Source organism: Streptomyces collinus Tu 365, assembly GCF_000444875.1.
GTDB lineage: Bacteria > Actinomycetota > Actinomycetes > Streptomycetales > Streptomycetaceae > Streptomyces > Streptomyces collinus_A.
The window spans coordinates 8,199,401-8,257,071 of record NC_021985.1; the positions used below are offsets into that span (position 1 = coordinate 8,199,401).

A 57,671-nucleotide genomic window follows, 5' to 3' on the forward strand; every position below is an offset into this window, starting at 1 on the left:
CTGCGATCACCGGAGCTCCGCGGCAGGCCCGGTCGACACCGGACTCGGCAAAGGCCCGGCAGTCGTTGCGACTACCAGGTAGCGGGATGCCGATCGCCACAACCAGGCGGCTGTTGGCATCGATGACGACCTGCAGATTGGTCGAGTACCGATAGTTCTTGCTCGAGGCGGCGATGCTCCGGTCACGGGTCGGCACCAAGGTGCCGTCGACGATGTAGACGGTGTCCTTGCGCGGCCGACGCGCCGGCGAGATCGCCAGCAGGGGTGCGAGGTGATCGAGGATGCGGTCGGCCCCGGACTTCGAAACCCCTAACAGCGGCGCCACCTGCCGCAACGTCAGGTTGGTCCGCCAGTACGTCGCCACCGCAAGACCCCGTCCGCCAGCGGCAGCCGCCACGGCCTGCCTCGCTGAACGTCACCTCCACGGCGCCGCACCAACGCCACCAGCTTGCCGAACTGCACCTCGGTCAACCCGGAGAACGGCTCGATCCACTTCGGATCATCCGCTGAGATCACCCCACCCATGACCATGGCAACGCACCAAGTGCCACACCGGGTACGGGACAACCTCTGGTGATGGCTGTTCGTCAGTTGTCGACTGCCACAGTTGCGGCGAGCGGCGACTGCTGTACACCATCAGGTGCCCTGTCTTAGTCATTCCTGGGCATGACGCGGCCCATCCTCGTACTGGACTACCTTCGCGCGGGTTAGAAGATCCGTTCGAAACGGGGAGGGTGCATGACCAGCACACTCAAGAAGTTCGTCACCACCACGTCGGCGTCGGGCCTCCTGGCCGCAGGCGTGGTACTCGGCGCCACGGGGGCGGCCCAGGCCGCCCCCGGCGGTCCGTCCGGCTGCACGGCGTACGTCTCGCACACCGACATCCACACGGCTGTGGGCTGGTGCACGTCGGGCAGCGGCACCTGGAACGTCCAGGCCATGTGCGCCGGTCCGGGCAGCACGCACGGCCCCTACAAGGGAGACCCCGGCTACCGCACCCGCGGTATGGAGAAGGCGGCGACGCTCAACTGCGGTGGCGGCTACCCGACCAACCTGAAGGTCGTCGACATCAAGAGCTGAGTCTGGAGCGTGCCTCTTCAATGAGTGGTCAGTTGACCGGACGGACCTGTCCGGCAAGCGATCACTGATGCGATTGCGGGACCGGATCGCGCCGCTGATATCGGCCGATCCTGTTCCGCAGTCGGACGACGGCGCGAGCGCTTCTGGGCCGTGGAGTTCCAGGAGCCCTGGGGTTGCATCGCTCTGCCCCCGGCTCGGCGTGCGAGGGGGCCCGCGCGTTCTGGAAGCCGATGTCCCAGAGGGGCACGTGAACGGATGGCGGTTCCCGGCCGGCGACCGCCGAGTGGTGGGACGCAGCTGATCGCAGCTCAGCAGGCCGCCGACCACACCCGCCGCAGATTGGAACAGCTGAGCTGTGACGAGGAACGGCGGCATCAGCGCAGTGCGTGGTTCGAGGCGGCAGCACGCGCACAAGCAGCAGTCACCCGGTACGCACAGACGAAGCGACTCAATCGGTTCGAGGTGGAACAACGCGTCCGCCGGGCTGCCCGCGAGGAAGCCGGACTGCAACGACCGGGATGTCCGCCTCCCGATCCTCGTCGAGACCGCGAGGCGATCATCCCGTTGGGTCGATGCCAGGATGTCAGTCGGTCGACGTACGGGGCATTGAACGGGGTTGCAGTGGCGGGGACTTCGGTCGAGGCAGTGGACGCGGTGGACTGGAGCCGGTTCCGGACGGGAGTGCCGGAGCACCATCCGGTCAAGGAGGTCCCGCGGGCGCTGAGCCGCCTGGTCTGGCGAGGCCCGGCGGCGACGGATGAGGACTGCGACCCGCTGTACTTCTGCCTGTTTGCGCCGGGAGGGGGGCTGCCGTCGGCCGCGGCCGCGGCCCTGCCGTTCCTCACGGCGCTCGCCTCCGACCCCGCCAACGGCGCACGAGTGACTCTCGTCGAACTGCTCGGCGCCCTTGACGGTGCGGCGCGCGAGGCCGGTGAACAGGGCACCCACGGAGCGTGGCGGGAGCAGTGGCGGCGTCAGGGCGACAAGATCGCGGCTCTCCTCGCGGACCCCGCGCCGAGCGTCCGGCGGGCCGCCCTCCTCCTCGCGGACGACGACGCGCTGCTGGAACGGTGGCACGCCGAGACGGACCCGGCCGTACGCCTGCCCCTCCTGCTCAAGCTGGGCACCCGCGCCGCGACGGCCGCCGACGTGCCTGAGACCGAGTCGCTCGGCGGCCGGCACCGGTTCGCCGGTGCGGTGGAGGCGGTGCTGAGTCGGGTGCTGCGCGGCGACGAGCCGGTGATGAAGGTGGCGGCCGTGATCGCCCGGGCGTCCCTCGACCGCGACGCCCCCCTCCGGCATGTCGACCTGCTGCTGGACGTCCTCGCCGATCCGGCCCTACGGCCCCGGTTCGAGCGGATCTGGTGGCTGCCGGACGTCGAGACCCCCTTCGCCCGTGACGACGTCGCCGCATGGGTGTCCGGTCTCCTCGACCACGTCCCTGTGGCCGCCCTGTCGTTCGTGACCCGGCTGGCTGAGGCGGCGGAACGCACCGCGGATGACGGGCTGCGCCGGGTTGTCCTGGACGAGGCGTGGCGGCACCTGGTGCTGCGGCGTTCCGCGGCACCGACGGTGCTGCCCCTCGCGGCACGGCTGCTGGACTGTGCCGACGACTGCGTGCGGCTCAAGGCCGCGCACCTCATCGCAATGCTCGCCCCTGACTCCGGCCCGTACGCCGACCGCCTGGCGGCACTGCTCGACGATCCCGGGACCGACGAAATCTCCTGGATCGAGGGGACCGTCGGTGACTTCGCACGCTGGGCCTTGGTCCGGCTGGGCGACCCCCGCGGCCTCCCCGGCCTGGTCGAGTCGCTCTGGGCGCCCTACCGGGAGCAGTTCGGGCGCAGCTGGGTGGCGGGCGATCCGCGCCGGCCGGAGATGCACGAAGTCCTCGCGCCGCTGCGCGAGCACGCAAACGTCCTGCTGCCCGCGCTGCTGGAGGAGGTGCGGCAGGACCACGAGCGGCACGGCGACCACGGCGAGATCATGGGCACCTTGCTGCACGTCGCCGAGGAATGGGGGCCGGACGCGCTGCCCGTGCTCCCGGTCGTCCTGCCGCTCCTCAAGGACACGCGGTACTCGCTGCGCGTGGTCGACGTGCTGCTGGCGATGGGTCCCGGTGCCGCCTCGACGGCCTCCGCCGTGCGCGACGCGGTCGTCCTCGACCACCCGGGCAACCACCAGAAGATCGCGTGGGCCGCGTGGCGCATCGCGGGGGGTGACGACGGCACCGCCCTGCGACTCCTGGGCGAGGCGGTGCACGACGAGCAAGCGTCGCCGTACGGGCCGGTCCTCCTCCTGTCCGACTTCGGCCCCGCCGCCGCGGCGCACGCCGGACGGGTGCGTGAGGTCATGGAGAACACCGAGTACGGGAGGGCGACGGCGGCGGTCGCCCTGTGGGCGATCACCGGCGATCCCCGTGCCAGCCTGGCGGTGTTGGAGCAGGTCGTCGTGCCCTTCACCGGGGACGACGACCGCTATGGCGACCTGGCCGAGGCACTCCGCGGTTTTCTGCGCATCGGTACGGTCACGCCGGCCGCACGGCGGGCACTGAGCCTCGTCGAGGCCCGCGATGAGCGGCTTTCCCACTACCGGGACTACCGGGCCGTCCTCGACGACCAGGAACTCCGCTCCGTCATCGCCGCGGTGCTCACGCTCCCGGATCGTCATCGCCGGCATCGACACCTACCTCCGCTTCGCCGAGGCATGTAACCGCCTCGACCCGGAATCCGGGCCACGCAAACCGGCCAGCCTCCCCCAGCTCGCCTACCTGGCGGCGAGTCCGCCGTCGACAGCGAGTCCGGCGGTGGTACTTCACGGCCGAGCGGCTGCCATGGGGCTGTACATCCCCAGCTGGCTCACTGCCGCGAAGACGGCACATCGCCCCTCGAAGGCGCGCGAGACCAGGGGCTCGTCCCAGACGCGGTTCGCCATGGCGGCGAGGTGGATGCCCTGGCTGCCACGTGGCCGCTGCCCCCGCTCCCTCGGGGAGCGAGGACGCGGGGGCGGCGTACGGATTACTGCACGTCCACGAAGTCCCCGGTCGCCTTGACGGCCGGGGTGGTGGAGGTGCCCGCGAAGTTCCAGCGCCAGTAGCCGTCTTCCGACGCGGGGACCGTGGTCGTCAGGCTGCCGGTGCTGGAGGTGTACACGGTCTTGACGGTGGTGTAGGTCGTGGTGCCGGCCTTGCGGAACTGGAGCTTGACCGGCTGGTTGGTGTAACCGCGGTAAGCGAGGTTGTCCCAGTCGGCCCGGGTGAGCTTGCCGGTGACGGTGAGGGTCGCGCCCTTGGCGACCGGCTCCGGGCCCGCGTTCGCGGTGAGCTTGGAGTACCGCTGCAGGCGGGTCGTGGTGTAGCTCGCCGCCTGGGTCCAGCTGTCGTCGTCGGCCACCCCCTGCACACTGACCTTCCACGTGCCGGCGTGGGCGTTGGCGAGCGCGGTGCCACCGTACCGCCAGTCCGGCTCGAGGAAGATCGTCTGCGAGCAGGTCGAGGTGGTGGCGCTCGATGCGACGCAGTCCGCGTGGTAGTGGAACTGCTGCGACACGATGCGGTCGTCGTAGGCCTCGTAGGGGTTCGCACCCTCCGGTCCGCGCCACAGGACGAAGTCCGCGTCCTGGATGCCCGACGGGTGGGTGAAGGTCCCTGACACCGTGATCGTCTTGGAGTCGAGGCCCACCACGATGTTCTTGCCACCGTCGAAGGAGACGTCGCTGATCTGGACGTCCGTCTGGGTCTCGCCCGCGTAGGCACCGGGGACGACGAAGCCGGTCAGCGCCGTGACGGTGCTGAGGACGGCGAGGGCGGCGCGCTTGCGCATGCATCTCCTTCACGAAGAGGGAAGCGGGAGTCGCCGGGCAGGGCACGGCGGGGCAGTCGAAGCCGGTCGGGGGCCGGTGACGGGTTTGATCCATTACGGGATGCGGCCTGCCGCATCCCTCGGCGGACATCGGCGTGCTGCACGCGGTGTCACCCTGCTCCCCCGGCTCACGGACTGCTCGAAGTACCAAGCGCGCCTGGCCGTCCGAACGTCACCCGCTCGGCATCCGAAGCCGGGACCGCTCGGTGGCAGCCCGAGCGGTCTCCGGGCCGCCGGCGTGCCCGGAAGCCCTCCGCGTCGGCATCGTGAGCACGGCCGGAGAAGCGGCACCACTACCTTCGCTACCTGGCCCCAGGCGCCTCGTGTCCGGGCGAAGGCACACCTTCCGCATATGGTTTTCAGCCCCTGACCACCGAGAACGCCACCCTCAAACACCGCGTCCACCAACTCACCCGCGAACACCGAACCCTGCAAGAACGCCTCGAAGGCGCCCGTTCAAACCTCCGCTTCGCCGACAAACGCATCGCCGCTGGAAGCCGAACTTCTGGAGCGCCCGAAGGACTAGGCGCTCCAGAACGCCTCAGTACCACTGCCGACCTCGAAGTGCCACCAACCCTCGTCCTGGCCGCGGACCAGCAGCCGCTTGAGCGCCGCGAAGTCAGTGCCGCTCGGCACGTCGAACGCCACCATCGGAAATTCGGCGCTGAAGACCTCGCCGCCGAGTCGAAAGTCCGAGAGGCGCTCGTGAACCTTCTCGGGGCTGCGGCCCAGCGGCCCGGACGGGATCGGCACCACACGGACAGCGCAGTTCCCGGAGGTGCTGATTCGCCCGGTCGCCCAGTGCAGTCCATCGTCGTCCGTTCGGAAGCGGACGACGTCCCCTTGGGCGACACCGTCCTGGAGGAACGGGACGTTGTCCACGCGGGCAGTGTCCGCGCTGAGCCTCGTCGCCCACAGGCCCTCAGTGTCCTGCGGGAACCACCCCTCGCGAGGAACGAACCGGAACCAGACCTTGATCCGGTCCCCGACGATCTCACGCTCTGACGCACCGTTCATGGGACACATGTTCTCCGGTGCCTGAACGTCCTCTCAGGCCAGGGTGCCCCTGGTCCCGGCCGTACGGGTCAGCGCCCCCGACCAGCCCGGGCAGTGTTGGAGGGTGGTCGACGGACTGGGAGGCCAGCCTGCCGCACTACACGTCCGTAGCACGCGTCTCCGGCCTGGGCCACTACGTGCAGCGTCGCCTGTGGTGGACCTCCGCCCAGTCTGAGCGCGCACAGAACGAGCACGACCGCAGACGCCAGGAGCAGGCCGAACGGGCGGAACGGGCCGACAGAGTTCGTCGGGAGGCCGCGGACCGCCGCGCCGCACGCCAGCAGCAAGAGCTCCAGCGCAGGCAGGAACTCCAGCGGCGCCGCCAGAGGCACCTCATGCCGGCTCCCGAAGACGAAGCGACCCGGCGCGCCCAGGCACAGGAGCAGCGGCGCTTGGAGCAGGCATGGCGCCGGCAGCGCGAGCAGGAGGACTCTTTCCCTTCCCCCACACGTAGGTGGCGACCAATGCCTCTCGGAGCGTCTCGCGCGCCAGCGTGTTGGCGACCATCAACGTCACCTGCGCGCGGCTGACCCGGGCGCCCCCGGTGAAGGAGTGGGGAGCCAGTGCCGAAAGCCAGGGGGTGATCCCCGGCTGTGACGCAGCTCCTGTCGCCCCCGGGGGAGGCCGCCGTACCGTTGTCCGCACCTCCCCGCCCGGGCGCGCAGTGCCCGCGACCGGATCACCCACACCGGAACACCCAGGACAGGCGGGCATACGCACAGGACGGTCCACCATGCCCACCGCGCTCTCGCCCGTCATCGCCGCCTCCGCACGCTGGCTGCTGGCGGCCTTCCCCCCGGCCACCGGCCCACTGAACCAGGCCCTGGCCGAAGCCCAGGCAGGCCATGCGGCCACCATCGCCGCCGCCCTGCGCTACCCCACCGCGCTGGACGCCGAACTGCTGGACCTGCTCGGCCCCGGCGGCTCCGGCCGGCTGGACTTCGTCACCGGCGCCGACGCACCCCCGCTGACGGACGCCACCCACGCCTGGCGCACCCAGGTCGACGAGACCGTCGTCAGCTGGGCGGCCTGCCTGCTGGCCGACGCCGACCTCGCCGCCCTGGCCGCCGCCTGCCTGGCCGCCACCCACCACGGCCCCGACAGCGTGGGCGACGCGCGCCGGCTGACCATCCCCAGCCCGCGCGACCACCGCGCGGCCCCCCTGCTGCGCCACCCGGACTTCCTCGGCCCGATCGCGGACCTCCACCGCGAGACCCTCCTCGGCCTCCTCGGCGCCGCCCCGGCCGTCACCGCCCCCGAACCCGGGTGACCACCGAGCCCGTACGACCCCAGGCAGCCGACAGGCAGCCGGCCACCGCCGGGCCGCCGCGGTCCGTCGCGCTCAGGGCGCCTTGCACAGAGCCGGGAAACGCGGAGCGACCCAGGGCTGGGTGGTGCCTGCTGGAGGCGCTGCCCGCCAGCCGGACATCCGCCGACGCCGCCCGGCTCCTCACCGTCCTCTGGCGCCTGTCCCTGAGGCGTACGCGTACTGTCCCTGAGGCGTACGCGTACCGCACGGAAGATGGACGCAATGCGTGCGTTCCGGATCTGACAGCAGCGTCCGCGAGGCCCGCCCGGCAGCGCCTACTCGCTCCCGGGCGAGGCCGGCGCCTGCGCCCGCCGCGTCTCTCCGCCCGGTGACCGGCGCCGCGACGGCCCGGCCTCGGCCGCTCGCCGACACCGTGGAGTGGCAGCGGGCCTCAGCGGCGCGCTGACGCGGCACGGCCGTGCAAAGTGATCCCCGCAGCCGCACCGCGACGCCGCGCTGCCCGCTGCGGCTCGGCCGGAGCAGCGGGAGAGCGCCGGGGCCGACCTGCGGCGCCTCGAGCGATCGGAGGAGAAAACGTCGGTGGGCCCACTCTCAGACCTCGTGGATCAGCTTCGCTCCGGGGCACGGGATCGAGCTGGTACGCCACGATCTGGCCGGTCCACCACTGGGCCGCGGTCCATCGCGCCCTTGGGCATGTCTCAGCGCGTGCTGTGGGGCCCTGCCCCTGCGTGGAGGGGGAGGGTGATGGACTGCCATGGTGGGGTCGCGGTGCCGCGGACGGTGCAGTCGTTGTCTGTGGAGGTGATGGAGCGGTAGGCCGTCGTGAGCGTGGGGTTTCGGGGTGGTAGATCCACGTCCACGGTTTGCCAGGGCGCTGTCTGCCAGGGCGCGTGGAATTGGGCGGCGGGGCCGGTTGGGGCGTTCATGGCGGTGAAGAGGAGGTCGCCTTCGGTGCACAGTGGCAGATCGCCGATGTTGATGGATTCGGTGCTGTCGCGGGGGTCCGATTCGCCCTCGATCCATGGTCCGGCGGCGGTGATTCCCCGGAAGGCATCGACCGCGGTCTGGGCAGCGGTGGCTCGCGGCCAGCGAATGATGATCCGATCGAGCATGTCCAGCGGCTTGGCACCGACGACTGCGAAGAGCAGCAGGCGGCCGCGGTCGTTGATATGCCCGGCCGGCCGGTAGGTATTGCCGGCCGTGTCGGTCACGGTGACCGCACCCGAGCTCGCGCCGGTGAGCGCGACGGTGACGATCAGCGTTTCGCCGCGGGGGACTGCGTGCAGCACCCACAGATCGGCCCCGATGGTCGACGGCGGACCGTAAGGAGGCCTGGAGTCGTTGTTGCTGATCCGGGCGGCATAGGCAGCGCTGCTCGTGGTCCGGAAGACGCGCGGGCCGGGGCGGGACGGCAGTGCGGGTGGCGAGCCCTGATCGGAGGAGAGTGCGGTGACTGTCAACAGCGCGGTGAGCAGAGTGCCGTAGCGTGCCGCGGTGCGTTTCCGGCGTGCGTGTCCGGCCCGGTGGCCGGCTGCCTCTGCCTTTGGGGGCATGGCCGGTTCGTCTGGCGGGACGACTGAGGGATGCGGATCGTCACGGTCGATGGGTGCCATCGCGGCGGGAGCGGTCGGCAACTCGGCGTCGGCGCGCCCCGGTCGGGCCGGCGGCAGCACATGGCGGGCAAGTCGAAGGAATTCCTCGTGCTCGTCCTCTGGCAGGCCGAGGGCCGTGGCGAGTAGCCGTACGGTTTCCCGGCGCGGCCGGGCAACCCTGCCGCGCTCGAGGTCACGGATGGCCCTAACGCTCAGTCCCGAGCGTTCGGCGAGTTCCTCCTGCGTCAGCCCGGCCCCGCTGCGCCGGGCGCGTAACAGCGCCCCGAATCCGCCCTCGCCCATCACGCTCCCGCCGGATGATCTGGACCTGCGCAGGCGAGTACACCACAGGGGTATCTGCCGGGAAACTGCCGGTGCTTTCTTCCGGCCGTTCTGCCTGGTCACCACCGTGGGGGGCTCCGGATGATCGGCACCTGAAGCCCTCGGCCAGCCTTGACCGTCACCTCACCCCGGGCCGCTGCAGAGGGCACAGCCTCACAACGAGAGCGCGTCCACCACTCAGGCTGGCTCTACATCCCGGACGAAGAGGAGAAGATCATGAGAAAGACACTCGGCCGCCAGGGCGTCAAGCGGGCCGCCGCCACGCTCACCATCGTCGGCACGCTGCTGACCACCGGCGTCACCGTCGCCCAGAGCGCATCGGCCAACACCGGAGGCGGTGGCTGCCGGGACAAGGGCTACGCCGACGAGACCTACGGCATCGCTGAGTTGCCCTGCAGATGGGGGGACGGAAGCCGCGGCATATACGGGGAGATCAACTACAAGAATCCGAACAACATCAGCATCTTCCCGTGCGCCCAACTACTCAAGGTCAACTCCGACCACACCACCACCCAGGTCGCGAACTTCGACTGCTTGGGGAAATGGCTGACTTCGAACCGGGCCGACGGGTCGATCCAGTTCAATACGAAAACCATCGGCGTCTCGAACGGCACCTACGTCGTGCAGGCCGGCTACTGGGAGTACGACCCGAACGGCAACCTGGTGTACATCGTGGGAGCGCAGGGCAGGCAGGTCCAGGTCTTCGGATAATCGCTTCGGGGCCACACGTCGACCGAGCACGAACGGCGGCGCACCACGGGCCCAACGCCCAAATGCCGCAGTGGTGCCGCACTGACGACCGCAACGTGCCAACTGGCCCCTGACAATCGCTGATCGAGCCGCCGGACGCAGGCCGCGTCGCGCATGAAGCGGAGCGCGGCCGCAGAGCCTCCTCGCCACGCCCGCCGGTGATGTCGCCGGCCTTCCCCGAGCACGCGCACGCTCGGGGAACGCCGGTCCACGCGCCGGTTGTGCGGGCTGAGGTCGAACTACGCCCTGGGCAATCGGTCTCGTTGGCCGAACGACCGACCGCAAGTGCGAAGTCAGGACCGTCGCGGTGGCCGAGGCCGGGGACTCAGGCGCCTCCAGTTAAACGGCGAAAGAGCGACCTGGGCGACCACCGGGCACTGATCGCGGTCTCAGCCGCCTCGAATCGGTCCAAGGCAGACCAGGACCCGTCCACGTGGCTGCCGCCGAAGGAGCAGGCTTGCCGCAGGACCGGATGCGGCACGCGCGCACGACGTCTTCGGCATACGGGCGACCCCCTGGCGCAATCGCGTATGGGAGGCCGATCACGTCCAGGCACCGCTGCTGATCGATGCCGGCGGGGACCTGGTGGTGCGCCCATGGGTGACCTGATTCTGCGAGCGTGCCGCTTTCATCTGCGTGCGCACCGGCCGCTGGCCGAGTGCGGGAAGAGGTACTGAGAAGGACGACGGCCATCTCCCGCACCGCGACCGAACATCTCGCAGGGTAGCGGCGCGGACAGAGGGCCGCGCCGCCGACGGCTCACGTCTCGTCGCGTGGACATTGTCCTCGGCGAGCTGGTTCACGATCCGGGCTGTCGCCGAGTCGCACAGTCGAGATCCAGCCAAATCCAGGCGGGTAGGCGGGGGTTGTGTGTCGTTGTTGTGTAGGCGTCGTGTGCCGGATCGCCGTGGGGCTGGGCAGGAGTCGAGTTTCGAGGATCAACGGTCGACGGATGGGTGTTTTCGGTCAGGGCCACCTACCTCGCCTGGAACGTCTGTACGAACAGGTCGACGATTCTCTAGGGTGTGAGTCGCGCGCGGTGGAAACTGACCATTTACACGACGTGCGTGCATCAGTAAGCGACCGGGGGAACGCCGTCGCTCACGGGGGAGGGGCCGCGACATCATGCCGCCGTACCGGCCATCCGCATGCCTGAGTCTTCGCGCCTGACCAGCCGCTGATTGACCATCAGGCAGCACACGTCACCCTGCTCTTCGGCCGACCTCCGGCCCACGCCCCCCGAAGACGCAGAAAGGGATGCTTCGTGCACCCCAAACCGTGGTTCCGCATGCCCGGAACACGAAGAGCAGGAAAATTCACCTCCGCCGTCACCTCCGTGGCTGCACTGGCCGTAGTGGCCGGTATGGCCGTTCAGCCCGGGCTGACCCGCCTGGGCGTCGAGCCGGTGGCCGACTCCTATCCCTGGTACGAGGACACTGCTGCCGAGCAACTGCGGCAGGACGAGTGTCTGATGGCCGACGTGCTGCGGCTCGGCGGTCCGACGATGGCCACGACCGCCCAGGACGCTCTCAACCAGCCCGCGGACAAGCTGCACACCCTGGCCGACCGGAAGCACTGGGACCAGACGCCGCTCGCCGTCGCGTACAAGAAGGACCGCGACGCGGCGAGCAAGCAGGCCGACGACCTCGAGTCTCAACGCAGCGCGTGGGCTAAGCCGTTGGATGGCCTGGCGACTCCCGGCGGGTTCACCGTCACCGACTTCCATTGGCCGCCCGACGGTGAGCAGAGCTTCTATAACCAGACCGGTCTGAGCAAGTGGGTCGCCGACCGGTTCTGGCAGAAGGACGACGACTTCTACCAGGACGCCACTCCGGAGGCCGACGCCAAGACCCTCAAGGCCGTCGACGATCTCGGTACCCCGCTGTACGGCACGGACCCGGACCCCGCCGGCACGACGCAGGCTGAGTGGAACCGTGTGCTCGCCGAGCACGACGCCTTCCGATGGATGCACGGCGGGCCGGCCACGAACGCGGGAGCGGACGACGCCCGCCTCTTCCTCTCCTCCGGCGGTTTCCCGCGCAGCGCACCGCAGCCGGGCACGCCGGAGTACCGCATCGCCGTGGAGGACGTGAAGTCCCGGTTCACTGCATGCGGTTGGCGTGACCCGCTCGACCCGGACAACGTGCTGGGTGACATCACCGCCACCGCGGCCGACGAGTGGCAGCAGGAAGTCGCCTCCCAGGCCGTTCAGCGCAACCAGATCCTGGGGGCCAACAAGGACTCTGTCGATGCCCTGGCCAAGGGCGCTAAGGCGCTCAGCGACATGCTGGGCCACTCCTGGGTCGCCGATCACCTGACCCGCTGGCAGGACTACTGGCTGCCGGGCGGCCTCGGCTGGGTCGGTGACAGTCCCACGGTCATCGAGGTGCACGCCGCGAAAGGCAAGTGCCTCGACGTCCAGGGCGGCAAGAAGGACAACGGCACACCGGTCCAGGTGTACACCTGCAACGGCTCCGCGGCGCAGAAGTGGGTGCTCTACGGCAGCGAGGACAGCCTGCACCTGCAGAACGTCAACGCCTTCAAGTGCCTCGATGTGGCGGGGAACAACACGGCGAACGGCACGAAGATCCAGATCTCGTCGTGCAAGGACTCCCCGTCGCAGATATGGGCGTCCGAGCTGCGCGGCGCCACCAGCCTGAAGAACACGGGGACGGGCAAGTGCTTGGACATGCACACCTTCGACAACGGCAACGACGCCAAGCTGTACACGTGCAACGGCACCGACGCGCAGCAGTTCGACATCAAGCCGACCGGCCACGACGGCACGGACAAGCTCGACTACCCGGACAAGGCGCAGTTCGACAAGGCGAAGTCCGGTGTCGCCGCCGCCCAGGCCGGTGCGAAGAAGCAGCTGGCCGTGCTCAAGGCGCAGCTCGCCGTGGCGCAGAAGGCCGCCACTACCTCGGATTCGGCTGTGCAGGCCGCCTACGGCATCGCGGACACGAGCGGCGCGCCGCGTGGCCGCGGCCTGCTGGTTGGGCAGCAGAAGGCGCAGGTCACCAAGGGGGCTGTCGCCGCGCTGCAGGCGCTGGTGAAGGCTGGTGAGACCGCCGAGGCGGCTACCCGTGCCTCCGCCGGGGACAGTGAGACCATCGCGCAGCGTGGGCTGGCGCAGGCCGCGCAGGCGAAGGCGGAGTTCCGCAAGGAGGCCGCGAAGACGGCCGAGCTGCAGGCCAAGGCGGCCGCGGACGCGGCGAAGGTGCACCGGGACAACGCCAAGAAGGACAAGGAGACGGCGGAGGCCAAGCTCTCCGACGCGTTGAAGGCGGAGGGCGACGCGAAGGCCGCTGCGGCCGACGCGCACGCCAAACGGCTCGCGGCGGAGGCCGAGGAGAAGACGGCCAAGGCGGAGAAGGAGAACGCCGCCGCCAAGCGGGCTGAGGCCGCCGACCACCGCAAGAACGCCGAGAGCGAGGCGACCAAGGCCAAGGACGCCAAGGACAAGGCCGAGACAGCCGAGAAGACCGCAGAGGACCGGCGCGACGACGCGGTCAAGGCCAGCGACCACGCCAAGGACATGCGCGACGACGCGTGGGACGCCGAGCAGAAGGCCGACGCGGCCCGCGCCAAGGCCGACGCCAAGGACGCCTACGCCGACTCGCTCGACTCCGGGGACGCGGCCGACGCGGCCCGCGCCGCGGCGAACGACGCCGACAAGGCAGCCGACGATGCCGAAGCCGCCGCGACCAAGGCACGCTCCGAGGCCGACGCGGCCACGCAGGCGGCAGCCGACGCCGACGCCGCGGCCACCCGCGCCGAGGCCGCTGCCAAGCGCGCACGCTCCGACGCGGACGCCGCCCAGGCGGACAAGCTGAAGGCGGACGCGGCGGTGAAGACTGCGACCAGCGCGGTCGCCGACGCCATCAAGGCCTCCCAGGACGCCTCCGCCGAGGCCAAGACGGCCGTCAAACTCGCCGACGAGGCCGAGCAGCACGCCAAGGACGCCAAGACCCAGGCCGATGCCGCCAATACAGAGGCCGGGAAGGCACTCGCGGCCGCAGCGAAGGCCGCCGGTTTCGCCCATGTCACCGCTCAGGCGGCGGTCGACGCGAGCAAGGCGGCGAAGCAGGTCGCAGCCCCGGCCAACGACGCCGTCCAGCTCGGCTCGGCCTACGTCGACGCCGACTCGGCGGCCGGCCTGGTCGTGCTGACCGGTCAGGCGTCGAAGACGATCGCCGACCAGCAGCAGGCCGTCGCCGACGCGCATGCCAAGAACGCGGCGGCCGAGGCCCAGGCCGCCAAGGAACTCGCCGACCAGGCCAAGGGCGACGCGAAGGAGGCGTACCAGCACGCGGCCAATGCCGCCCAGTACGCGTCCGACGCCCGCACCTATTCCAAGGAGGCGCTGGGCTACGCGGCCGACGCGGCCAAGGCGGCATCCAAGGCCGCCGACTCACTGGCCCGCACCGTTCAGTACGACAAGCAGGCCGGCGAGGACGCGGCTGCCGCCGACAAGGCGGCCGGCAACGCAGAGGGCTACGCCAAGGACGCCCGCGACTCGGCCGACGCCGCCGAACTCGACGCGGCCGCGGCCCGCTCCGCGGCGTCCCAGGCCGAACAGGATGCCAAGGACGCCCGCGCGGCGGCCACCCGCGCCGACGCCGCAGCCACCGAGGCCGAACAGGCCGCCAAGGACGCCGACAAGTACGCCAAGGAGGCTCAGGCGGCCGCCGACCGGGCAGAGAAGGCGGAGGCCGATAAACGACGCTCCCAGGGGTCCGGCACAGGCATTCCCGGCGTGTTCGCCGTGCCCGATGAGTCCACCGTCGAGATCGTCAACTCCAAGCAGATCGGCACCTGCCCGGGAATGCCGCAAGCAGCCCTCAAGGGCTGCGACGCGGCGTACGACCTCGTCGTCACCTACGACGCCGACTTCTACCTGTGCACGGATGACGACGCGCAGGCCACAGCGGACGGCTGCCCGAAGTCGGCATGGCAGTTCCTTAAGCGGGCGACCTTGAAGAACGTCCCGATCGACAACTGGCAGCACCACTTCTCCGGCAAGGACATCGTCCGCGCCGGATGGCAGAGCCTTTTCGGAGACGTGGCAGGATCGATCCTCTTCTCGTTTTTCGCCGACGACATGATGGACTGCCTCCACGGCAGTGCCAGCGGCTGCGCCTGGAGCCTCGCCAACTATCTCCCGCTCGAGAAGCCTCTGGCCGCACTCGCCGACGCCGTCAGGACAGTGAACGCCTCCATGCGCACCGGCATCGGAGTCGCCGACGCGCTGAAGGCGCTGCGCACGCTGCACATGGACGCGGACGCGCTGGCAGGTATCGAGCGGTCGGCGAGACTCACCGAGGAGATGCGGACCGCCTGCCGGACCAACAGTTTCCCCGGTGCCACCGAAGTGCTCATGGCGGACGGGTCACACCGGCCCATCAGCCAGGTGGGTGTGGGGGACCTCGTCAGGTCCATGAACCCGGCCACCGGCCAGTTGCGGACCCGAGAGGTCACCGACACCTTCAAGCACGACACCCGGCGGCTGGTGGACATCACCGTTGCCGGCGGGGGGAAGCTAACCAGCACCGCCGGCCACAGGTTCTACGTGGTGGAACGCGGGTGGACGCTTGTCTCAGACCTGCATGTGGGGGACCGGCTGCGCACCCCGGACGGTTCCATCCGCCGGGTGACCGCCCTCCTCGACCGCCCGGACCTGTCTCCGCGTACGGTGTACGACCTCACGGTCGGTGATCTGCACACGTTCTTCGTGCTCGCGGGCGCCACCCCGGTCCTCGTCCACAACTGCAAGGTCGCCCTGGGGTGGCAGAACAAGGGGGCACTCGACGAGTGGGCCAAGCTCCCCGAGAACAAGTTCACCACCTTCTCCAACGTGTCCCCGCAGGATTTCGCCCGGTTGGCGGAAATGGCTGTCGCCGACCCGAGCGTCACGTTGCACGTCAACATGACTGGGCTGAGTGACCTCGGAGGCTTCATGGAAGCCGCCAAGCGCGGCTTGAGGGCGGGTGAGGCCGGGCATGCCACGGACTACGAGATGTCCATGATCGCGAGAGCTGTCGCCAACGGCCAACGCCCATGGGATTCCGTGAAGTTCTACTCCCCGTCGGGCCCCAACGGCGCAATGCGACTGGACCCGCCGACTGAGATGCCGGACCTGTCGGTGCTGGGGAAACTGGACCCTGTAAAGGGTTCGGTCATCGGATACTGCCACTGCTGAGGGACACGAAGAACATGAGCAACCCCGGGAAAGACCTGTACCCGGACGTGACCGCCTCGGGCGGCCTGGCTCTGGCCATGAAAGAGGCGGCGACGTCACGCGGATGCGACATCGGGCTCGCGCCCTGGGCGGTCGACGACTTCACCATCGAAACAGCGAGGGGTTTCGTGTCGGTTGGTGCCGCGACCGGGGAACGCCTCTTCCGTTTGACCGTCCACATCCCCGGGTTCACCTGGCACATCGGCTCAACAGATGATCTCGGGCAGCTCGTGGAGGCCATCGCCGCGTGGCGCGATGGCATGGCGTTCGACGAGTTGGCGGAAACGTTCGAGTTCATGACACTCGACGAGTTCGTCAGGGCACTCGAGAACGGAGAGCCGACCTCTTCGCAGTGGTCCGACCTTCTGTCGTCCGAATTCCACCGACCGCGCTGGAACCTGTTGCGCCGCCTCCGTGCGGATGAGGAACTGCGGAACACGTTCCCGACGATCACGCACGGTGCCGTGCGCCTGCGTGTTGATGCGATGGACGGAACGAGCCGTCAGGTTCTAGTGCACGAGGTGGACAGGGAACGATATGAGGTCAGGCGCGTCGGGGTGCCCGGGGACGACTGGACCGAGGTTCCGACCGGTGACCTGATCGCCTGCTTGCGAGCTGCCTTGCACGAGGAGTGATCTCGGGGGACCGGACGCCGAACCCCGCCAGGTGGTCCCTGGCGGGGTTTCCTCATGCGTGAGCCACCAGTGAGCCCGGATTCGACACCTCCACCCTGGTCGTCATGCCGGGACGTGCGCTTGGATGACCCACGTGGACCACTTCACGCGGACAGCGCCCAAAGCCGCCAGCCGCTCACCGTCCACACCACCGCAATCCTGCTCGCCTTCGGCGCTGACCCAGAACTGCGCGATCCGGCCGGGCACACGTCCCCTGGACGTGGCCGAGGAGTACGACCACCAGCCGGCGATCAAGCTGTTGACCCCGCACATCGGGCGGCGCTGAACGTTCCGCACGGCGGGACGCCATGCCCCATGCCCTGCTTCGCGCTCCCTTGCGACGGAACGGTCCGGCCGCCGGGCTCTTGCGGCCCGACGGTGGCGAAGCATGCTGCGGCCAGCCGCCGCCATCGGCGCCCGGCCACCGCCGCCGCCGAGCAGAAGGTCCCCCTGAGCGACGCATCCACCCGTGCCCCGGATGACTTCGGCACCTGGCTGAGCGAGCGAGGACCGGATGCCTACGCGCTGGCCTGAGTGAGCGAAGGGGCAGGTGCCGTCGGCGGGGAAGGTGCCCCGGTACCCACGGTGGGGGATAGCGGGATCGCCGGCCCCGGCGCCGATCTGACCCGCATGACGCTGCACGAGGTCACCCACGGCCGGCGCGAGACCCTGCACCGGTGGCTTCAACTCGACGACGGACACAACCTGCTGGCCATCGCCAGCGCCCCGGCGGGTGTCCTGCGTGAACACACCCCCGGGGAACTGGCGGCCGAGCTCCGACAGGCCCCGGACACCGACGACGCCCGTCTCACCGACGAACTGGCCGGCTGGCTGTAGCGCCGCTACGCCGACGCACCCCAGGGCCTGGACCTCGGATGGATCGCCGCGGCCGCCGCCTGGTCCTGTCACATGCGCGCGCTCACCGGCTATCCGCCGTCCTCAGTCCTGGGGGCGTGCCTGGAGCGTGCCGACGAAGACGACGAGGCCATCGAGGACCTCGTTGAGCAACAAAGCTGCGGTCAGGGCAGCAGTCTCGCTTCCGCAACAGGCCGAAGCCGGCCCGGCGACGCTTCCTGGGTCTGGACCATCCACGGGACCAGCGGGTCCTCTCGAAGGTCGGTGGCGGGGGAGACGTTCAAGACGATCACCGTGCTTCAGGTCACCTACCTCGGCTGACGTCGAGACGTGCATCTGGTGCGGTTAGCAGGACGTGCCAGACGAACCGTGCAGCGTCCTGGCCGGCCCGCGCCGACGTGCACGCTCAGCCGGTCGGGCCGGGCTCGAAGGTTGGGACGTCGGCGGGCGACAGGTCCGGGCGCGCCCGGTGCCAACGCGCGGGGTGCCGCCAGCGCCCTGCATTGTCGCGGGCGACGTCGACGCCGATCTCCACCACCAGTTCCGGCATCGCGAGGGTGACGTCCAGGCTCTCGGGCCCGGCTACACCGCGTCCGGGGCGCAGCCGCGCAGCGCGAAGGCGATCACCTCGTCCAGACCGTGCTCGGCGGCCTCGGGGGGCAGCATCCCAGCCGTCACCAGACCGGCGTAACCGTGCAGGACCGCGAACACCGGGACGCCGACGCGCTCCAGCGGCCCTTCCCGCACCTCACCCTGCCGCTGCCCCTCCTCGATCCCCGACACCAGCAGCGCGGACCAGCGTTCTGCCGCCGCCCGCAGGGCCTCGGACGCCTCCGGGTCATGCTTGATCGAGTACATCAGGTCCAGCAACGCCGCGTTCTCGAGGGCGAAGTCCACATAGGCGCGGACTATGACGTCCAGACGCTGCGCGAACGACGCGCCGGCCCGCCCGTGCGCCCCCTCGAGCGCCACGGCCAGCCGCTCGAAGCCGGTCAGTGCCAGCGCGTCCAACAATGCCTGCTTGTCCCTGAAGTGACGGCTCGGGGCAGCGTGGCTGACGCCCAGGTCGCGGGCGAGCTCTCGCAGCGACAGGGCGGCCGGGCCCTTCTCCCTCAGCGTCTCCTCGGCGCGGGTCAGCAACGCGGCGCGCAAATCTCCGTGGTGGTAGCTGCTTGGGCGGGTGTGCATGGGCATCAGTGTACCGGCCATGTTTGCCTCGGCTACATTGTTGTCATTGACAGCATTGTTGTCGACGCCTACATTCGCTGGCATGACTACTCCTTCCCCCACGTGGCACGTGACCGACATCCCTGACCAGACCGGCCGTACCGCGGTCGTCACCGGAGCCAACAGCGGACTGGGCCTCGCCACGGTCGAGGCGCTGGCCGGCGCCGGCGCGCACGTCGTGCTCGCCGTACGGGACCCCGAGCGCGGTGCGGCCGCGGCGGCCCGCGTGCACGGCAGCGTGGAGGTGCGTCGGCTAGATCTCGCCGACCTCGCCTCCGTGCGGGAGTTCGCGGCGGCCTGGCGGGGTGACCTCGATCTGCTCGTCAACAACGCGGGCGTCATGAACATCCCGGAGTCGGCCACCAAGGACGGCTTCGAGACGCAGTTCGGCACCAACCACCTGGGCCACTTCGCGCTGACGAACCTGTTGCTGCCGCACCTCACCGACCGGGTCGTGACCGTCTCCTCCGGCGCCCACCGGATGCCGGGCAACCCCCGCATCCACTTCGACAACCTCAACCTCACCGGGGAGTACGCCCCCATGAAGGCGTACAGCCAGTCCAAGCTGGCCAACCTGCTGTTCACCCTGGAACTCCAGCGCCGGCTGACCGAGTCGAACTCACGGGTGCGCGCCCTCGCCGCGCACCCGGGCTGGGCCGCCACCAACCTCCAGAGCCACGACGGCAGCCCCCTGCGCCGCGCCCTTCTGCTGATCGGCAACCGCCTCTTCGCCCAGGACAACAGGGCCGGCGCCCTGCCCACCCTGTACGCCGCTGTCCAGGACCTGCCCGGTGCGAGTTACGTCGGCCCGGACGGGCTCGGTGAGATGCGCGGCGCCCCGACCCTGGTGGGCCGCTCGCCGGCGGCCGCCGACCCGTCGGCCGCCCGTCGCCTGTGGACGGTGTCCGAGGAACTGACCGGTATCGCCTTCCCGCTGTCGGCGGTCACCGCCGGGACCCGGCCATGATCATCCCGCCGCTCGCCGTGCTGGTTGCCCGGGCCTCCGTTTGACCGTAGCGGCGGGGCGTGTGGGTGTCCGGCTGCGCCGCCGCGGTCGGCTCGTGTTCACTCCTGCGGCGGCAGCGACGTGGCAGCCGCGCCACTGTCTGCGCGCGTTGTCGCGCGGGGCGCCAGGGCTGCCCACGCCGACAGCAGCCCTTCCCAGGCGTCGGGGAGCCCAGCGTCCACGGCCGACCGGTAGGCGGCGCAGGCCTCGGCCGAGCGCCCCTGTTCCAGGTGCAGGGCGCCGACTATTCAGGATGAAAGAGGTTCAGTAGGGGTGAGGAGGAGCGGCAAAGGTGGCGAAACCTGTAAAGCGATCCGCGAACTCATCGGCTCGAGCATCTGACAGGCCCGGCAGGCTCCGGCCGGAGCCGACGTCATGCCGCCGCGCGCTCGCCGGCCGGCCGGCGGCGCAGTTCGGGGCGCTGGAGGGCTGGCGGCTGGTAGGCCATGTCGAGCGTGCCGGTGTCGGTGCCGGGCGGCACGACCGCGTCGATTCGGTCCAGCACGTCGTCGGTGAGGGTGACATCGACGCCCGCGAGCAGGTCGTCCAGGTGTTCCATGGTCCGCGGTCCGAGGAGGGCGGACGTCACGCCCGGGTGGGCGAGCACGAAGCCCATCGCGAGATGCGTGAGCGGCAGGCCGGCCTCCTCGGCCAGCGGGATGAGCTGTTCGACCACGTCGAGCCGACGGTCGTCCGTGAGGTGCTGGAAGCCGTACCTCGACCGGTGCGTCGCGGCCTCCTGGCCCTTGCGGTACCGCCCCGTCAGCAGACCGCCGCCGAGGGGCGACCAGACCAGGGTGCCCATGCCGAACTCCTGTGCCGCCGGGAGCACCTCGCGCTCGATGCCCCGGTTCAGGATCGAGTAGACCGGCTGCTCGGTGCGTGGCCGGGCCAGCCCGCGCCGCTCGGCGACCCACTGCGCCCTGACGATGTCGGAGGCCGGCAGCGCCGACGTGCCGAAGGTGCGGATCTTGCCGGCCCGCTGCAGATCGGTGAGGGCCGCGAGGGTCTCCTCGATGTCCGTGTCGGGGTCCGGGCGGTGGATCTGGTAGATGTCCACGTAGTCGGTGTCGAGGCGGCGCAGCGAGTCCTCCAGCGCGCGCATCAGCCAGCGCCGGGACGCGCCCTGGTGGTTCGGCTCGTCGCTCATCGGGTTCCGGGCCTTGGTCGCGAGCACGACGTCGGCCCGTCGTCCCTTCAGCGCCCGGCCGACGATCTCCTCCGACTCGCCGTGCGCGTACATATCGGCGGTGTCGACGAGATTGATGCCGGCGTCGAGCGCCCGGTGGATGATGCGGACGCAGTCGTCGTGGTCGGGGTTGCCGAGGGCGCCGAACATCATCGCGCCGAGGGCGTAGGGGCTGACCTTGATCCCGGTCCGGCCGAGGCTGCGGTAGTGCATGGGGTCTCCTTCAGGTCGTCCTGCTGTGTCGCTGACACCAGCCTGTCTGTCGTTCGCCGGACTATGAATCCTTGTCCATCCCGATTTTCTGCGCGAGAGTACGGACATGGATCCGGACCGACTCTCCGAGGCACTCGACCTGGTCGAGGTACGCAGCGTGCTGACCGGCGGCGTCGCGGCCCGCGGCGGGTGGTGGGCCCGCGGCCCACTGGCCGATCCGGTCAAGTTCTTCGCGATGGTGAGCGGGCACGCCCGGCTCACCACCGACGGCGTCGTCGAACCGATCGACCTCGTGGCGGGTGACGTGGCAATCCTCACCGGGCGCTCGTGGGTGGCCTTCGAGGCCGGCGCGGCGCCGCGCCACGAGATCCAGCCGGAGTCGGACTTCTCCACCGCCCGCTTCGCGGGCTCGGACCCTGCCGTCGACGACGTCGTGATCGGCGGGTGCGTCAGCGTGAACGAGGCCGGGCGGACGCTCCTGCTGGAGTCGCTTCCACCGGTGGCCCACATCCGGTCCTCCACCGCCGGAGATGGGGACCGTCTCCTCGCCGCCCTGCTGCGGCTCTTCGATGAGGCGACCGGCGACCGGCTCGGCTCGGCCTTCGCGATCCGGCAGTGCGGCCAACTGCTCCTGCTGGAGGTGCTGCGCTGTTACGTCGACCAGACCCCCCTGCCCTCGGGCTGGTTGCGCCTGCTCGTCGACGAGCGCCTGCGCCCCGCCGTCGACCTGCTCCACGGCCGCCCCGAACACGCATGGGGACTGCAGGAGTTGGCGCGCGCCGCCGCGATGTCCCGGACTACATTCGCGGAGCGGTTCCGCGAGGCCGCCGGTGTACCGCCGCTCACCTACCTGGGCCGGTGGCGCATGCTGCTGGCCCAGCGCGCGCTGCGGAACGGCGACGCCCGCGTCGCGGCGCTCGCCGCCGAGCTGGGCTACGGCTCGGAGAGCGCGTTCAGCACGGCGTTCAAGCGTGTTGTCGGGGAGTCGCCGCAGCGCTACCGGACGCGCGTGCGCCAGGAGGCCGTTCCGATCGCGGGCCGGTGACGGAGATCAGCCCTGAACGAAGCCGGCGCGCCTGCGCCACCGCGTGGTGCGCCGGCCGACTCGAGCCGACGGCATGGAGCCGGGACGGCACCGATCTGCACCGACCAGTGTGCCCGCTGTCGCGACCAGGTCTTCACAGCGGACAGCGCGCGAGTCGAGCAAACGCGCGTACACTCACGATCACTCCGAGCCGGGCAAGCTCATGCGAACAACGGCAGGGCGGGCCGGTTCGGGGAACCGGCCCGCCCGTGGAGTGGCGATGTCAGGGGCAGCTGCTGACGTTGCCCGCGAACGCCTCAGTGGCCGCGGCGCCGAGGGCGATGAGGGACAGCACGGTGGCTGTGGTGATGGTGAAGAAGCGACGGATCATCAAGTTCTCGTTCTCTGCCATGCTTCGCGCGTGGCTTCTCCTGGCTCCCGAACGAAGACGACCGATGTGTGGTCCCTGCCCCAAGACGAGCAACTCATTGGGCAGCGCATCAGCGAAGCCCTGCCGCGCTCCGGCTGGCTGTGCAGTCACCCCGGGCCGAAGGGCCTTCACCAGGTGCATCTGCATCGCCAACTCGGTGAGGCCCTGAGCTGCGGCGGTCGGCAAGCGTTTCTGCTTCTGCCGACCGAGGCCCGGGCACCTGAGGACGTCCTGGTGGACGACGCCGTCGCCCCCAGGTCCGACCTCGGACACTCGGCCGTCGTGCAGTTCCTTTGCTCACGCCGCCTTCAGGACGGCGAGGGCGAAGTCTTCGAGGCCGGCCGTCTCGCGGTGCGCTGGTTCGAGCAGGAAGTCGGGCCGGAGAGACATCAGCTCCTGACCGAGGAGACGCGCCTTATCTGGAAGGTCCTGCGAGCGGCGACCAGGCCAGCCATCGTCGAGAGCACGCAGGGCCGACGAATCTCCGGCATGAGGATCGGCCTTGCCGCCCATGACCTCGTGACCAGCAGCGGGATGCTGCTGACGCGAGGCGGTGTCCAACGTCTGCGTCTGGCCGCCGCGCCCCCAACCGGTCAGATGCGGGACAAGCTTTAAGGACATTTCCGCCGCGCTCGATGAGAGCCAGGAGCTCGAGTCCGAGGAGCCCCTCGGGTGGCAGCCGATCTGGAAGCGCCCCCGGAAGCCGAAGTCGAAGGCGGCGAAGAAGCAGGAGCTGCGCAAGCAGCGGCGGCGACTCCAGGACGCCGGGAAGCGCCGCCTCGCCGCCAGCGTTTATTCACCGGCTTGGGAGGCGCTGAAATCGGATTGCGTTCGAACGCAACCGACGGGTGCAGCGGTGATGGTGATGCTTGGCCCACTGCCGCGTATCGTGCGAAACGGTCCGGGCCCGGAGCCACCATCCATGGCCCCAGTCCCGGACCGCTCACCAGGTGCCACGCACGTGAGGGCTGCCGGGCGAGGATCAGACCACCATCCGGCTGGGCGTTGTGCCCCGCGGGCCCGTCATGCCCGGGAGGGCGACCTCACGTGTCAGCTGGACAGGCGTCCGAAGAACAGGCTGCCCGGTGCCTCCAGGTCCGGGGAGTAGAAGAACTCCCTGACCGCGCGGATGAACTCCTGCCGGCTGATGGATCCGTCGCCGTCGGTGTCCAGCTCGGCGAAGGCGTCCATGGCGGCGGGGTCGGTGATGTCCCAGACACCCAGGTACTGCTTGAACTCGGCCTTGCTGATGGTGTTGTCGCCGTCGGTGTCCATGATGTCGAAGATGGCGTGCGGAACACCCTCGACCATGTTGAAGCGGCTGGTGTCCACGCTCACCGCGCGGCTGGCGGCGTGGTACTGCTCCTTGGAGAGGCGGTTTACGCCGTTCGCGTGGCGCAGCAGCTCGGCCCACTGCATCTGGTACGAGAACAGCAGCGCCTGCGCCCGCCGGTCGCTTTTGTCGATCTTGTAGGCCTTCAGATAGCGGTCGACGACGCGCTGGTAGTCGCTCCATTCGACATAGCCGTCGCCGTCGGTGTCGGTGGCGGTGAACAGCTGGTCCAGCTTCACGCTGATCGGGTCAGTGGTGGCGGTAGCCATGATCAACCTTTCTCACAGGGGGAGTCGTGTGGGCACATCAGTACCCGCCCTGAAGCTAGGCCCGAAAACATTACAAAGAAGCATTAAATGCCCATATGATTGTCAGGTTCACACAATAACGTGAATCCCCTTCACGTCCGGCATGACCTCCGGACGAACCGGGTATCGACTCGGGCTCTCACGGTGACTGCGCCTGGTAGCAATGTTCGAACTCGATGACGCTACGTGGCCGGTATTCGTCGGCGGAGCGACCACCCTGCTGTAGGCGCGGCATGATGCGATCATGCGGAATCAGCCTGTGCTTGTTTTTGGTGGAGATTGCGGCTTTTGCTCTACCTCGGTGAGGTTTGCTGAGCGACGCCTACAGCCTCGTTGCGATACCGTTCCTTGGCAGTTCGCGGACTTGGAAGCTCTTGGCGTCACCTCAACACGAGCCGAGCGCGAAGTGCTGTGGGTGACTCCCAGGGGCGTTGTGTATGGAGGCGCCCAGGCTGTTGCGAAGGCACTGTTGAGCGCAGGCGGAGGGTGGGCGCTGGTGGGTGCGTTGCTCATGTTGCCTCCCATGCGGTGGGCTGCCCACGGTGTGTATCGACTCGTCGCAAACAATCGTCACCGCATGCCAGGAGGCACCGCGGCATGCGCTTTGCCCGACCGGCGAACGGTTGGCCTGTAGCCGAACCTCCCGGCACCGTCAGGACAACAGGACACAAGCCCGGCCCACTGGCCGTAAGTCAGATCCGCACGTCTCACAGGACGTGATCATCAACGAACAGGGTTCACTTTCGCAACAGACCCTAAAGGGTGTTGCAGAAGGCTTAGTGGCGGGCATTTTGCCTGTATGGGTGGGGTGTTGAGGGTTGAGCCGGTGTGGGTGGAGACGTTCACCGGGTTGCGGATGGGGCGCTTCGAGAAGCTGCTTCGGGTGGTGCGGGAGCGGGGCGGCAACGGCCCCGGTGGTGGCAGGCCGTGGTGTCTTCCGCTGGCCGAGCGGGTGCTGCTGGTAGCCGTGTACTACCGCACGAACCTCACCATGCGGCAGCTCGCGCCGCTCTTCGGCTGCTCACCTGCCACCGTCTGCCGGATCATCCAGCGCCTGCGACCCCTGCTCGCGCTGGAGCCGTCGCCCCAGCCGGTGCCGGGCACCGACCGGTTATGGATCGTGGACGGCACCCTGATCCCGGTCCGTGACCGTAGGGTCGCAGCCTCCTCACGCAACTACCGGTTCTCGGCGAACGTGCAGGTCATCATCGACGCCGAGACCCGCCTGGTGGTGGCCTCGGCCCGGCCGGCACCAGGCAACAAGGCCGACGCACAGGTCTGGCGCGAGTCGGACCTGCCGGCCCTGGCGGCGGGCACGACCGTGATCGCGGACGGCGCCTACCTGGGCACCGGGCTGATCGTCCCGCACCGCAGACGAGCCGGACGTCCCCTCCTGCCCGGCCAAGAGGAAGACAATGCCGAACACCGGCGCGTCCGGGCCCGTGTCGAGCACAGCTTCGCCCGGATGAAGAACTGGAAGATCCTCCGCGACTGCCGCCAAAGGGGCGACGGCCTCCACCACGCCGTCCAGGCCGTCGCCACCATGCACAACCTCGCCCTGACAGGGTGAAAACAGCAGGTTAGCTGCCACTCAACCCTGTCCACCACCGACCTTCTGCAACACCCTTTAGTTCAGTCGATATCTACCCCACCGGCCGTGCTCCGTGCTGGAAAAACTACGATCTCTCCATCAAAACGGCGAGCAGCGGCCAGACTTGCCGGATGGTCAGTAAGGGGCTCCTGAAAGTCACGGTGAGGCAGCGCATCGAAGGCTTCCTGATGAGCGGTGATTCGCAGGACCTGCTCACGCAAAAGACTGCCAGAGATGCTGGCCGGCTCAAGCGGTCGGCGACCGGCTTTCGGCAGGGTCGTGTCGTGGTGCTCGACGCCGAGGGTGTTCACCTCGTCGCGATGCTCTACTGGTGTCGGGGCTGCATGCCGTCCAACCCGGTGGCGGAGGCTGAGATCGCCGCAGCCGAGAAGCTGTTCCGGCTGCTGAGTCCCGGCGCGGCGGATCCGGTGCCCAGGGTGGTCCGCGAGCTGCGTCGGCAGTTGCGCCGGGAGGCGGCGGAGACGGCGCTGGGGATGCTGGCCACCGCGGAGGCGCAGGCGGATGCGGGACTCGCAGACCAGGCCCTCGAGGTGCTGCGCGGGACTCTGGAGTCTGCGCCTACTGGGGACGCCGACATCCCCGACTTGCTGCACCGGTTCAGCCTCGCTCACCGCGTGCGCTTCTGCATCCTTGGCCACGCCGATGACAACACCCGAGCAATTGAGCTGGCGCGCGCGGCCGTGCAACGCGGAGGCGCGGAGCATCACGAGCGGCTTGCCAATCTGGCCGGGCTGCTCCAGAACCGTTACACGCTGCTGGGCAACCCAGGCGACCTGGACGAATCGGTGGCGTTGAGCCGCGAGGGCCTCGACGCCGAGGGCGATGCGGGCCTCATCTTGCACGGGGCCGCGCTGTGCGGCGCGCTGCTGCTGCGCCACCAGAACTCGGGTGCCGAGCGCGACTTGAACGAGGCCATCGAGCTGGGGAGGACCGTGCTTGCCCACTGCGCGCCGGACGCGCCCAAGCGCGCGGAGGTCGAGTCGTTTCTCGCACGTTCGCTGCTCGCTCGGCACTGGCGGACGCGGTGCCCGGACGACCTGGAAGAGGCCCTGTCCCTGTCACGGGCCGCCGTCCGTGACGCGCCGACCGGCAGTACCTTCCGCACCCTCATGATGGGCAATCTCGCCGGCGTGCTGCGCGACCGCTTCGGCGTCACGGGCGTCCGTGCTGACCTCGACGAGGCGATCGGCATCATGGGAACCGTACTCCGGGACGTGCCCGAGGAGCATGCAGACTTCGCTGTCCAACTGGGGAATTCCGGCGTGTATCACCGGGTGCGCTACGAGCAAGGTGGCGACCCGGCCGACCTGGACACCGCCCTGCCGAACATAGAACCGATCACTACGTCAAAGGCGGGGGCACCGAGAAGGACCGTCGAAAGTCTCCTGACGACGAATCGTCAGAGAAGTCCTGCGACCTCACGCCCCCACCGGCGCGCGGCCCCGACGCCCGGCACAGGCTGTTGGTCACCGACCCGGCGATCACCCTCGGAGGCTGCCCCGCCGCTGTCACTACCTGCCGCGCTGTCCCACGATCGAGGGCGGTCCCCGCGAGACCGCCCCCGCACGATCGAAGTCCCACTCCACTCCAGCCGCCCAGCGAAGCCGGGTCCTGGCGTTGAGCGGTCAGAGCTCTAGGCCGGGCCCTGGATCTAGACGCCTGACCGCCTTGTTGACGTCCCACACCGGGCACTCGATCGGCGCGTAGTGGCCCTGGGGCGTCCACGACAGCACCCCGGCGGGTGGGCCGGTCGGCTCCCGTCCCTCGGCGCGGATCTGCTTCAGAGTCCGCAGGTTCCAGGGCAGCGCCTCGCTGGTGTAGACGGGCAGCGGCGGCGGCCCGGTAGGCTTCTCGCTGTAGTACGGATCCCCGAACAGATCCCAGCCCAGGGGCGGGCGGGGTGGACGGCGTGGAGACATTCGGCCGTTACTCCGGCTCCAGCACGGCGCCCAGGGCGGCGTCCAGTTCGTTCAGCGCCAGGCGCATCGTCTGCACGGCGGTGCCGAACGCAAGGTTGTCGATCCCCTTCGAGTACAGGTACCCCGGGTCCACGGTGAACGCCTCCGACACCCGCCGCGCATTCGCTTCCTTGTCCGGCCACGCGGTCGAGTGCGCCAGATCCCAGGCCGCTTGCGGCAGCTTCTCAGAGCCCATGTCGTCCCAGGCATCGACGTTCAGCGCCGTCGTCCTGACGTCGGCAACCGCCTCGGCCAGCGCTTCGCGCGCTTCCGCCACCCGCATCCGTTCTGCTCTGGCCGGCGCCCGCAGTTCCTGCTTGTCCATGGCGGCATTCTGCCCTAGTTGCGGGCCAGTTGAGGCGGAACGGGACCTCCCGACCCGAAAGACAATCTGTCTTCTGGCTCCCCGTAAACCGGTACACTCTGCAGTCTCGCCGGGATTCAGGATCATGAACCCTGGACAGCCCGACGAGGTGTCTTCTACTTCTTCCGCTCGGACCTGGCACCAGTGTGGTTGGGCGTGGTGCAAGAGTATGCGCCGCACCTGCTGATGCCGGATGGGGAGGTCGGCTGACAGTGGCTGGCTGTCCCGTTCCTCGTCGGTGGCATGCTGCCGACCTGGTCCCGGCAGGCCGCCTGCGGCCAGGCCAGCCGTTTCCGGCCGGTGCGGCCTGTGTCCGGGCGCGTCGGCGACCCGGCCCCCGGGCACCGCTCCTGCCCGCCGTCCTGCACCCCCCAGGCCGCTGCGGCCTCGAGTTCGCCCTCGCCGCCGGCGCTGGTGCGGTCGCTGCAGGTCCGCTGCGACGACTGCCCCGGTCCGCGCGACGCCGTCCGCGCCGCCCGGGCGGCGACGGAGGAGGGTCAAGCCTGTTCCAGCTGCGCGTCGCCGGGCTGGGTGTCGTGTGCTGCACTGATCGTTGCTGAGTCTGGCCAGCGCTGCAGCCAGCGCCGGCACTTCCTGTGCCTGGAGCGGCTGTCAGAGACCGCGTCCATCACCCCTCGCCGCCGCGTGGTGCGCGTTCCCAAACGGCGCAGTCCTTCCCAAGGCGACGAGTAACAGGGGAGAAGCATCCTGCCGCCCTCCCCGCCGTACGCATTTCGCACGCTAAAGGCACGTAACATGTACGGTCTGGCCACGGTGGGGCGGCGGGGAGGGCTGTTGCTACGCCCACTCCACGCCCAGCTTCCGGAATGCGTCCAACTGCTACGCCGTGAGTTTGTCGCGTCGCTGCTTGGTGTTGGAGATCCTGTGAAGTGTCTCTTTGATGCCAGGGGCCGCAGGTCGCTTCTCTGCCACCATCGGATTCCTTGACCATGTGCTCTGACCTGGTGAGATCCCAGTTCGGCCTACTGGCGTCTAGTGGCACCAGTTGCTGGCAGATAGTGGCACCAGCCCAGGACAGATTTGCGGCACTTCCATTAACTGACGATCACGGTGAGGGTCCGCTTGGTGGTGAGGGCTGGGCGTGTTTGTCGAGCTATGCGGTGTGTGTAGGGGCAGAGGCCATGTTGGGGAAGGCCTGGCTGCGGGCGGTGTGCTGTACGGGGGTTCACGGCGTGGTCGGCCGGGACATTGGACGCCCGTTCCCATCCACGGCGGGCAGCACCATCGTGGCGAGTCCGCCGCAGGCCGGCCCGTGCGTGCATTTGGGTATGGCGCTACTTGCCCCTGAGGTCATCGATCCGACGCTGTTCCCACCAGTCTTGGATCATGTCGAGGCGCTTGACGGACGGTTCGATACGGCTCAGGGCTCGGTCCAGGTTGAGGAACGGCACCATCAGGCCGGTGAGTGACGACGTCTTGGACTTCAACCCCTCTGCCTGCCTCGTCCAGGGGGCCAGGTGTTTGGCTGTGTCGCTGAGGCCGGTCAGCATGCGGGCCATGTCGTCATCCGGCGGGGCCGCGGCCGTTTCACCGGAGCTTTTGGAGCCGAGGAGCTGTTGGGCGATAGCTACGGCTGTGGAGACAGCCTGGACTCGCTTCGTAGCGTGGTCGTGGAACCGGCGGGCCATCGATGTGAGATCGATGTCGATGCCTTCGGTCAGGCGGCCCCGAAGCTGGTGTGGCGTCACGATGGGGGCGGGGTCCGACGAAGCCATGACCCAGGCGATCGGTTTGTGTCGGGCGAGGAGTTCGTCCGCCAACACCCGGTAGGCCAGTACAAGGTCTGCGATCAGGTCGGGTTCCAGGGTTTCACGGTGGTAGGCCGCGTTGCGGTATTCGTGCAGCCGGTCGAGTACGTCGCGTTCGTGGTCCGTCAGCACGCCCCGCTGCCTCAGGAACTTGGTCTTCTGGTCCAGATGGTTGTCCATCTTTGCCCGCCGGTCCAGGCCTACATGCTGATCGATCAGCTGACTCAGCTGTCCATCGAGCTGCCCGCCGCTGTCCCGGAACCTTTGCATCTCTTCGATGGTGCTGTCGGGGATCTGGAAGGCCAGTTGGGCGTTGACCTCACGGCCGATGATCACCTCGACTAGATGGTCCAGGAGGATGAGGGCAAGGCGATCGTGTGCTTGGTCGCCTGCCTCGGCACATCGCCGGATTTCGGCTATTTCGACCGCGAGCCAGTTCCATTGTTCGGAGTTCTGTGAGGCCGGGCGGTCCCAATCGGAAGCGAAAGGCTGCATGAGAGGCATGACTCCACCCTTTCATCCCTCCTCCGGGCGACCATCATGTGAGATAGACAGCCTTGAGGCGACCCACCGCCCAAGGGCGGACGGTGCGGCCTTCGCGCTTACTGGTCCGTGCGGGATTTCCCACGCTGTGGTTGCTCAGGGCCCCGCCGCGACCGTGAGGAACGGGGCGTGGGAGGCGCTTGACGCTGCGGTCACTGGGGAAGTCCGGTGGTGTCGAGGAAACGCTGCTGGTTGCCGTGGATGTGCCGGGTGGCTTGTTCGGGTGTCAGCGCCCAGCGGGTGGCGAGGCGGGCGACGACGTCGGAGAGGTCTGCCGGTCGAGCGGGGTGCCTGTTGTGACGGGCGAACGGGCCATCGGTCTCGAGGAGGACACGGTCGGGCGGCAAAATTTCGAGGAGGGCGCGCCCTTTTTGCGAGGTGGTCATTGCCGGGTTGACGGAGAACCACAGTCCTGCGGCCAGGGCCTCGTCGACCAGGGCCAGAGGGCCTGTGTACCAGTGCAAGATCGCGGCGGTGACTCCAGCCTGGGCGAGTCGGGAGAAGGTGTCCTTCTCGGCGCCGCGGCTGTGTACGGTCATGGGCAGGTTACGGGTTCGGGGATCAGCGAGGACGGCCTCGAGGACTCGCAGCTGTGCGCGTCGTGTGGTGCGTCCGGCGGGGGAGTAGTCGAGCCCAATCTCACCGACCCATGTGGTTTCGGGCAGCATGCGCAGAAACCGGGCGATGTCGGCGGGAGTAAAGCTGTGGGCACGTAGAGGATGCATGCCCAGTGCCGGGTGGACGCCACGGCGTCTACCCAGCCGGGCTCGCAACAGCCGGTACTCTCCAGGATCCTCGGTGACGGCCACGACGTCGACGCGAGCCTCGGCGGCCTGGCGCAGGACGGCTACCGGGTCGTCGTAACCGGTCACGTGGCAATGGCTGTCGAGCAGATGGTTCACGAGGCGTGTTCCAACAGTCGTGCGAGCTGCCCCTGCGCGCCCGAGGTCAGCCAGGCGCGGATCTCGGCGGTGCCGCGCCGCCATACGTCGATGTAAGCGGTGCGCTCGCCACGGGGCAGCGGGCCGTTGCGCAGGACGTCACTGGTGGGCCGGCCAAGGCGGGTGCCAGCCACAACAGCACGCAAGTCAGCGCTGCGGCCGGAGTCCGGATCCAGTAGTTCGGGATCGTTCAGCGCATCCCAGGCGTAGTGCCTGGCGTCGTCCCAGCCCGCCCGGGACATCGACGCCCGGCGGATCAGGCACGGGAAGCAGTAGCCGCAGTTGCCCTGCGGCCGCTCGGCGTAGCGGGCGGCCTCGGGATGGGAGCAGGAGATGCTCTGCGGTGCGAGTTCCCGCAGAAGCGGCTGATTGCGGCTGCCGACGAGCATCTCGCCCTTGGTCTGCAACCGGTAGGGGTTGACCAGCCGGTTGTGAACGCCGACCGCCTCCTTCACCTGTTCCAGCAGCGCCAAGTAGTGCGGATGGGTAGTGCGGGTGCTGAAGCTCCCGACCCGAGCACGGGTGAGGGGCACGTTGATGCCGATGTAGCCGTTCTCCGGGAGGTAGACCGGGACGTTCGGGCCGATGGAGGAGGCGATCGCCACGGCGGTCGACAAGAACATCAGTGAGCGTGAACGGGAGGTGGTCTCACGGCCGTCGGGCAGTGGTCTGGCCTGGGACGGATGCGCGGGCGCCGGCCGCAAGAACAGGCGCAGCGAGACCACCCGTGAGCCGTAGTGACCGCGTAGATGCCGCAACAGACGGGCCTGAGCGCGTGGAGTCTGGCCGCCCTCGTAGTGCGACAGGAGACATAGGCGCCGCTCAGGGTCCTCCTCCAGCAAGTCGATGACCCCACACAGGGAGTCCAGGCCTCCCGAGAACAGGCACACACCGTCCGCAACGACCCGCCCCTGGCCACTGTCCGAACCGTGCGGCAGAGGTGCGGATCGCTGAGAGCGGGGATGCAGAGTCCACCGGTCGCCGGTCAGGAAGCGCAGAGTTGTCTGCGAGGCCTCCACCGGCCACCTACCGGCGTCTTCTGCCGGGAAGACCAGAGACAGATCACGTGTCCAGGCATCGTTGGTGCGGCTGCGTTCGCTCACTCTGTCGCTGATGTAGGCGCCGACCGCCATGATCATTAGGTCAGCCGCCTGACGAGTGGGCCGGAAGGAACGGAACAGCCCGAGGCCGGCCTGCACTGTGCCCTTAGGCGAGCCCGGGGCGAAGTCCAGCAGGATCCCTTCGGGCGGCGCGGGATCGTCGAACTCTTCGGTACGCACCGTGAACTGTGTCATGCCAGCCCCTCCAACGCCTGGTAGGCCAGTTCCACGGCACTCTCAACAAGAGCACGGCCGTCTGGGCCCGACCAGTCCAAGCTCAACGGCTGCGCAGGCATCTGGATGGCCACGCAGTCCTCGATGATCTGGCGCATCTGCCCGTCAGCGCGGCGTGCAGCCTCGGGGTCGGCGATGGTGCCGAGCCGTTCGGCCACCACCGGCACCCGGTTGTAGATGTAGTGCGTCAGGAACAGTTCGAGCAGCCGCTCCACATCGTTGCGGTCGGCTGCCTCGCTTTCGAGCTCCTCCCAGGTGTCCGCCTCGCCAAACAGTTCCTCCAGAACGTCGCAGACCGCGTCCCGGGCCGCCTGCCCGTCCAGGTCGCCCCCAGCACCAGCCAGTTGCGTCACCAGCTCATCGACGATCTCGAACCGGTCCCGCCCGACCAGGTCGCCCAGCGACGCCTGACGCAGCGCCTCGTCCAGCCCGTCGGCGGCCACCCCGGACAGCAGGCCGCCCAGCCGCTGGGCCGTGCTGCGCCCGGCCGCCGCGCCCGCGGCGGCGGCCGCAGCGCCACCCAGGACCGGAACGTGGCGGGCAAGGACGGCGGCAGCCCGGCTGCGGGGAGCGGAACCACGGCTGACGTCGCGGGCGTATGCGGTCGCCGCGTGCTTGAGAGGCGTCCACGCCCCGCCGGAGCCACTGGTGCGGTCGGTGGAAGTACCCACTTCAGCTACGCCCCTGCCGCCGGCGCACGTCGCGAGCCTGGCGCACGAACGCGCCTGCCGGGGTACCTGTGGACTCCCAGCCGTCCAGCAGAGCCGTCACGGAGGGGTCGGTGGGGGGCAGCCGTCGCACCAGGGTCGAGAGCTTCGGGCGCAGGAGCTCCAAAGGGACGAGTCTGAGCCGCTCGCAGACGTCACGAGCGATCGCGGGGATCTCGTGACACAGCTCCGCTGCGCTGTCCGTGGCCGGTCCCGCCGGATCACGCTGAACCACCTGCATAAGGTGCTCCACGAGTGTCGGCAGATCCTCAGCCGCCACGGTCTGCTGCACCTGTCGCACCGCGGCCCGGCGCCGGCCGACGACGTCGGACTGGAGCAGGCCGAGCAGTTCCTGGACATGCGCGGGCAGAAGCGCCGTGGTGGCCGCTAGCCTCAATTTGGCCCGCGCGAACGTGAAGTACGGGCCGAGATCCACTGTGGCCAGGGCGGGATCCATCCGAAGCCAGGCGTCGATATGCGGCATCTCCGCCCAGGCGCGAACCTCCTCGTTCAGCTCGCCCGTGGTGGAGTTCTCCTCGCGAGCCCGCCCTCGCCTTGGGGGACGTCCGTCCGAGGAGGCGCGTGGCTCCTCGGGAGTCTGGCTATGGCCCGATCCTCTCTGAACGGCCGTCGCCGCACCGCGTGCGTGCCGTTCGGCGGCTTGGAGATGTCCGTTCCCGCCCGATCCCAGTGCCTGGACCTGCCAGTCGAACAGATTCTGGAAGTCGGTCAAGTACTGCTCTTCCAACACCATGAGCTTGGCCAGGACCGCCGCGTCCAGCCTCGTGCCCCGGCGTTCGGCGCTCGCCAGGCGTAGGGTCAGCGTGTTCAGAAACCGCTTGATCTGTCGAGGATTGCCACGCAACGTACTGCCGAGCACCGGGGAGATCGCCGCCGCCCACGTCATGTCCTCGTACAACCGCGTCGGCATGCCAGCGCCGAGCGCGGCAGATGCGATGCCCGCATTCAGAGCAACCCCAAGGGCGCTTTCGCGCCTGCGCAGGTCAACTGCTTCGCACACCGTCTCGAACTGCTGCCGCTCAAGGTGCAGTTGCGCCAGCAGCAAATGCATGTACGTCTCGGCTTCGGGCGCGGACAACACCGGAATGCTGATCTTGACCTGGAGCATCTTCTCCAGATACTCCGCGCCCAGACCAGACGTTCCGGGGCGGCCGAGGCCCGGGTAGCGTCGGTCGATGGCGGCCTGCACGACCTCGGGGTGGGCAGCGATCACGAACGCGCTTTTCTCCACGTTGAGGAAGAGACGGATCGCCTCAAAGGTGTCAACGACCGTATGTGGCAGGCACCGGTCCAGGTCATCGATCAACACGATCACCGCCCGAACCTGCTCCAACGAACCCACCAAGCTGGCGAACTCCTGCCGAAACGCCCCCGGGTCCGCGGGAGTGCGGTTCTCCTCCGCGCTCTCCTCGACAGGCTCCTGGTCCGGGTACGTCCCCCCGACAGCGCTCTGGGCGATGGCGGAGGCCACGTCAGCCAAACCGGGATCGAGCGCGCCGGCAGCCATGGCCGCGCCGGCGGGCAGTGCCGCTCCGACCAGCATCTGTACCGGCCGCCGCAGGCTCCGGGCCACTCGTCTGAGCCGGCCCGCCTCCACAGCCTCGGCGCTACCCTCATCGGCTTCTTGCTGCAGGCGCGTCAGCACTGTCTCCATCAGCGCGCCCTTGATGTCCTCATAGCCTTCGTACTGCCAAGGGCTGAACGGGACCACGACGAAATGTCCAGCCTCGTCGGATGAAATGGTCGACAGTTCCTTCGAGACGATCCTCAGCAGGCTGCTCTTGCCTGAACCCCAACCACCGAGCACCCCCAGCGTCAGAGGCAGGAGCCGCTGCTGTGTCAGAGCAACGACCATCTCGTCAACGAGGAAGTCAAACCCGAGCAGGTCCAGATCCGTCTCGTTATCCGACCACACGCTGCCTCCCGCACCCTGCGTTGGCTCCCGCCCAACACGTCCATGATCTTAGGCCGAAAGGTCGAAAAAGCACCCGGTTCGACGGAATTGATGTCACGATGCAATTGCCCGGTATCTACAGATCGCTACCAAGGCTGCAACCGTCACTCACGGCCTCCAGCGACGTTATGTGACAGGGCCACGGCTGCCCTCGTGGCGAGCCCCAGTCACCGGAGGAGGACCCGCAGCACACGCTCGTGACCCTCGCAGAAGCCCGTATCTTCGCCGGTAACTCAGTTGTCCCCTGGAAGGGGCCGCCGGTGCCGACATGCAGCCCAAGCTTCCGGCGTTGGCATTTCTGCTGCTTACAGACGCGGAGACGCTGCGGTGATGAAGGTCCGGCACCGGCAGCGCGCTTGCGCGAGAGACTACACATTGCGTCCCACCAGGCCTGGCTGGGATGCCATCGTGGCGCTGCCGCTTGAGCGCTGTTTCGGAGAAGAGTTCAGCGGATGACTGAAGCCCCTCGCTACCGAACCGCCCAGCGGAAGCAGTGGCAACTGCCCATCCCGCTCCGACATGTCGGCTCGCGCCCGATGTCCGGAGTGCAATTAACATCCTCACCGACCGTCGGCCGAGGCTCGACGCCGGACCAACTGTCAGTAGCGACGGCTAGCCTCCACCCTCATGAGACTTGCGCGCCGACCGGCTAGTGAACTTCCCGGCGACCCGGCCCAGTTGCGGTTGGTCTACAGCCACGGGCACCCCGCCGTGCCCTACGAGGACGAGGACACCCTCGAGCACTGGCGTGTCTCCATCCGCGCCTACCACGATGAGGAGGAGGAATGCGCTGCCGGTTGCACCGAGGCCTGCCAGCAGCTCATCCACGACGGCAGCGAAGTCGGCTGGCTGCGTCTGTGGCGGCTGCGCGACTACACCGGTGTGGACCGCTGGATGGTCGCTGACGCCCAGTCGGGAGACTTGGAGAGCATCGCCTCCGCCGTCCTTCACGACGGCGAGTATTCCGATGCCTTCCAGGAGACCATCGACTGTCCGGTGGGGGATCTGCTCATCCTGGACCGGGTGTTCCTGAACCGTCCCTGGCGGGGCTTCGGCCTGGGCCCGGTATTCGCCGCCGAGGCCATCCGCCGCCTGTCCGGTGGCTGCTGCGCGGCCACGGCTGAGCCCGGCATGGCCGAATGGCCCGAAAACCGGGACGAGGTAAGTGACGCCTACCGTGCTACCGCGAAGGCAAAAATCGCCGCCCTGTGGGAGTCGATCGGCTTCCACGCCTTCCACGGCGGAGTGCAGCTGCTCGACACCAGCCTGCAGGAGCCCATCGACCTCCACCGTGCGCGCCGTAAGGACCTGGAGGATCTGTCCGCCGCCTACCGGGCCCACCTCGAGGGCCGGCCCCCTCTCCCTGAGCTGGCCGTGACCCCGCCCGCCTCGCCAGCGACTCCCGTGCCGGCCGCTACCCATCAGCCGCCCGCGCCCGCGCCCGCGCCCGCCCCGGAGGCAGAGGCGGAGCCCGGCGACGGACTGGCGGCCGCCGCGAGCCTGTCCGACCTCCAGCGGAAGTGCGAATTCTCTGGCTGGAGCCCCGACGACCGCGCCGCCGCCCTGGCCGTCGCTGCACAGGCCACCCACGACACCGACCTGCGCCAACTGGCCGTCCAGGTCAAGCACGTGCACTTGGGCCTGCGCGACGCCTGGACCGACGCGCTCACCTTTCCCGGCCGCCTCTTCAACGTGCATCCCTTCCGGGAAAACCCCGCCGCACTTGGGCCACTAGCCGGACTGTGGGTCTACGGCTCCAATCTCAACGGCCGTTACCGGGGCCGCTCCCACGCCATGGGCGGGGACTGCCAGCACGCCCGCCCCCTCACCCCGGACACCGAACGCATGACCCTGGCCGAACTCCTCGACCTGACCAGTTTCTGGGAATGGAACGGCCCCAGATGCTCCTTCTGCCACGGATGGTCCGGCCAACGCCTGACGCCCGACCAGTACACCTACTACCTCACCGTCCGTGCCGGCCTCTCGCGTTAATCGCGATGCTCACGGAACCGGCCACGGCTTCTGGTCCCGCGCTGCTCCCGACCCGGCGAGTCAGTGCCCGTCTGCTGCCCACAGACAGTCGCAACAGATGCAGTCGGCGAGGGCACTGGGCGAAGCGGCGCCCTCTCCTGACGGGCGCAACGCCCCGGCGGGTCAAGCGGACGCCACCGGCAGCACCGGAGCCCTACGCCAGACAGGAACCCGCACCGTGAATATCACCGCCTTCACCACCGACCTCCACATCGCCGGCCACGACTTACCCGGCATCTCCGTGACCCTGACCTCGTCCCCGCGTCCGCCCCGTCCTCCCTTCCGGCGCCTAGACATCGACATCAACACTGTCATCGAACTGCTCGCGCTGGTCGAGGGCGGCGCTGCCAGTGCCGGCGCGGTGCGCGACATGCTCGAAGCCGTCGTGGACGAGGTCGAGGAGGCAGACGAAGAAGACCGGCGCGAGGACGAGGCGCTGCGCCAGCTCAGATCTACACCGGTGCCCAAGGCCCCGGCCAGGACACCTCAGTACGACACCCGGTCCGTGTACCTCGTCTCATCTGAGGCCGAACCGAAGATAGTCAAGATCGGTGTGTCCAAAGACGTGCCCGGACGTCTGAAATCGCTGCAGTCCGGATCCGGATCACCGCTAACCGTGCGGTGGACCTCAACCGGGGGTGGCCTTCTGGAGAGCCGTCTGCACGATCACTTCGCAACAAGAGCGCTGGGCGGTGAGTGGTTCGACTTCACGGACGTCGCACAACCCGTCGCAATGATCGCGAAAGCCGCGCGACGTCTGCTGAAGAACGCCACCGTCGTCGAGGTCCCGACGTGAATGAGGGCAGGAAGCTGCCCCTAGGCCCGGCCCGTTCGGTCGCGTGGGCACCCACAGCGCGAGTGCCCACGGCGAAAGGCGTCGTACATTGTGGCAGCCTCACCCGCTACGCCCCCGCGTGGGCCTGCGACGACAGCCCGCCGCTCGCCCACGTCTGCGACGACGTCAGGTCCTTCCCGACACTGATGAAGCGTCCAGGAACCGGGACGAGGCTCCCGGAGGGGGTGACGTGAGCGGGCGATGTGGCTTCCTGCCGATGCCACGGCTTGAGACCAACGCACAGTGACGATGAGCCCCGCTCGCCGAGATGTTTCCTTCATCCAGGTCCGGCGGCGTCGCCACCAGGCCTTCGCCGTGTCCGTCATCAGGCGCCCCGACGGCGCTCTCGCACCATGATCAGGGTGGTGCATAGGATCGCACGAGTGGCAGACAAACTGATCGGCAAAGGACCCCTGCGCGGCTACCTCCTGGAGGAGGTGTTGGCTTGGCTCCTGCGCTCCAGCGGCTTCGAGGTCCTCACCGCCGCCGACGATTTGGACACGGAGCCGAAGGTCCTGAAGGAGGACAAGAACGGTCTGCTGGTCCGCGGACGCGGAGCCTGGCACCAGGTCGACGCGCTCGGCCAGTTCCGCTACGTCCCGCCGTTTTCCCTGCCGGTCCGCCTGTTCGTCGAGGCGAAGTACCTGACCACAACACCAGTTCAGCTGCCCACCGTGCGTAACGGCCACGGCGTGATCCACGACGTGAACGAGGCCGAGACCACCACGCTCACCGCTCCTGGGGCCGGCCGGCCACGGACGCGATACCGCTACAACTATGCGATCTTCTCCACGTCCGGCTTCAGCCCAGTGGCACAGGATTACGCGCTGGCCCACCAGATATCCCTGATCGACCTCTCCACACCGGACTTCGCCGTACTGCGGGATCTCGTCAAGAACACAGCCGACACCGTCCACGCAGTCCTCGAGGCAACACCGGCAGCCCAGCGCCCGAAGATAAGCGACATGCGGGCCTATCTCCGCGTCCCACTGCTGGACATGAACCCAGGTGAGGCGGAACTGGCCGACGCGATCCGTGGCCCACTCGACTACCTGGCCCAGGCCCTGCACAGCCGGAGCCAACTCGGCCTGGTCCTGGCCTTTCCCGCAGCGCCGTTCGTCCTGGGACTTGCCTCAGACGATCTCTACTCGTTCGTGGACTACGCCAGAGACCACCCCACACACACCGTACGCCCGCGCCGCATCCATCAGCCCGCGTCACATCCCGTCTGGGAACTGCGCTCCGCGGAGCACCCCGAAGCATATGCGCTGCGGTTCTCACTGCCGGAGCGGATCGAAAAGTGGATCGTCGCGCAAGACGAAGGCATGCCCTCACGAACCCGGTACGTCAAACGCAGCATGCTGTCGACCATGACCCTGTACTGGATGCACGGGGAGCATGCCCAGACCTTCCAACTCCGCTACGAGCCAAGCGAACTCCGGCTCGACAGGTGATCGCCAAGACGACGAAGCTCCGTGCCCTGGGCCTGTTGCAGGTGCGGTGAACGACGCAGTACGCGAGTGCAGCTCCCGCACCCCACCCGTTCTATGTCCGCTGCCATCCAACTTGCCCATCCGCCCAAGGATCGCTAGGCCTCTGGATCGCTCACGATTCTTCCGGCCCGTGTGCAGGGTGGGCTCCAAGGGCCTCGGCGGCGGGCTGGTTCTGGAGGGTCGTCTGCGCCCGGGGCCGACGGGCAACGTATCCACGTGGGCCTGGGCTCTCGGCTCTCGCATCAGACCGAGGCGGAGGGAGGGCCTTTCCGGACGATCCACTCCTGAAGTTCTTGGTGGCGGAACTGGAACCCGACACCGCTGATGGTCATCAGCCCCGCCTTCCTGGCCCAGTCCAGGAAGGCGGCGAGCCGCCAGGGCAGTTCGTTGCGGGCCAGCGTCATGGCTGTGATGTAGCGTAGCCAGGGCACAAGGAAGAAGCCGAAGCCGAGGACAAAGCCGAAGCAGCCGCCGAAGGCCAGCCCGGTGGTCCACGAGTAGTCCAGGAGCAGCGGGAACAGCAAGGCTCCCAGGCCCGCGAAGATGGCGGCCCCGAGCGTGTCCAGCACCCAGAAGAACTTCGGGTTGAAGTTCCCGCTCAGAGTGCGGTCGAGTCCCACTTTCGCCTCCATGAACCAGCCGAACAGGGCGGCCACGACGGCTCCTGCGGCTATGCCGGGCGCCCATCCGAAGGCCAGCATGACGGCCATGCCGACCCCCAGGCCGATGGCGCTTCCGATCTCGAGGCCGGACACGATCCGGCGCGGGCCGCGGCGGCTACGCAGTCCCTGGGTGCGGCGCTGAGCGAAGGCGAGCAGAGGCCAGTGGGTGGGAGGCATCCATGGCCAGTAGCGCAGTGCGAAGTAGGCGCCGGCCGCGAGCAGCGCGCCTGACAGGCCCAGAGCCACCCAGAAGCGCGTCGCGGTGGCGCCCGTCAGCGACGGCCAGCGGCCGGTGAAGAAGTCCGACGCGTGACCGGGGCCGCAGACCGCGGCGATCATGCAGGCAAGGCTGAAAAAGACGAGGGGCACGGTGTGCACGAACAGGTGCGCTATCCGCACCCGCCACGTTCCCGCGACGGGCCAGATCCGGGCCAGGACCACTTCGCGGCCGGACAGCGGCACGCCGTGGACCGTGCCCCGGTATTGCTCCAGGTGCTGTGCAAGCACGGTGAGCCAACTCATGGCCTGCTGAGGGCTCTTTCCGCTGGTGCCGCTCGTGTGAACGCTGTGATATCCGTGCACCGAGGGAACGAACGATGCCAGCAGTTTCTCCTCGACTTCCACGTCGGACGTCTCGTGCTTGATCAGATCATCCGGCGTGACGTGGCGGGACGCTGCGGCCCACTCAGCCAGTGTCAGTTTCCATGGGGTGTCCAGGCGCCGGGCGGCGACCGACTGGTCTCCGTGTGCGCCGATGTCCTCAAGCACCGGCCCCCAGTCGACCGGCGTGTTGGTCTCCTGATCGCGCGGTCCCCGGGCCGACTCCAAGTGCTCTTGGATCTGCCGCCAGGTCAGGCGTTCCACTTGCACGACGGAACCCTCCGGTAGAGGGATGTCACAGGGCTCTGCCTCGAAATCTTTGCGGGCGCGAGTAGCCACGACAAGAGCGCCGCGTGACCCGCCGTGGATATCACGGTAACTATCCAGGGCACAGACCAGGTCATCGAGGACGGAACCGGAGGAGGCGGGCTCGGTGGAAGCGGTATCGGGCAGGAGCTGGTCCATGCCGTCCAGGACGGGCAGAATCCTGCGCCCGGCGACGAGCCTGCGGGCGTCTTTCCACGTCACCACGAGATCATTTTCGAGGAGCTGGTCAACGAGCCAGCCCTCGAAGCATTCGGCCAGCGCCCTCGGCCTGGCATCGGGCGGCATGCGCCGGATGTCAGGAGAGGGCACTCGCCAGGCGGCAAGGTTGAAGTAGACAGGCACCGGCTGGCCGGGCATGTCGAGGAGCTGCCGCATCAACCGCAGGGCCAGGATCGTCTTGCCCGATCCGCTCGGTCCGGTGATGATCATCCGGCCTGGTGAGAGTGCCAGGTAGTACGTGTGGATGGAGTCGTGGGTGATAGGGATGGCCTGGGCGTTGCGTGCGTACTCCTCGCCGCCCACGGCGCTGCAGTGCACATCGAGGGCCTGGTCCGCCTCCTCGCTCACGCCGTGCCACCCCGAGGTGAACGCGCCGATCTGTTGCGCTATGGCCAGGCGCAGGTCTTCCTCCGCCGCAGTACGCGCCAGCGGGGATGCCGCAGCGCTTGTGTTGGCGGCCGGATCCGGCACGGGGTAACAGTGCGGGTCAAGCCCAAGCCGCCGGCGCTCCCGGACGAACTCAGGATCGTCCCACCAAGCCGAGACCGGCACGGCGTGGAGCCTTGTGCCGTCGTACGTATCGGGGTCGGCATCGCTGGAGAGCACACCGACCAAGTAGGGACCGCTGAACAGAGCAGTTCCCGAGGCCCCGCTCCACTGCGAAGCCTGCCACCGCTGGACTCGTTCCGGGCTGTCACGCATGTCGGGGGCCCGCCGGGTCGGCCCGCCCACATCAACGCTGAGGACATGACGTCGGGGCTGCAGGGTCACCCATCCCCACAGGTGGTCGGAGTGGCGGACACCGTCCGGGGTTCGTCCCTGGCGACTGGGAAATCCCAGTCCGGCCACCTCGCGGCGGCCGCCGTCGATGCGTCCCCAGCGCACGTTCCTCAGCCGCGCCGAGGGCGCTGCAAGCTCCAGGAGTGCGACATCGACCGTCGGGTCGGCAGGAGTCCACACCACGGTCGCCGGCAGTGCTTCGGACGAGGACATGCCGCGCACGGTGACGCGGACGGGGGCACCTCCGGCGTCGACGACCAGATGTCGTGCGGTCAGCACAGCCCGGTCAGCGATGACGTAGCCCGTTCCCCACTGCCGACGCCCGTCCCCGAGCTCCATGACCGTCTCCACCACACGGTCCGGGACCGGATGTTCCTCCCGGTTGTCCTGCCTCATGCAGAATCATGAGTGAATTCGCCGATGAACACGTCATCGGGCGTCCCGTTGAGCACGTTCACCGGCCGCAGGGACAGTTTGATGCGGTGTCCCGTGGCCGGATCACCGGCGGGCTGGATAACGCGCAGCTCCGCCGGGTCGTTCTCGGTCGCACCGGGTGAGACTTCGACGTGAAACTCCAGATCGAGGCAGGACAGCCCGAAGCGGATGTGCTGATCCCCGGCATCTGAGAGGGCTTTCGCGAGCGCCTGGCGCACTCCCGCAACGGCTGCTGAAAGACTTACCACGTCAGGTTGCGTCGACTCAGATGACATGTACACCCCCCCGGGTGCAGGCGCGGTCGCCTGCTGCGAGGAAGCGTAGAGCGCGGTAACACCCGGGTGGGGCGGATCTGTCGAAAAAGTGGACTGCGGCTGGACAGAATCCGGCGGACAGATCTCTTCAAGATCAAACAAGGGATGTTGTTCCCATGCCTTGGGACAAGCCCCATGCCAGGCCGGATCGACCACGCCGGCTGCGCAGTTGAGGCAAACTGGCCCGCATGCTCGCCATCCATACGCACCATGCCATCCTCGCGGCAGGCAGCGCCGTGCCTACCACGACCGCTCCGTGGTGGGGAACGGTGCTAGGAGCAGGCATCGGAGCTCTCGGTGCCGGTATCGTCTCGTCTGTTGTCGCGGTACTGAACAACCGGGCCAGCCGCAAACAGCTCAAGCTGCAGTTGGAGCGGCAGGAAGCCATGCTCGACAAGCAGCTCGACGCTCAGCGCGAGCAGCACACCGCTCAACTGCAGGCACAACTGAGACAGCACAGTGAGCAGCTCCAGGCCCAACAGCGCGACACTCTTGCCGCGTTGCAAGCCCAGGCAGAGCGCAGCGACCTGGACATCAACGCCCAGCGGCAGCGCGAAGTCGAACAGCGGCATGCCGAACGCGAGCAGTGGCGTCTGGAAGCGCGGCAGAAGACCTACGTCGACTTCGTCACGGCAGCCGAGAGATTGCGAGACACCGTCGCTGTGCTGGGCCGCGTGCTCAGTGGCACCTTCCCCACCGTCGGCGGGCTGCAGCCCAGCGAGCTCAACCGCCTGCTCGCTACCCAGAAGCAGATGCACACCCTGTACGAAGCGGCCTTCCAGCAGGCACAAGTGGTGCGTCTCGCAGGACCGCGCGACGTAGCCGCCCATGCCCGGGACCTCTGCCTGATCATGAACGAATACATCAACTACTCCGACGAGCGTATTCGCGCCGCGCAGCAGAATAGGCCTTCTGAGACCCTCAGAGACTGGCAAGAGTCCGTCCGGCGCATGCAGGACCACCTCGAAGATTTCCTGAACGCCGCCTACCTCGTGGTGAACGCCGCGCCTGCCGCCTCCCCGGGCGCTTCCTTGCCCGCCCAATCTGCCAGCACACCGCAGCCCAGTGGCACCCCGCCCGGACCCAGCCCTCAGCATTCGCCCGGGGAGGACTGACACGGCCAGACCCGGTCCGAAGACACCAGGCACGGCAGGACCGCGTCTATGCAGAACGAAGCGGTCCCGGTCCACTCTCCAGCCCGTCAGACTCGTCGAATGTGCCTACCTCAAGGCGGGCCGGGCCCCCACTGGCCCTGGAGCGTGATGTCGCAGTTTGTGTGCGCGTACTGCGGTGCTGAGGTGCCCACGACGCCCGGGTACGAGATGACTGCTGCGGTGCGGCACGCCAGGGAGGTTCGTTGAGCTCTTCGCGCAGTGGGTCAAGACCCGCAACGCCGACCACACCATGGCCGGCTACGGCGACCTGACCCCGCTGCAGTGGTGGAACAGCGAGAACACCCCGCTGCGCGAAGTCAGCGCCGAGGACCTTCACGCCTTCCTCCTGGAAGGCGACCGCTCCACCCGCGTCATCAACGGCCACGGCATCCGGTTCAAGGGGCGCGACTACATGGCCGGCTGGATGACCGGCCGCTCCGGCACCCGCGTCCACATCCGCTTCCAGCCCCACCACCTCGAACAGATCGAGATCTTCGAGGCCGACAACCGTCGGCACCTGGGCACCGCCTACCTGGCCGACCAGGCCACCGACGAGCAGATCGAGCAGGTTTACCAGGCTCGCGCCGAACGCTCCCGTCGTGTGCGCCGCGACCTGCGCCGGGCCGAAGCCCTGCGCCGCCGCCGCTTCAAGGCGCACACCACCACCGGACCGGCCCAGGCCGACACCGCGATGACCCGCAAAGAGGCCGCCCAGGAACTGCGCCCCTGGAGCTCGGGCCGGACCGCTGACGATCTGCCCTCCGACTACATGCCCCGCCGCATCACCCCGCCCGGCGGCTGGGCCGTCCCCGACACACCCACCCCCACTGAGGAAGACACGTGACCACCCCGCGCACCGCCCCCGACCCGCCCCGGGCCCCCCACCGCCTGCGGCCAGGACGAGCACCGGCGAGCCCAGCTCCCGAACGGCCGCCAGTACGACCACCCACCCCCGCCGCACCGTCCGCATCCGCCTCGAGGATGCCCACACCGACGACCTCGACGACCACGACACCGGTCGGCCACCGGCCGCAGCGCACGCCCAGCCCGCCCACCCCGCATCCGACAGCACCCACACCGCCCCGACAACCTTGAAGGACACCCACGTGACCGGCACCGACACCACGCAGACGACACCCCGCCCCGACCAGGACGACGTCGTCGGCGAGCCCGACTTTTACCTCAACCTTGCCGACGCCCGCATCGTCGCGACCGAAGCCCTCCTCGAAGCCAGCGAGAACATCGCCGACACCATCGAAGCCCGGGCCATGTCCTGCATCTACGGCGACGCCGGCCTCGGCAAAACCTTCTCCGTCCTGACCGCCCTCAAGGAAATCTCCGCCGAACGCGTCCTACTCTTGCAGTTCCGCTCCCGCCCCACCCCCCCCGTGACATCCGCCAGGAACTGTTCACCGAACTCCGCCTCGAAGGCGAACCCCCGTCCCACCCCAGCGAGTTCGACCGCCTGCTCAAGCGAACCCTGACCCGCAAGCCCTACGTCCTTGTCTGCGACGAAGCCCAGCAGTTCAGCCGCGAATGCTTCGAGTTCGTCCGCCACCTGTGGGACACCGGTAAAGGCAAGAACCGCCCCGCTGTCCTCTTCGTCGGCGGCGAAGAGGCCTACAAGACCCTCTACAGCGAACCCGCCCTCGCCTCCCGCATCTACATCTACAGCGAACCCGCCCTCGCCTCCCGCATCTACATCTGCAGGAATTCGCCCCGATGGAAGCCGACGAGGTCCAGCGCAACATCCCCCTCTTCCACCCCGTCTGGGCCGATGCCTCACCCGAACTCATCGACTACGTCTACGAAGAAGGCGCCGACGGAACCTTCCGCGTCTGGTCCAAGATCACCTACCACGTCCTTGAAGGAATGAAGCGCCGCGGCCTCGAAAAGGTCGACGAAACCATCGCCCGCTGGGCCATCCGCCGCGCCCTGCCCCACCGCCGCCGCTCCCGCCGCCCCCAGCAGGACGCCGGATGACCAGCCCCGTCAGCGCCCCACCACCCCACTACCTGAGCCTGCCCGGCGCCCGCACCGTCACCACCCAGGCCGTGCGGGCCGCCGGCGACGCCCTCGACGACGCACTGCATCACCAGAGCATCATCTGCCTGACCGCCGACCCCGGTGTCGGCAAGACCTTCACCCTGCACGTCCTATGCGAGCAGCGCCCCACCCTGCCCACGCTACGGCTGCTGCAGCGCCCCCAGGCACGCCCCGACGACTTGCGCCACAACCTCCACCACGCCCTCAACCTGCCTGGCGACCCGCCCCACGACGCCGGAATCTGCGACGACTACCTGCGCCACGCCCTGGCACACACGCCCCGCCTCCTCGCCGTCGACGAAGCCCACCAGATGTCCGCCTCCTGCATCGAATTCCTGCGCTACCTCCACGACGACCCCGCCCCCCCAGATCACCATCCTGCTGCTCGCCAGCCGACCCCGCCTCAGAGCCCTGCGCTCACAGCCCACCCTGCTCAGCCGCGTCACCACCTGGCACCACATGGAACCCCTCGGCGCGGACGAAGTCCTCACCGTCCTGCCCGCCTTCCACCCGCTGTGGCACAACACCCCGATCCAGACCCTCGGCCGTCTGGACGACATGTGGGCGCACGGCAACATGCGGCGCTGGGCCGCCCTCACCCACCAGCTCCAAGCCCACCAGCGTCGCCACCCCGACCACCCGCCCGACCCGGCCACTCTCCTGCGCCGCCTGGACCCCCGTCTGGCCCACACCACATGACCTCAACGCCTTCCAGCACCGCACCGGACGAGACCTTCCACAAGTGGACCCCCGCGTGGTCCCCAGACCACACCGACCCCGGTCTGCCGCCCATCACCCTGATCACCGACACCCACGACCAGCCCGCCTACACCACCACCGCGCTCGCAGCCCACCAACCCAAGCTCGGCCGCATCGCCGTCCACCCCACACCCCTGGCCACCGCACCCGCCTACCTCGCCCACGACCTCATCCGCGCGCTCGGCAAGCACCTGCCACCCCCAGACATCGACCCGCCCTGGTGGACTGGCAACGCCGACGAGTCCTGGCGCGTAGCGGCCGCATGGACCGAAGCCCTCAACATCAGCCACTACGTCATCTGCCGAGCCCACCGCATCACCGGCCGCCACCTCGAGCACCTCATGGCCCTGCGCGAACGCACCCGCATCCGTCTCACGCTCGTCGTCAGTGGCCCACCGTCAGATGCCCTGTCCACCATCCTCAACACTGTCGCCCACCACCAGATCGACAGCATCGAAGACACCCGCCAGCACCTGAACGCAGACCCAGCCGCCACACCGCAAACTCCGGCCGACTACCCCTGGTGGCAGCGCGCACCGTTTCCATGCCCTCCCAACGAGCCCTGGTACGAGCTACCCCCACGCCCCCGGCGCCCTGCCGGGAGCCCCGACGAAATCACCTCCGGCGCCCGCGGCACTCCCACCCGGCTTCCTTCGATCGACAGCCACCCACCAGCCATCGTGTTGTCGGCGTTCACGCGCGCCGACACCTCCAGCGCACACTTCGAAACCGTGGCCCAGCGAATCCACACCCGCGTCGCCCACCCCGTACATGCCGCAGTCGTCGCCATCCGTGCCTTGACCGGCTACGGAACTGACTGGCCCGGCTCACCCTTACCACCCCACACCGCCGACGAGCCGGCCTCCCCACCGATCTTCCTGACTGGGCTCGCCTCCTTCAGGACGCGGCCCGCATCCACACCGAACTGCGAGGACGCCACGTACCGCCAGAGCACTTGTCCGGCGCGAACACGCCGTTCCGGCTGTCGGCCTGGGACAACAACGAAGTCGCTCACGCCACCGAGACCTGCCACCTCGTCGCGCCGCAGTCGCCGGGCACGTGACGCATTTCAAGAGAAGGGGCAAGCAAGAGGCGCAGCAGCATCAGCGCCCGAACGCCCGCTATACCCGGCCCGGCGCAAGCCACGCGAGGCCGTTCGCTCCTGTCGAAGTCACAGCAACTGTTATCACGGAGGCGCCCCGCGGCCGTGCCCAGCCGGTCGTCTGCTGATCCGCAGCAGGCACACTTGGGGACGCAACGGCGTTCTAGCGGTCAGCGGAGCCGGGCAGGGTCAGCCCTGTTCGGCCCCGCTGTAACAGTTCCTTGCTCAGCATCGTTAAGGCGACGTCGAGGAGGCAGCCCGGAGTCGCTCCAGGGCCTCCTCCATGCCAAGCAGGCCAGCGTCCAGGCTGATCTGTTGGAGCCAGCTGTCGATGAGGGCGCGGCGCTCTGCGGGCTCGCGTTGGTCGATGCCAGGGTCGGCGAGCAGGTTGGCGCCGCGGGAGGTGCCGGCATCCGGCATCGGAGTCAGTCCGTTTCCAGCGAGCAGGGCTGGGACGTCTGTGCTGCTGATGAAGTCAAGGCTCAGCGGTTGCGGCACAACGAGCGGATCGATGCCTGCCAGGGCGGCAAGCGCTTTGGTGACCTCGTCGTCAACCATAGAGCTCGCCAAGGAGTCGAGCAGTTCGTGAAGGCGGGCTATGGAGAGGGGCACGCTGCGGCCGAGGGCGTGGCCGAAGCGTGCCACGACTCCCAAGGAGACCTGCAGGTGCGAGACCGGAGCTCCATAGGCGTCTGGAAGATCGATCGTGGCAACGGCCTCCAGCGGGGAAGACGGTGCTTCGTTCGGGCCGCCTTGCCACAGGAGCCGGACCTTGCGGGCACGGTTGAAACCCGCGCGGTGGAAAGGGGTCATGCCACCGTCGCCGAGCGATGCGCACCAGTGGAAAAGGGTCCGGTGCAGGGGCGAGTTGTTCAGGGCATCTGCGAAGGCCTGTACTCCGCGTTCGGACAGTGGACGCCAGGTGGCTGAGGCGTCGACCGGGACGTACATCCCGGTGCGGACGAGGAAGTCCGCGGCTTCTTGGCCCTGGTCATCGCGAGGGAGTTCGACCGGGGGCAGCCTCAGCCCGGCTGCAGCTGGCTGGGGAGCGGCCTCGGTGAGCAGCTGGGCGAGGCGCGAGCGGTCGGCTACCGCGTTGCGTCCGTGCAAGCGGATTGGTGCGGCCCCCTGGATCAGCAGTGGGCCTGGTGCCTTGGCAGGGTCGACGCGGACGACCAAGACCATCAGGCCGTCGGTCTCCGGGAGGGGCACGGGAATGATCTCCGGTTCCCAGGGCGGCTCCAGCTTCTGATGGCAGCTGCTGACGATCTTGACGATCGTGTCTTCCGGAACGCCAACGATCCGGTCTTCGATGTTGCGCTCGGTGACGCCCACCAGGATGAGGCCGCCGTAGCTGTTGGCCATCGCAGCGACCGAGTCAGGGATCTTGGCCGCGTAGCTTTCCTTGTACTCCAAGGTCAGGCTCTCCGGCTGGCCGACGTCGACCAGCTCGCGCACACGTTCCAGGGTTACGTCCGTAACGCGGCAGGCGAAAAGAGAAGCGGTGGACGTCATATCGGCCGCCTGTTCGCTGGAACGGGAAGGGTGTTCGCAGGTCTCGCGCGGACAAGCTAGCGAAGCAGCAGACGCCTGTACTGCGGATTTGGAGGAGCTGGGCCAACTCCGCTTCGCTGGCCACATCGGGTGGGAGGCGCCGGTGCGGCCCGCGCTTGCGACTAGCTGTCCATCGGCGAACAAGTTCTGACAGAGTCCTTCTTGCTCCGCCAGTAGCTGGCGGCGACGGCGGCCACCGCTTGGCACAAACCCTTCAGTTCCTGCCGCGAAAGGTTGTCGCACCGCACGCAACCCTCCTATCCGCGCACCCTCACTGGGCGGTGCGATCATTCAGCGCCATCCTGTGGGCAGGCCGCGGGGAGACGCCCGCCATGCTGGGAACACTCCTGACTCGTGCCCCGGACGCGCGGGTACGGTGCACTCTGGCGACCGAGGTGGCAGCGCGGACCGATCCCCGCAGTAGCGCGGTGGCGGCGATACTCGCCAATGCCCCCTGGTACAGCCAGCGTGTGCTCCTCGACGGTAGCGTCAGCGAGTGGACCATCCATCGAGGCTCGGCAGGGTGCCTACCGGCTGAGGATGATGGAACATCCGGTCCTGTTGTTGTGGTTCGGGCCGGCTCTCCCCAAACCCTGTGCTCTCCAGTGCATGGTGATCCGGAAGCCTCCGGCGGGGGCGAGGCGCCTACAGCAGTACGGTCCTGTCCGCCCCGGTGGTTCGTCGGCACCCTGCATCGCTGCTGCTCATACGGGCACCAGTTGCCATGACGGCGCTTGGAGCCAGCCCCGGACAGCAGGATTGCCAGGCGGGTAAGCCGTCGAACCAGGGGTGCGGCGCGGGTTGTTCTCCCGAGACAAGAGGCAAGGGCCTGCAGACGGGGATGTGTCTGCAGGCCCTCCGTAGTCAGAGGAGGCTGCGTAGCTGGTCCAGAAGGAAGCGTACGAGCGTGGATACGACGGCGCCCAGGGCGACGTTGCGCACTTCGGTGGAGTGCGAGTCCGGGCGTGGCGTGCGGCGATTACACGGCATGGTTGCGTCCTGACGTTGTAGGAGAGGGGAGTCGGCCGGCCTGCTCACCATGTTCAGGAACGCTGAAGGACCTCCGCTGAAATGCGATGACGCCTGCGTGCTGGACACGGATTGCTCAGTTCACAGGCACGTCGTATCCACTTCCGGACACGATGGTGCGATGAACGGCGATGGGATAGGGTCAGGACAGAGGCGTGAGGCTGCAAAGCCCGGGAGCGGTAAACGGCTCATCTCACGGCCGGCGGTGGCACCGGGACCCCTGCGTGCCCTGAAGAACCTGATCTACGGCGCATACGTGGCCGCCGGCGCACCGACGCTCGACACAATGGCGCTGTCCGTGGCCGAGGACGATGCATTGCATGCTTGTCCGTCCCGAGACACGATCAGCCGTTTGATTGGCGACGCTGCGGCAGTTGGAAAACAGGCGGACGTCGTGGCGCTCATGACAGTGCTGACACGCATGGCCGGCGGAGCCTTGGAACAAGCCGCCGCGGAAGCAGCCTCGTTGTGGACCCGAGCGCAGCTTGCGGAACCCCTTGGCCGCCCCATCACCGAGATCGATCCCTACACCCTTGAGGTTCATCGAGCGATCATTCTTCAGGGAGCCAGCGGTCTGCCCGACTATGTAGAGCGCGGCCACGACAAGGAGTTGCGCCGACTGGTCGGCGAGGCGCTCCACGGCGTCAGTCAACTTGCGCTGCTGGTAGGCACATCATCCACGGGGAAGACCCGAGCCTGCTACGAAGCAGTCCGAAACCTCCCCCCGGACTGGAGACTGTGGCACCCCATCGACCCGGAGCGGCCCAGGGCCGCGCTGGCCGCACTGGACCAGGTGGGCCCCAAGACGGTGGTCTGGCTCAACGAAGCCCACCACTACCTCCTGCACCGGGAGCACGGCGAATCCATTGCTGCAGGACTGCGCACTGTCCTGTCAGACGACACGAGGGCTCCGGTCCTCGTGCTTGGCACGATCTGGCCCGGTCCCGGATATTTCGACGACTTGCGCAGTACTCCTTCTCCTGGACAGCCGGACCCGCATGCCCAAGCACGTGTTCTCCTGTCCGGACGAACCATTCACGTCCCAGCAGCCTTCTCCTCCTCCGAGGTAGACGAACTCAAAGAGTCGCCTGACCCACGTCTTGTGGCCGCTGCTACCTCGGCCCAAGACGGGATGATCACCCAGTATCTGGCAGCGGCCTTCGAACTGATCGACATCTACAACGCAGCACCCCCGGGCACCAAAGCCCTCCTCAACGCTGCGATCGACGCACGCAGACTCGGCCATCCCATCGGCCTCCCGCTGCCGTTCCTTGCCGCAGCGGCTGAGGGATACTTGACCGACAGCGAGTGGGAGCTCCTGCCGGACAATTGGCTGGAACAGGCACTGAACCAGCTCACCAATCCCATCAAGGGAGCGTTAGGACCTCTGCACCCGCAAAGGCGCCCGCGCGGCTCCACCGGGCAAGCAGGGCAGGTTCTGGGACAGGCCTACCGACTCGCTGACTTTCTTGCCGACCATGGTCGAGCTCAACGCCGCTTGGAACGAATTCCTCCGCTGTTCTGGCAAGCCGCCGAGCATCACTGCAAAGACGAAGGCGCCCACGCACTCGCATCAGCCGCGGCGGAGCGCGGGTTTGCAGAGATTGCCTGCCGCCTGTGGGCCTCAGCCGGTGCCTATTGGGAGGTGGCCAACGCTCTGACACGGATGACGCGACTGGACGAGGCTCTGCCGTGGTACGAGCGCGCCGCACTGGAGGGCGATACCCTCGCCCTCCGCACCGTCGGCAGCCGCCTCGTAGAGGCGGGACGCCCAGACGATGCCCTGAACTGGTATGAACGGGCTGCCGCTGATGGCAACGCAGAAGCTCTCCTGGAGGCGGGCGACCAACTTGCCCAGCAGGGACAACTGGATCAGGCCCTGGTCCGATTCGAAGGAGCAGCCGCCGGCGGAATCGACGACGCACTCTTGATGGCAGCCGGTCACCTTCTCGCTGCTGGCCGCCCGGAGCAGGCACTGACCTGGTACGAGCGGGCAGCCGCCGACGAAAACCCGAAGGCTCTGCGATGGACCGCAACAGACCTGACCAACGCCGGATACCACGACGAGGCAGTGGTCTGGTACGCGCGGGTCGCCGCCGCGCAACCGATCCCAAGGGCGTATCGCTGGGTGGCCGACCGCATGGCCAGGGCAGACCATCTGGATCAGGCCCTTGTTCGGTACCAGCACGCGGCGAACGCCGGTGACAGCGAGGCGCTGGTCATCGCAGGGGACCGACTGGCGGACGCCGACCGGCTGGACGAGGCGGTGCTGTGGTACGAGCGTGCAGCTCAGGCCGGTGACGTGAAAGCACTTCACTCGGCAGCCAGCCAGTTGGTGGCGGCGGGCCGAGGAGACGAGGCCTTGCTCTGCCTGGAGCGGGCAGCCGATCTTGGCGATGAGGACGCACTGCGTCTCGCCGGCGATCAGCTCGCAGAAGCCCAACGACTGGATGAAGCCCTCGCCTGGTACGGGCGAGCTGCCGATGCAGGTGATACCCAGGCACTGCTTATGGCTGTCGCTCAGCTGACACGCATGGGGCTCCTGGCTGACGCCCTCTCCTGGTACGAACAGGCCGCCAGCCGGTGGGGCCCACAGTATCTTCGCCTGGCGGCTGACCACCTGGTCGACGCAGGTCATTTGGACCAAGCACTCGAATGGTTCGAGCGAGCCGCCAGAAACGGTGACACGGAGGCCCGGCACACGGCCGCACACCGGCTGGCCAACAAAGGACGTCTGGATGAAGCGTTGGAATGGTTTGAGCTCGCCGCAGAACAGGGCGATGCACAGGCGCTCCTGCTGGCAGTCGAACAGCTTGCGCAAGCCGACCGTCTGGACGAAGCCCTGATCTGGTACGGGCGCGCAGTCCAAGCAGGGGGAGTGGAGACGAACGACGCTCACGTCCTGACGGCGATCGCTGACCAACTCGTCGACGACGACCGACTCGACCAAGCACTGCAATGGTACGAGCAGGCAGCAGACCTCGGCGACGAGAGCGCGCTTTTGGCCGCGGGCGACCGACTGGTGGAGGCACATCGACTGGACGACGCTCTACCGTGGTTCACCCGCGCAGCTGTGGCGGGGGACACCGATGCTCTCCGCTGCGCAGCCGCTCAGTTGGTTGAAGCAGGCCGCATTGACGAGGCGCTGGAGTGGTTCACTCGCGCCGCAGAGAACGACGATACCGACGCCCTCTACTGGGCAGCCAGCGCGCTGGCCTTCGAAGGCCGTTGGAAAGCAGCAGAGAGCTGGTTCGAGCGTGCGGCGGCACATTGTGGTCCTGACGCTCTGGAGTCAGCGGCAAAGACTCTCGCAGCAGCCCACCGTCTGGAAAACGCTTTGGGCTGGGCGGAACGGGCAGTCGGCGAGGGCAACGCCACGATGCTCCGCTGGGCGGCAGACCAGTTAATGGGGGCCAAACGTCTGGACGAGGCACTGGCTTGGTACGAACGCGCAGCCGCCCACGGGGACACGAACGCGGCGAGGAAGGCCGCGCACGAATTGTGGGGCGCGGCGCGTTTCGGCGAAGCACAATTGTGGTTCGAACGCGCTGCCGCTGGCGGGAACAACTCAGCGCTTCGCTGGGTGGCTGATCGGCTCGTGGTGGCGGGGCGGCTGGACGAGGCGCTCCCCTGGTACGAACGCGCAGCCATCAACGGCGATCTCGATGCCATGCAGGCAGCAGTAGGGCAATTGGCCATGACAGAGCGGAAAACGGAGGCACTCGCCTGGCTATGGCGAGCCGCCGATGCGGGGCTGAGTCTGAACGCCGGCTGGTTTCCTGCTCTGCGCAAACAACTTCTCGGAGACCAGGACGACGTTCTCCTGCGCTATGGACGAGACGCAACCGGACACCTCGCACAGGTGTGGCGGATGGAACCCGCGAGAAGTTGAGAGCCCGCGTCGTGTCAGGGCGGACAGTCAGCGGCGGCCCTCAACACTTGCCCTGAGTTCCTGCCGTGAAATCAGGGTCGCTCTCCAGCGGGGAGAAGTAGTGCCACAGTGCGGGTCTCATGATCGGCTTCAGTGGGCCGACGACATTGCCCTGCTTGCAGTGCTGAAGCCTCTTCACTTTGGCCACGTCGGCGTCGTCGCTGCTGGTGAGGAGGGTGGGATCAGTGCGCTGGGACTGCCGGTACATCAGGTAGTTGATGTAGGCGGCCAAGACCTCGTCCTGCCACGACGCGTTGCCGTCCTGCCCCCTGGCCTCCTGCTCGGTGTAGGTGTCCCACGTCCTCACCGGGTCCATCTCGATGGGGACTGGCTGGTCGACCGTTGTCGGCAGGCAGGCGCCCGCAACCGGATAGAGACTGCACGGGTTGTGGTCCACGACGGTGATGACAGGTCTACGGTCGTCGTCAGGGATGCCTTTGGCCGTGTCCGCCGCCAGGCCCAGCAGTTCCCGCATGGCGCTCTCCGCTGAACCCGGGTCGCCCTTGTCGGCGGACGGAAAGCTGGGCAGCCGGCCGGGCGCTCCGTGTGCTGCCGACGCGCCGCTCGGCGTACCGGTGCCGTAAGCGGACTTGCTCGGTCCGTCGACCGCGTTGTCTTCACCTGGGCCGCAAGCGGTCAGGGCACTCACCAGGACAGTGGCGGCGATCGCGGTGGCACGCCTCATTCTGAACCTCCACGGATTGGCTCGTCGCCATCCTTCCGCAGCCAAGTGGGGACGGTAGGACGATCGGCGCGTTCCGTAACCGCCCAGCTGGATCTGCATCGACGGTGCTGCCCGGCCGAAGGGCCGGGCCAGCACCGTCGTGCTCAGCTCCAGATCCAAAGTGGGGCGATTTACAGATGCTGAATCATCCACAGGCGATGGAGGCGCTGGGCCGGACCGCGGCGCATGATGTCAGGTCAAGGCCCGCACCGATCAAGATGGAGCGGTCTTGTAACCGCCTTGGACGCCGCTCGTCCAGGTCGAAGCCCAGCACTTTCCGCCTCGGTCGGGGCCGTCGGCCCTCGCATCAGGCCGAGGTGGATGGAGGGCGCTTCCGTACGATCCATTCCTGGAGGTCTTGGTGGCGGAACTGGAAGCCGACACCGCTGATGGTCATCAGACCGGCCTTCCTCGCCCAGTCCAGGAAGGCGGCGAGCCGCCAGGGCAGTTTTTTGCGGGCCAGCGTCATCGCTGTGACGTAGCGCAGCCAGGGCACAAGGAAGAAGCCGAAGCCGAGGACGAAGCATCCGCCGAAGGCCAGCCCGGTGGTCACACGAGTAGTCCAACCATGGGAACACGAGGGCTCCCAGGTCGGCGAACGCGGCGGCCCCGAGCATGTCCAGGCCCAGAAGAACTCCGGGTTGAAGTTCCCGCTCAGGGTGCGGTCGAGTCCGACCTTTGCCTCCATGAACCAGTCGAACAGGGCGGCCACGACGGCTCCTGCGGCTATTCCGGGCGCCCATCCGAAGGCGAGCATGACGGCCATGCCGACCCCCAGGCCGATGGCGCTTCCGATCTCGACGCCGGACACGATCCGGCGCGGGCCACGGCGGCTACGAAGCCCCTGGGTGCGGCGCTGGGCGAAGGCGAGCAGGGGCCAGTGGGTTGGAGGCATCCATGGCCAGTAGCGCAGCGCGAAGTAGGCGCCGGCCACAAGCAGCAGGCCTGATAGGCCCAAAGCCGCCTTCAGGCGCCTGCCGGTGGTGCCGGTGAGGGCCGGCCAGTGGCCGGTGAAGAAGTCTCACCGGCGTGACCGGGGCCGCTGACCGCGGCGATGACGCAGGCCAGACCAAAAACATGAGAGGCACGGTGTGGACGGCGAGGTGCTCAAGCCGCACCCGCCATGTCCCTGCGACGGGCCATATCCGGGCTAGGACGACCTCACGGCCGGACAGCGGGATACCGTGGACCGTGCCTCGGCTCTGCTCCAGGTGCTGGGGGAGCACGGTGAGCCAGTTCATGGCCTGCTGGGGGCTCTTCCCGCTGGTCCCGCTGGTGTGGATAGCACACAGGTGCTGCTTTGCTAGTAGCAGTGACACCCCGAGCCCTATTCTGTCTTGAGACCCCGCTCTATCGTCGGACGCCAGCGGATGGCGTATCAGTAGCGTTGACGACGATGGGATTCCCTCCCAGCTTCCATCGCATCTCCGGCGCCACCGGAACTTTGACATCCCAGGTCTGCATCGGCGTCCCCGGCCTGTTGTAGGGGCCGTAGATGGTCATGCACACACCCTGTGACACAAGTCGCCCCTGAGCGAACTTCCACTGCTGGTCCACGGACTGGGTACACGAGCGCAGCCGCAGACGTTGCCCACCTCCGGGCTTAGCGGGTGTGAGACACCGGCCGTTCGCATCGAGGACCCGTCCTGCGTCATAGGACCATCGCTGGGCACCAGGTGCGTTGCCGCATCTGTCGATGACCACCGCGTCCCCCTTGGCCGTCAGACACCACCCGGCCCACGCGGGGTCGGAAGCCTCAATCTGACGATGTGCCCAGCCAGACGCCCCGCTCGCTGCGTCCTTCCCCGCATCTTTCGTCCATGGGTACCCCAGCAGCCACGGAATGAGCGCGGCGAGCACCATACTCAAAGCCCCCGACGTAGCGGCGATGATGGACACACGCGAGGATATCGAGCGGTCCCGCCACCAGTGGGCCTCTTGCTCCCTTGCTAAGGCTGCATCCAGTCGCTTCATGGCCGCGTGCCAGAGAGCGTCGATCTTGGTGACGCCTGCTTGGCCGGCG

46 protein-coding genes and 3 pseudogenes (2 of these 49 running past the window's edge) are annotated in these 57,671 nt (G+C 68.3%); 26 read left to right on the forward strand and 23 right to left on the reverse strand.

All coding sequences use genetic code 11. From position 1 onward, the window contains the following. Window positions 1-525, reverse strand: a pseudogene (locus B446_RS35095) (transposase); it reaches 274 nt to the left of the window's first position. 213 nt (window positions 526-738) lie between these two features. On the opposite strand from B446_RS35095, the gene B446_RS35100 reads away from it, so the two are divergent. Beyond that, window positions 739-1,080, forward strand: a complete 342-nt coding sequence (locus B446_RS35100) for a hypothetical protein (protein ID WP_020937388.1) — start codon at window positions 739-741, stop codon at window positions 1,078-1,080. A 621-nt stretch (window positions 1,081-1,701) separates the two neighbouring features. Next, complete coding sequence (locus B446_RS39520) at window positions 1,702-3,792, forward strand: hypothetical protein (RefSeq protein ID WP_162473331.1); 2,091 nt, start codon at window positions 1,702-1,704, stop codon at window positions 3,790-3,792. A gap of 305 nt (window positions 3,793-4,097) precedes the next feature. Here B446_RS39520 and B446_RS35110 read toward each other — a convergent pair whose 3' ends face one another. From B446_RS35110 to B446_RS41220, 3 genes are all read right to left on the reverse strand, one after another. Next, the gene (locus B446_RS35110; RefSeq protein WP_020937386.1) at window positions 4,098-4,901 is read right to left on the reverse strand and encodes a hypothetical protein; all 804 of its coding nucleotides are present in this window, start codon (window positions 4,899-4,901) and stop codon (window positions 4,098-4,100) included. Window positions 4,902-5,462: 561 nt separating this feature from the next. Then, entirely contained in the window at window positions 5,463-5,957 is a 495-nt protein-coding gene (locus B446_RS35115) for a DUF4265 domain-containing protein (RefSeq protein WP_020937385.1), read from the reverse strand. Window positions 5,958-6,329: 372 nt separating this feature from the next. Continuing rightward, window positions 6,330-6,755 (reverse strand): hypothetical protein, encoded by a 426-nt coding sequence (locus B446_RS41220; protein WP_420010345.1) that lies wholly within the window; start codon window positions 6,753-6,755, stop codon window positions 6,330-6,332. Between B446_RS41220 and B446_RS35120 the strand changes: the two genes are divergently transcribed. Continuing rightward, window positions 6,730-7,266: a hypothetical protein gene (locus B446_RS35120; protein WP_020937384.1), complete on the forward strand. Its 537-nt coding sequence runs from the start codon at window positions 6,730-6,732 to the stop codon at window positions 7,264-7,266. The two genes, B446_RS41220 and B446_RS35120, sit on opposite strands and share 26 nt — an antisense overlap. 698 nt (window positions 7,267-7,964) lie before the next feature. On the opposite strand, the gene B446_RS37780 is transcribed toward B446_RS35120, so the two are convergent. After that, on the reverse strand, window positions 7,965-9,161 hold the full coding sequence (locus B446_RS37780; RefSeq protein WP_043474393.1) for a helix-turn-helix domain-containing protein: 1,197 nt from the start codon (window positions 9,159-9,161) through the stop codon (window positions 7,965-7,967). A 255-nt stretch (window positions 9,162-9,416) separates the two neighbouring features. Here B446_RS37780 and B446_RS35130 point away from each other — a divergent pair, with 255 nt between their 5' ends. From B446_RS35130 to B446_RS36325, 6 genes are all read left to right on the forward strand, one after another. Continuing rightward, window positions 9,417-9,911: a hypothetical protein gene (locus tag B446_RS35130; RefSeq protein WP_020937382.1), complete on the forward strand. Its 495-nt coding sequence runs from the start codon at window positions 9,417-9,419 to the stop codon at window positions 9,909-9,911. 1,402 nt (window positions 9,912-11,313) lie between these two features. Continuing rightward, window positions 11,314-16,152, forward strand: a complete 4,839-nt coding sequence (locus B446_RS35135; protein ID WP_020937381.1) for an RICIN domain-containing protein — start codon at window positions 11,314-11,316, stop codon at window positions 16,150-16,152. A 14-nt stretch (window positions 16,153-16,166) separates the two neighbouring features. After that, window positions 16,167-16,826, forward strand: coding sequence for a hypothetical protein (locus B446_RS35140; protein ID WP_020937380.1), 660 nt, complete (start codon window positions 16,167-16,169; stop codon window positions 16,824-16,826). A gap of 124 nt (window positions 16,827-16,950) precedes the next feature. Beyond that, window positions 16,951-17,151, forward strand: a complete 201-nt coding sequence (locus B446_RS41225; protein WP_420010333.1) for a hypothetical protein — start codon at window positions 16,951-16,953, stop codon at window positions 17,149-17,151. A gap of 299 nt (window positions 17,152-17,450) precedes the next feature. After that, the gene (locus B446_RS36320) at window positions 17,451-17,702 is read left to right on the forward strand and encodes a hypothetical protein (RefSeq protein WP_020937378.1); all 252 of its coding nucleotides are present in this window, start codon (window positions 17,451-17,453) and stop codon (window positions 17,700-17,702) included. 72 nt (window positions 17,703-17,774) lie between these two features. After that, window positions 17,775-18,041, forward strand: a complete 267-nt coding sequence (locus B446_RS36325) for a hypothetical protein (protein ID WP_020937377.1) — start codon at window positions 17,775-17,777, stop codon at window positions 18,039-18,041. An 85-nt stretch (window positions 18,042-18,126) separates the two neighbouring features. Here B446_RS36325 and B446_RS35155 read toward each other — a convergent pair whose 3' ends face one another. Then, window positions 18,127-18,270 carry a putative ATP-dependent DNA ligase gene (locus B446_RS35155; protein ID WP_020937376.1) on the reverse strand — a complete coding sequence of 48 codons (144 nt, stop codon included), beginning with the start codon at window positions 18,268-18,270 and terminating at the stop codon, window positions 18,127-18,129. Between the two features lie 32 nt (window positions 18,271-18,302). Further along, a complete protein-coding gene (locus B446_RS35160) occupies window positions 18,303-18,908 on the reverse strand; it encodes a TetR/AcrR family transcriptional regulator (RefSeq protein ID WP_043476988.1) in 606 nt (201 codons plus the stop codon). 82 nt (window positions 18,909-18,990) lie between these two features. On the opposite strand from B446_RS35160, the gene B446_RS35165 reads away from it, so the two are divergent. Then, window positions 18,991-19,914: an oxidoreductase gene (locus tag B446_RS35165; RefSeq protein ID WP_043474385.1), complete on the forward strand. Its 924-nt coding sequence runs from the start codon at window positions 18,991-18,993 to the stop codon at window positions 19,912-19,914. A gap of 412 nt (window positions 19,915-20,326) precedes the next feature. Here B446_RS35165 and B446_RS35170 read toward each other — a convergent pair whose 3' ends face one another. Continuing rightward, a complete protein-coding gene (locus B446_RS35170; protein WP_020937373.1) occupies window positions 20,327-21,355 on the reverse strand; it encodes an aldo/keto reductase in 1,029 nt (342 codons plus the stop codon). A gap of 106 nt (window positions 21,356-21,461) precedes the next feature. On the opposite strand from B446_RS35170, the gene B446_RS35175 reads away from it, so the two are divergent. Then, complete coding sequence (locus B446_RS35175) at window positions 21,462-22,400, forward strand: AraC family transcriptional regulator (protein WP_020937372.1); 939 nt, start codon at window positions 21,462-21,464, stop codon at window positions 22,398-22,400. Window positions 22,401-22,662: 262 nt separating this feature from the next. Here B446_RS35175 and B446_RS40870 read toward each other — a convergent pair whose 3' ends face one another. Then, window positions 22,663-22,791 (reverse strand): hypothetical protein, encoded by a 129-nt coding sequence (locus tag B446_RS40870; protein WP_272945898.1) that lies wholly within the window; start codon window positions 22,789-22,791, stop codon window positions 22,663-22,665. 9 nt (window positions 22,792-22,800) lie between these two features. Between B446_RS40870 and B446_RS35180 the strand changes: the two genes are divergently transcribed. Next, window positions 22,801-23,424: a hypothetical protein gene (locus B446_RS35180; RefSeq protein ID WP_052352092.1), complete on the forward strand. Its 624-nt coding sequence runs from the start codon at window positions 22,801-22,803 to the stop codon at window positions 23,422-23,424. Between the two features lie 435 nt (window positions 23,425-23,859). Here the strand turns inward: B446_RS35180 and B446_RS35185 are convergent, their stop codons facing one another. Beyond that, window positions 23,860-24,411, reverse strand: coding sequence for an EF-hand domain-containing protein (locus B446_RS35185; RefSeq protein ID WP_020937370.1), 552 nt, complete (start codon window positions 24,409-24,411; stop codon window positions 23,860-23,862). 283 nt (window positions 24,412-24,694) lie between these two features. On the opposite strand from B446_RS35185, the gene B446_RS37790 reads away from it, so the two are divergent. The 3 genes from B446_RS37790 to B446_RS35195 all read left to right on the forward strand — a co-directional run bounded on the left by B446_RS37790 (window position 24,695) and on the right by B446_RS35195 (window position 27,699). Then, window positions 24,695-25,084: a thiol-disulfide oxidoreductase DCC family protein gene (locus B446_RS37790; RefSeq protein WP_020937369.1), complete on the forward strand. Its 390-nt coding sequence runs from the start codon at window positions 24,695-24,697 to the stop codon at window positions 25,082-25,084. Window positions 25,085-25,249: 165 nt separating this feature from the next. Further along, window positions 25,250-26,020, forward strand: a complete 771-nt coding sequence (locus B446_RS35190; protein ID WP_043474380.1) for an IS5/IS1182 family transposase — start codon at window positions 25,250-25,252, stop codon at window positions 26,018-26,020. Between the two features lie 152 nt (window positions 26,021-26,172). After that, the gene (locus B446_RS35195) at window positions 26,173-27,699 is read left to right on the forward strand and encodes a tetratricopeptide repeat protein (protein ID WP_020937367.1); all 1,527 of its coding nucleotides are present in this window, start codon (window positions 26,173-26,175) and stop codon (window positions 27,697-27,699) included. Here the strand turns inward: B446_RS35195 and B446_RS39090 are convergent. The 7 genes from B446_RS39090 to B446_RS35225 form a co-directional block, all read right to left on the reverse strand. After that, window positions 27,688-27,981, reverse strand: a complete 294-nt coding sequence (locus B446_RS39090; RefSeq protein WP_020937366.1) for a hypothetical protein — start codon at window positions 27,979-27,981, stop codon at window positions 27,688-27,690. The two genes, B446_RS35195 and B446_RS39090, sit on opposite strands and share 12 nt — an antisense overlap. A gap of 7 nt (window positions 27,982-27,988) precedes the next feature. Next, entirely contained in the window at window positions 27,989-28,345 is a 357-nt protein-coding gene (locus B446_RS35200; protein ID WP_020937365.1) for a hypothetical protein, read from the reverse strand. Window positions 28,346-29,679: 1,334 nt separating this feature from the next. Beyond that, window positions 29,680-30,657 (reverse strand): hypothetical protein, encoded by a 978-nt coding sequence (locus B446_RS35205; protein ID WP_020937364.1) that lies wholly within the window; start codon window positions 30,655-30,657, stop codon window positions 29,680-29,682. Between the two features lie 191 nt (window positions 30,658-30,848). Further along, on the reverse strand, window positions 30,849-31,598 hold the full coding sequence (locus tag B446_RS35210; RefSeq protein ID WP_020937363.1) for a TatD family hydrolase: 750 nt from the start codon (window positions 31,596-31,598) through the stop codon (window positions 30,849-30,851). Further along, on the reverse strand, window positions 31,595-32,932 hold the full coding sequence (qatC, locus tag B446_RS35215; RefSeq protein WP_020937362.1) for a Qat anti-phage system QueC-like protein QatC: 1,338 nt from the start codon (window positions 32,930-32,932) through the stop codon (window positions 31,595-31,597). Before qatC ends, B446_RS35210 begins: the two co-directional genes overlap by 4 nt. Then, the gene (locus B446_RS35220; protein ID WP_020937361.1) at window positions 32,929-33,642 is read right to left on the reverse strand and encodes a hypothetical protein; all 714 of its coding nucleotides are present in this window, start codon (window positions 33,640-33,642) and stop codon (window positions 32,929-32,931) included. The genes qatC and B446_RS35220 overlap by 4 nt, the downstream gene beginning before the upstream one ends. A gap of 1 nt (window position 33,643) precedes the next feature. After that, window positions 33,644-35,614, reverse strand: coding sequence for a P-loop NTPase fold protein (locus B446_RS35225; RefSeq protein ID WP_020937360.1), 1,971 nt, complete (start codon window positions 35,612-35,614; stop codon window positions 33,644-33,646). A 666-nt stretch (window positions 35,615-36,280) separates the two neighbouring features. On the opposite strand from B446_RS35225, the gene B446_RS36330 reads away from it, so the two are divergent. The 3 genes from B446_RS36330 (at window position 36,281) to B446_RS35240 (ending at window position 39,973) form a co-directional block, all read left to right on the forward strand. Beyond that, window positions 36,281-37,645 (forward strand): hypothetical protein, encoded by a 1,365-nt coding sequence (locus B446_RS36330; RefSeq protein WP_148305705.1) that lies wholly within the window; start codon window positions 36,281-36,283, stop codon window positions 37,643-37,645. 217 nt (window positions 37,646-37,862) lie between these two features. After that, window positions 37,863-38,480, forward strand: coding sequence for a GIY-YIG nuclease family protein (locus tag B446_RS35235; RefSeq protein WP_020937358.1), 618 nt, complete (start codon window positions 37,863-37,865; stop codon window positions 38,478-38,480). A 422-nt stretch (window positions 38,481-38,902) separates the two neighbouring features. Beyond that, window positions 38,903-39,973, forward strand: coding sequence for a hypothetical protein (locus B446_RS35240; RefSeq protein WP_020943826.1), 1,071 nt, complete (start codon window positions 38,903-38,905; stop codon window positions 39,971-39,973). Window positions 39,974-40,254: 281 nt separating this feature from the next. On the opposite strand, the gene B446_RS35245 is transcribed toward B446_RS35240, so the two are convergent. Together B446_RS35245 and B446_RS39095 are read right to left on the reverse strand one after the other, a co-directional pair. Further along, on the reverse strand, window positions 40,255-42,996 hold the full coding sequence (locus B446_RS35245; protein ID WP_020937356.1) for a trypsin-like peptidase domain-containing protein: 2,742 nt from the start codon (window positions 42,994-42,996) through the stop codon (window positions 40,255-40,257). Further along, window positions 42,993-43,505, reverse strand: coding sequence for a trypco2 family protein (locus B446_RS39095; RefSeq protein ID WP_148305704.1), 513 nt, complete (start codon window positions 43,503-43,505; stop codon window positions 42,993-42,995). Before B446_RS39095 ends, B446_RS35245 begins: the two co-directional genes overlap by 4 nt. A 32-nt stretch (window positions 43,506-43,537) precedes the next feature. Here B446_RS39095 and B446_RS35255 point away from each other — a divergent pair, with 32 nt between their 5' ends. From B446_RS35255 to B446_RS40650, 7 genes and pseudogenes are all read left to right on the forward strand, one after another. Then, window positions 43,538-44,464, forward strand: a complete 927-nt coding sequence (locus B446_RS35255; RefSeq protein WP_020943827.1) for a hypothetical protein — start codon at window positions 43,538-43,540, stop codon at window positions 44,462-44,464. Window positions 44,465-44,753: 289 nt separating this feature from the next. Beyond that, entirely contained in the window at window positions 44,754-45,347 is a 594-nt protein-coding gene (locus B446_RS35260) for a Mu transposase C-terminal domain-containing protein (protein WP_020937353.1), read from the forward strand. Window positions 45,348-45,609: 262 nt separating this feature from the next. Beyond that, window positions 45,610-45,987, forward strand: coding sequence for a hypothetical protein (locus B446_RS41025; protein WP_052352091.1), 378 nt, complete (start codon window positions 45,610-45,612; stop codon window positions 45,985-45,987). Then, window positions 45,909-46,076 (forward strand): annotated as a pseudogene (locus B446_RS41030) (ATP-binding protein); the annotation flags it as partial. The gene B446_RS41025 and the pseudogene B446_RS41030, both read left to right, overlap by 79 nt. A gap of 149 nt (window positions 46,077-46,225) precedes the next feature. After that, complete coding sequence (locus B446_RS40640; protein ID WP_052352090.1) at window positions 46,226-46,486, forward strand: hypothetical protein; 261 nt, start codon at window positions 46,226-46,228, stop codon at window positions 46,484-46,486. Then, window positions 46,483-46,845 (forward strand): annotated as a pseudogene (locus tag B446_RS41230) (ATP-binding protein); the annotation flags it as partial. The gene B446_RS40640 and the pseudogene B446_RS41230, both read left to right, overlap by 4 nt. A 163-nt stretch (window positions 46,846-47,008) precedes the next feature. Next, a complete protein-coding gene (locus B446_RS40650) occupies window positions 47,009-47,248 on the forward strand; it encodes a hypothetical protein (RefSeq protein ID WP_020937351.1) in 240 nt (79 codons plus the stop codon). A 1,396-nt stretch (window positions 47,249-48,644) separates the two neighbouring features. On the opposite strand, the gene B446_RS35275 is transcribed toward B446_RS40650, so the two are convergent. Continuing rightward, window positions 48,645-49,868, reverse strand: a complete 1,224-nt coding sequence (locus B446_RS35275; protein ID WP_020937350.1) for a helix-turn-helix domain-containing protein — start codon at window positions 49,866-49,868, stop codon at window positions 48,645-48,647. Window positions 49,869-51,249: 1,381 nt separating this feature from the next. On the opposite strand from B446_RS35275, the gene B446_RS38620 reads away from it, so the two are divergent. Then, complete coding sequence (locus B446_RS38620; protein WP_158506719.1) at window positions 51,250-54,885, forward strand: SEL1-like repeat protein; 3,636 nt, start codon at window positions 51,250-51,252, stop codon at window positions 54,883-54,885. A gap of 40 nt (window positions 54,886-54,925) precedes the next feature. Here the strand turns inward: B446_RS38620 and B446_RS35285 are convergent, their stop codons facing one another. The 3 genes from B446_RS35285 to B446_RS38625 form a co-directional block, all read right to left on the reverse strand. After that, the gene (locus B446_RS35285; protein ID WP_148305703.1) at window positions 54,926-55,609 is read right to left on the reverse strand and encodes a hypothetical protein; all 684 of its coding nucleotides are present in this window, start codon (window positions 55,607-55,609) and stop codon (window positions 54,926-54,928) included. A 346-nt stretch (window positions 55,610-55,955) separates the two neighbouring features. Then, window positions 55,956-56,543, reverse strand: coding sequence for a hypothetical protein (locus tag B446_RS35290; protein ID WP_148305702.1), 588 nt, complete (start codon window positions 56,541-56,543; stop codon window positions 55,956-55,958). Window positions 56,544-56,998: 455 nt separating this feature from the next. Continuing rightward, window positions 56,999-57,671, reverse strand: the 3' portion of a protein-coding gene (locus B446_RS38625) for an RICIN domain-containing protein (protein WP_148305701.1). Its footprint extends 209 nt past the window's final position; only the last 673 of its 882 coding nucleotides appear in the window; the start codon falls outside the window, past its right edge; its stop codon occupies window positions 56,999-57,001.

What these genes read in the sequence shown, in the direction of transcription:
- B446_RS35255 (WP_020943827.1), top strand. Translation starts at nt 43,538, where the DNA reads ATGCTCGCCATCCATACGCACCATGCCATCCTCGCGGCAGGCAGCGCC.
- B446_RS35190 (WP_043474380.1), top strand. Translation starts at nt 25,250, where the DNA reads ATGGGTGGGGTGTTGAGGGTTGAGCCGGTGTGGGTGGAGACGTTCACC.
- B446_RS35120 (WP_020937384.1), top strand. Translation starts at nt 6,730, where the DNA reads ATGCCCACCGCGCTCTCGCCCGTCATCGCCGCCTCCGCACGCTGGCTG.
- B446_RS35195 (WP_020937367.1), top strand. Translation starts at nt 26,173, where the DNA reads ATGGTCAGTAAGGGGCTCCTGAAAGTCACGGTGAGGCAGCGCATCGAA.
- B446_RS40640 (WP_052352090.1), top strand. Translation starts at nt 46,226, where the DNA reads ATGGAAGCCGACGAGGTCCAGCGCAACATCCCCCTCTTCCACCCCGTC.
- B446_RS36325 (WP_020937377.1), top strand. Translation starts at nt 17,775, where the DNA reads ATGCGCGCGCTCACCGGCTATCCGCCGTCCTCAGTCCTGGGGGCGTGC.
- B446_RS35160 (WP_043476988.1), bottom strand. Translation starts at nt 18,908, where the DNA reads ATGCACACCCGCCCAAGCAGCTACCACCACGGAGATTTGCGCGCCGCG.
- B446_RS35285 (WP_148305703.1), bottom strand. Translation starts at nt 55,609, where the DNA reads ATGAGGCGTGCCACCGCGATCGCCGCCACTGTCCTGGTGAGTGCCCTG.
- B446_RS35140 (WP_020937380.1), top strand. Translation starts at nt 16,167, where the DNA reads ATGAGCAACCCCGGGAAAGACCTGTACCCGGACGTGACCGCCTCGGGC.
- B446_RS35260 (WP_020937353.1), top strand. Translation starts at nt 44,754, where the DNA reads ATGGCCGGCTACGGCGACCTGACCCCGCTGCAGTGGTGGAACAGCGAG.
- B446_RS35130 (WP_020937382.1), top strand. Translation starts at nt 9,417, where the DNA reads ATGAGAAAGACACTCGGCCGCCAGGGCGTCAAGCGGGCCGCCGCCACG.
- B446_RS35110 (WP_020937386.1), bottom strand. Translation starts at nt 4,901, where the DNA reads ATGCGCAAGCGCGCCGCCCTCGCCGTCCTCAGCACCGTCACGGCGCTG.
- B446_RS35200 (WP_020937365.1), bottom strand. Translation starts at nt 28,345, where the DNA reads ATGGACAAGCAGGAACTGCGGGCGCCGGCCAGAGCAGAACGGATGCGG.
- qatC (WP_020937362.1), bottom strand. Translation starts at nt 32,932, where the DNA reads ATGACACAGTTCACGGTGCGTACCGAAGAGTTCGACGATCCCGCGCCG.
- B446_RS35115 (WP_020937385.1), bottom strand. Translation starts at nt 5,957, where the DNA reads ATGAACGGTGCGTCAGAGCGTGAGATCGTCGGGGACCGGATCAAGGTC.
- B446_RS35290 (WP_148305702.1), bottom strand. Translation starts at nt 56,543, where the DNA reads ATGCCTCCAACCCACTGGCCCCTGCTCGCCTTCGCCCAGCGCCGCACC.
- B446_RS40650 (WP_020937351.1), top strand. Translation starts at nt 47,009, where the DNA reads ATGGAACCCCTCGGCGCGGACGAAGTCCTCACCGTCCTGCCCGCCTTC.
- B446_RS36330 (WP_148305705.1), top strand. Translation starts at nt 36,281, where the DNA reads ATGAGACTTGCGCGCCGACCGGCTAGTGAACTTCCCGGCGACCCGGCC.
- B446_RS40870 (WP_272945898.1), bottom strand. Translation starts at nt 22,791, where the DNA reads ATGGCAGAGAACGAGAACTTGATGATCCGTCGCTTCTTCACCATCACC.
- B446_RS35185 (WP_020937370.1), bottom strand. Translation starts at nt 24,411, where the DNA reads ATGGCTACCGCCACCACTGACCCGATCAGCGTGAAGCTGGACCAGCTG.
- B446_RS35155 (WP_020937376.1), bottom strand. Translation starts at nt 18,270, where the DNA reads ATGCCGGAACTGGTGGTGGAGATCGGCGTCGACGTCGCCCGCGACAAT.
- B446_RS35170 (WP_020937373.1), bottom strand. Translation starts at nt 21,355, where the DNA reads ATGCACTACCGCAGCCTCGGCCGGACCGGGATCAAGGTCAGCCCCTAC.
- B446_RS35165 (WP_043474385.1), top strand. Translation starts at nt 18,991, where the DNA reads ATGACTACTCCTTCCCCCACGTGGCACGTGACCGACATCCCTGACCAG.
- B446_RS41220 (WP_420010345.1), bottom strand. Translation starts at nt 6,755, where the DNA reads ATGACGGGCGAGAGCGCGGTGGGCATGGTGGACCGTCCTGTGCGTATG.
- B446_RS35245 (WP_020937356.1), bottom strand. Translation starts at nt 42,996, where the DNA reads ATGAGGCAGGACAACCGGGAGGAACATCCGGTCCCGGACCGTGTGGTG.
- B446_RS39090 (WP_020937366.1), bottom strand. Translation starts at nt 27,981, where the DNA reads ATGTCTCCACGCCGTCCACCCCGCCCGCCCCTGGGCTGGGATCTGTTC.
- B446_RS41225 (WP_420010333.1), top strand. Translation starts at nt 16,951, where the DNA reads ATGACCCACGTGGACCACTTCACGCGGACAGCGCCCAAAGCCGCCAGC.
- B446_RS35205 (WP_020937364.1), bottom strand. Translation starts at nt 30,657, where the DNA reads ATGCCTCTCATGCAGCCTTTCGCTTCCGATTGGGACCGCCCGGCCTCA.
- B446_RS35100 (WP_020937388.1), top strand. Translation starts at nt 739, where the DNA reads ATGACCAGCACACTCAAGAAGTTCGTCACCACCACGTCGGCGTCGGGC.
- B446_RS35175 (WP_020937372.1), top strand. Translation starts at nt 21,462, where the DNA reads ATGGATCCGGACCGACTCTCCGAGGCACTCGACCTGGTCGAGGTACGC.
- B446_RS37790 (WP_020937369.1), top strand. Translation starts at nt 24,695, where the DNA reads ATGCGGAATCAGCCTGTGCTTGTTTTTGGTGGAGATTGCGGCTTTTGC.
- B446_RS35135 (WP_020937381.1), top strand. Translation starts at nt 11,314, where the DNA reads ATGGCCGTTCAGCCCGGGCTGACCCGCCTGGGCGTCGAGCCGGTGGCC.
- B446_RS37780 (WP_043474393.1), bottom strand. Translation starts at nt 9,161, where the DNA reads ATGGGCGAGGGCGGATTCGGGGCGCTGTTACGCGCCCGGCGCAGCGGG.